A 57,103-nucleotide genomic window follows, 5' to 3' on the forward strand; every position below is an offset into this window, starting at 1 on the left:
TGGCGGAACACGACGCCTCGGGCACGGCGTCCGGATCGGGCACGACACGCTGACCGCACCGCTGTCGAGGTTCGACGAACGGCGGGAAACCGCTGGAAGGATTGCGCAACTGATGGCAACGACGGACACGTCGGACGACAAGGCCGGCAAGGCTCCCGTGGAGGCCGCACCCTCCGAAGCGATCGCGCGTCCCGGGGAGACGTCGAGCAGGCCCGGAGGGGCCCGGCAGTGGATCGGGAAGGGCCTGATCCTCGTGCTCGCGGTCGCCGCCGCGGTTTTCGGAGTCCTGTGGTTGCAGGCCGAGTCCACGAACCGGTTGCGCACCGATGCGCTCGACAGCGCCCGCGAGTACGCGATCACGCTCGGCACCTACGACTTCCAGAGTTTCGACGCGTCGCTCGCCGCGGTCACCGAGATCTCCACGGACGAGTTCGCGGCGAAGTACAACTCGGTTGCGGGCGAGCTGCGGTCGCTGGTCGAGAACGGGCAGGGCAGCTCGGTCGCGCGGGCCGATCACGCCGCGGTCGAGACCGTCGACGGTGACCGCGCGACGGTCCTGGTGTTCCTTGATCAGGATGTGAAGAATGTTGCCGTGCCGGACGGCCGTACCGACGCGACACGGTTCCTGATCACGCTGGTCCGTGACGGCGACCGGTGGCTGCTGGACGGCGCCGACGCGAAGTGAAGCGCACGGCCGTGACAGCGCACACTGAGGGCCGTGGACGGGGAGGGGGATCGACGTGGTGGATCAGACCAGGCCGAACGATCCGAGCAGGCTGCGGCGGCTCACCACCGCGGCGCTGAACGCCGATGCGACGATCGCCCGCATCGACGACGTCTCCGGTGGGATCGCGACGTCACTGGACGAGTTCAATCGCGTACTGGCCTCCTTCGACTCGCATCTCGGGGACTTCGAGACCGTCGTCGGCCGGCTCGGCAGCTCGATCGACCGGGTCGACGCGACGCTGCTCGGCGTCGAAAAGATCGTCGGCACCGTCGAGTGGCTCTTCGCCCCGGTCACGGCCGTGCGTGAACTGGTGCAGCGGCCGGAGGTGGCGGCTCTGACCGATCAGGCGATCTCGGCGGGAAATATACTTGCGCACTCGATTGTGACGCGCGTAACATCGTTGGTGCGAATCGAGCAGACGTCCGAGGACGACAGAGGCTCGTGAAGCAGAGATCCGGCCCGAAGATCGCCTAGAGCGAATATTCGGGCCGAACCCCTGTTCGGGGCCGGATCGCAAGGGGGATGGGTGCCGGAACGCATCGAATCGGTCAGCCGGGCGGGACTGACCTTCGACATCCGCGACGAGGGGCCGCGCGACGGCGAACCGGTCGTGCTGCTGCACGGATTCCCTCAGGATTCCCGGTCGTGGGGTCTGGGGGCGCCACTGCTGCACGCGCGCGGCTATCGCACCTTCGCCCCGGATCAGCGCGGCTACTCGCCGGGACTACCGCACCAGCGAGCTTGTCGCCGGACCCGCTGCGATGACCTGGTCGACGGTGCTCTTCATCGGCGCGATGTCTTTGGGATTCTGGCGCATGGCCTTCCAGCCGAAAATCTCCCGGACAACCGGGATGTCGTTCGCCGTTTGGGAGACGCACGACATCGTTCGGGTCATCAACGCGGCTGTCCCATGCGTCGGCGTATGCGAGCCAGTTGCCTCGTCCCAGGATCAGCGCGAACACCTGCGGGAATGCGGGCGCAAGCTCGTTCCAGCGAAGACGTAGCGGCTTCGCTGGGACACCGGCTGCGTCGGAGTTGGCGGAGAACTGCTTCAACATCTCAGCACTTCCGTCCGAGCACACGATGCTGTGCCCGAGCTGAAGAAGTTCGATAGTGCCGAAGCCTGTTCCAACCGCGCAATCGAGCACTGGTCCGCGAATCTCGAGCTGGTCCGCCAGGCCCACGAACTGATCGACAAACGCGGAGGAACGCGGAGGAATCGGTGCACGGGTGGAGGCAGGCGTCCAGCACCTCTGCGGGATGGAGTTCTGTGTTCATCCGCGCGCCCCCTCGTTCGTCTCATGCTGGGACTCGACGATCCGCAAGACCGAGGGGCGGTCAACCTTGCTGTTGTGGCGAACATCGGCAGGCAGCGAGCCGCTCAGCGTCACGACGGTAGGACGGGGGACGTCAGCGCGGTCGGCTTGCAGGTTCAGCACGAACTCATCAATCTCGGCGACCGAATCACCTGGAAGCACGTAGAACAGCTCGTCGCTCGGCTCCGAGTACACCACGGCGCTGATCGACGCCCCCGTCGCCATGTTCCACATCTGCTCCAAGGCGTCCGGGTAAAGGTCACCACCCCCCGCACGACGGATCACGTCCTTCTTGCGGCAGACAAACCACAGCCGTCCCTTGTCGTCGATGTATCCGAGGTCGGCAGTTCGGTGCCACACTCGTTCGGTCACAACGTCGCGCAGTTTCGCGTGGCACTCTACGTCGGGGCGGCGGAAGTACGTCCGCGTCACCCGACTGCCCGTCACGACGATCTCCCCGACCTCCATCGACGGGAGACTGGACCGCCCGATGGAGAAGTCGCTCTCGTCGGACTCAATCGGGACAACCCCGACCGACATCTCGTCCGCGACCGCGCCGAGGGGTACGCCGGCACCCGCGTACGTCCTCGTTTTTGACAAGTACACGAACTCAGGCGCGTCGATCACCGTGATGGGCATAACCGCCTCGGTGCTGGCGAATGGGATGCGGACGGTGGTCTGAGGAAGCGTCGCTGAGATGCGCTCGATGAGCCGTCCACTGAGTGCGGACCCAGCCGTCGCCGCGATCTTGATCGGCGGAGCCTCTTCGCCCGACTCTTTGAGGAAGCGGACCAGCCTGTCCCACACGAGCGGAGAGGCGAACACATAGTCGCAGCCGTGCTTCATCATCTGCCTGTGCACAGATTCAATGGGGATTCTCAGCGGCTGTAGCGTGGTCACGTCAGGCAGTACCGCAGTACGCCCGATGGCAATGGCGACCAGTGCCAGGTGGGGGAACAAGCAGAACTCGGTCTGAATCTCGGTCGCCGCCGAGTAGTACCGAATCTGGGAGGAAAGCTCGCGAGAGGCCCACGGGACGCCCTTGGGGATACCAGTCGTCCCGCTCGTATAGAGCATGAGAATCGGATCGAGCACGTCGCACGTCGGAGACCACTGCGGTTCCGCTTCATCAGCGGTTGTGGACACCGCGATGCCCGTCGGGTCGAAGTGGGTCAGTCCGAGAGTGTCATCCAGCTTGCTCGTCGTCGCCCACACCGTCGCTTCAAGTTCGTTGATGCACTGCCTCAACGTGGCCTCGGATGAGTTCGGGTCGAGCAGAGCAGGCGTGATGTCCTCGGTGAACGCTCCGAAGCACGCGACAACGAAATCCAGATCGAGCGAGCCTGTCATAACGACGTTGCTCCCAGGGCGAGCCCCAGCGGCGACCATGCTCCGACCTGCGGCAGCGGCCCGTGCGAGAAGCTCCTCGAAAGACAGAGACCTCCCCGTCTTCGCCTCGACCACCGCTGTGACATGTGGGCGTGCCTGCGCCGACGCGATTAGCTCATCCAAGAGAACGTTGCCCGTGAAGTGGTTCATTGTGTCCTTCGGTCGGCTGCGTGCGGGAAGTGTCCACCCCAACGAGTGCTCAGAATAGACCAGGCGGTACGATTCGAAATCGAATGCGGAAGGCACCAGTGCAACCAACTGCGGAGCGTCGACAGCTCGCCACCGCGCCCGTGCCGCTGCGATCAGCTTGTAGGCCATCGTCGTTCCCACTGCCCGACACCCCGGACCTTTGATGGCCTTGGTACGTAAAGGCACTGTGGCAAAAGTGCTTTCGATTGGATTCGTCGTACGCAGAGCTCGACGCTCGGCCGGCTACCGGACGTACTCGAGCAGCACATCGGCGTCATCGACGATTTCCTTCATCGCCGCCAACGCACCAGGATGCGCCGGCTTCGGGAGATCCGTCCAGCAGGTGCGCGACGTCGCGCGCCTGACCGATCGGGCCTTGGCGCGCGGCGGCCTCAACTGGTACCGGGCGATTCCGCTGTCGGATCCCCGCTCGCGGCCCGGCGCGGTTTCGGCGCCGACCCTCATGGTGTGGAGCGACGGGGACGGCGCGATCGATCGGGCCGGACCCGAGGCATCGGGTCGCTACGTCACGGGGCTGTTCCGGTTCGTGGCGCTGACGGGGGTGAGTCATTGGATCCCGGACGAGGCCCCCGAGGCACTCGCCGAACTCGTCGTCGAGCACATCGGCGGCCGGGGCTGACCGGTCCGGTCAGTTCGCCTTCAGGCGCTCCCGGCGCAGGCGGTCGATCTCCGGCAGATCCAGCGGTGCCAGCGCGTCGACGCCGAGTGCCCGCGCCAGCAGCAGATCGGCCAGTTCCGGATTGCGGGCCAGCACCGGACCGTGCAGATAGGTCCCGAACACCGAGCCCTGCACCGCGCCCTCGAGGCCGTCGCCCACACCGTTTCCGACACCGCGCGTCACCCGGCCCAGGCCCCGCGCAGACGACCCGAGAGTCGTTCCGCCGCGGTGGTTCTCGAATCCGGTGAGCGGCTGGGTGAGACCGGCGACGGCGGGGGAGATCACGATCTCTCCGATCGCGCGGGTGCGTTGCGGCGAGGTGGTCACGTCGAGCAGTCCGACACCGTCGACGCGTTCGCCGGCCGACGTCTCGTACCAGTGGCCGAGCACCTGGATGGCCGCGCAGATCGCCAGCACCGGTGCGCCGCGTTCGGCGGCGCGCTGCAGGCCCGGATAACGCAGCAGGTGCCGGGTCGCGAGTCGCTGCGCCGAGTCCTCGGCGCCGCCGAGCGTGTACAGGTCCATCGAATCGGGAACCGGGTCCTCCAGTCCGATGGGGACGATCTCGGCGTCGTACCCGCGCATCCGCAGACGCTGACGCAGCACGAGGGCGTTGCCGCCGTCCCCGTATGTGCCCATGACGTCGGGCAGGACCAGTCCGATGCGCACGGTCGACTCAGGCATGTGCGGACCCCTTCGCGAGCGCAGTGTTCAGATCCCGGAACGCGGTGTAGTTGGCGAGGACCTCGACCCGGCCCGGCGGGCAGGAAGCGATGGCGCGCAACGGATCCGGTACCAGGGTGTGTTCGACACCCGCGTAGGTGAGGCGGACCGCGAGGTCGGTTCCGCGTTCGCCGGACGCGACCACCTGCACACCGTCGAAGTGCTCGAACCGCACATCCCACAGCCACGACAGGTCCTCCCCGTCCGGCACCTGACCGTTGACGGCGATGACCAGACCGTCGACGGTCGGGTCGATCATCGACAGCGCTTCCTGCCAGCCCGCGGGGTTCTTCGCCAGCAGCATGCGGACCGAGTGCGGGCCCACCTGCACCGTCGAATACCGGCCGGCGACCTCACCGACCGTGGATGCCGCGGCGACCGCCGCCGCCGGATCGGCGCCGAGCGCGACCGCGGCGGCGACCGCCTGCGCGGCGTTGCCGCGATTGGCGCGACCGGGCAGGGTCAGTTTCATCGGCAGCACCAGCCCGTCCGGGCCGTACAGGTTCTCGTCGTCGACCCACCAATCAGGTTGGGGCCGAGCGAAATCGGATCCGCTGCTGTACCAGTGGTCGCCGTCGCGGACGATGGGCTCGCCGGTGCGGGGGCAGCTGACGGAATCGCTCGCCCAGCCGGCCCCGGCGGCCACCCACACCACGTTCGGGTTGTCGTAGGCCGCCGAGGTGACGAGGACGTCGTCGCAATTGGCGACGATCACGGCATCGGGGTGACGCTGCAGGCCCGCGCGCAGCTTGCGTTCGATCATGTTGATCTCGCCGACGCGGTCGAGCTGGTCGCGGCTCAGGTTGAGCAGCACGATCGCCTGCGGGTCGAGGGCGTCGGAGACGTGCGGGGTGTGCAGTTCGTCGACCTCGATCGCGGCGAGCGGCGCGGTGAGATTCGAGGCGAGCGTGGCGACGATCCCGGCGTCCATGTTCGCGCCGTCCGGCTGCGTCGCGACGTCGTCGAGGGTCGCGAGCGCTGCCGCCGTCATCCGGGTCGTCGTGGACTTGCCGTTGGTGCCGGTGACGAGCACCGTCCTGCGACCCCGGCCGAGTTGCTTCATCAGCGTCGGATCGATCTTCAGGGCGATGAGCCCGCCGATCATCGAGCCTTTGCCGCGTCCGGCCTTCTGCGACGCCCACGCGGCGGCTTTCGCCGCGCGCAGTGCCAACCGGCCGCGCGTGGTGATTCCAGTGCTAGTACCCACCCGGGCGAGTTTTCCACAGCCGCGTTACGGCCGCGGAGCCGCAGTCGTGTCCGCGCGGTCACAACGCGGCGGGTGCGGGGCGCGGGACCCCGTCAGCATGGGGAGCGACTGCCACCGAGGCGCGTCCACGCGAAACGCCGCTGCGCACCCGCGGAAGTGTCCACGGATGCGCAGCGGCGTCGAGATATAGCCTAGGAGAGGGCCTTTGCCTTCAGTGACTGGAACTCGGCCTCCGAGATTGTCCCGGCGTCGAGGAGTGCCTTGGCGTCGGCGATGTGCTCGGCGGGGGACTTGCCCGCGACCTCGCGGATGTAGTTGTCCTGTGCGGTCTTGAACTCGGCCGCCTCACGCGCGCTCCGCTTGGCCATGCCGTCGCCGTGGACGATCAGGTACACCAGAGCGGTGAGCAGCGGGAAGATGAACAGGAAGATGATCCAGATCGCCTTCACCCAACCGGACTGCTCGCGGTTGCGGAACAGGTCACCGATGATCATCCACAGCATGATCAGGTAGGCGATGAACGCGAAGCTGACGATGATGAACCAGATGATGTCCCAGAAATCCATGAAGCTTCCCTCTCGACCCGTGTGAACTGCCCAGTCCCGATTCGGAGGGAGCTGTCACGCCGGGAGAACAGCAACGCGGCGGCACCCTCGGGAGACTTCCCGAAGAGTACCGCCGCGTCCGTTTTGCTGCAGTCCGAATCGACCGCTTTTCCTAGTGGGCCCGGTTGACCGCGGAGACGACCGCGCGCAGCGATGCCGTGGTGATCGACGGGGCGATACCCGCACCCCACACCAGCTTGGTGGTGCCGTCGGGGCGGGTCACGTCCGCCTCCACGTAGGCCGCGGCGTTGGCGTCGTCACCCGCGGACATCGCGTGCTCGGAGTAGCCGCGCACGGTGATGTGGTAGCCCAGCGTCTCGAGTCCGTCGACGAACGCGGCCAGCGGACCGTTGCCGGTGCCACTGATCTCCTTCTCGACGCCGTCGACCTTCAGAACCGCGGTGACCTGGTCCTCACCGTCGTCGGTCTCGGCGGCAGTGACCTTCTGCCGGATCCGCTCCAGCGGGCGGACCGGAGCCAGGTACTCCTCGTGGAAGATGTCCCACATCTCCTTGGGGCTGACCTCGCCGCCCTCGCCGTCGGTGACCTTCTGGACGGCCGCCGAGAACTCGATCTGCAGCCGGCGCGGCAGGTTCAGGCCGTGGTCGTGCTTCATGATGTACGCGACGCCGCCCTTGCCGGACTGCGAATTCACGCGGATCACGGCCTCGTAGCTGCGGCCCACGTCCTTCGGGTCGATCGGCAGGTAAGGCACCGCCCACAGGATGTCGGCGACGTCGGAACCGGCCGCTTCGGCGTCGGCCTTCATGACGTCCATACCCTTGTTGATCGCGTCCTGGTGGCTGCCGGAGAACGCGGTGTAGACCAGGTCGCCTCCGTACGGGTGGCGCTCGTGCACGGGCAGCTGGTTGCAGTACTCGACGGTGCGGCGGATCTCGTCGATGTTCGAGAAATCGATCTGCGGATCGACGCCGCGGCTGAACATGTTCAGACCCAGGGTCACCAGGCATACGTTGCCGGTGCGCTCACCGTTGCCGAACAGGCAGCCCTCGATGCGGTCGGCGCCGGCCTGGAAGCCCAGCTCGGCGGCGGCGACACCGGTGCCGCGGTCGTTGTGCGGGTGCAGCGACAGGATGATCGAGTCGCGCTGCGCCAGATTGCGGTGCATCCACTCGATCGAGTCGGCGTACACGTTCGGCGTCGCCATCTCCACCGTCGCCGGCAGGTTGATGATCACCGGGTTCTGGGGGGTCGCGCCCAGCGTCGCGACGACTGCGTCGCACACCTCCTTGGCGTACGACAGCTCGGTGCCGGTGTACGACTCGGGGGAGTACTCCCAGCGCCAGTTCGTGTCGGGGTGGTTCTGCGCCTCGGCCAGCACGAGTTCGGCGGCGTCCGTCGCGATCTTCTTGACGGTTTCCTTGTCGGCCTTGAACACGACACGGCGCTGCAGGATCGACGTCGAGTTGTAGAAGTGGACGATCACGCTGCCCGCGCCGGCGCACGCCTCGAAGGTCCGCTTGATCAGTTCGGGCCGCGCCTGGGTCAGCACCTGGATCGTCACATCGTCCGGGATCGCGCCGTCCTCGATGATCTCGCGGACGAAATCGAAGTCGGTTTGGCTCGCGGACGGGAAGCCGACCTCGATCTCCTTGTACCCCATCCGCACCAGCAGATCGAACATGCGGCGCTTGCGGGCAGGGCTCATGGGGTCGATCAGCGCCTGATTGCCGTCGCGCAGGTCGACGGCACACCACTGCGGCGCCCGGTCGATGATCTTGTCGGGCCACGTCCGGTCCGTCAGCGTGATCGGCTCGACCTCCTCCGCAAAGGGCAGGTAGCGGTAGGTCGGCATGGACGAGTTCTTCTGCGTGTTCCACGCCGGCTGGTCGGCGGGGGCGGGTTTGCTCGGCGGCGTGATGGTGCGCGAACCGGAAGTGAATGCGTCGGCGGGTGACATGACGTGCTCCAAGGAAAAAGTGGACCTGTGGGTCCGGATCAGAATATCGACCGGCGCGTCGAAACCCCGCGACGGGAAGCCGGTCTGGTCAGATCCCGCCGCGGCGGCCGAGGAGAAGGGCGCGCTGCATGCCTGGCAGTGTACTCGTCTCGGCCTGGTCGGGCCCAGGGGGGACGATCGATGTCACAGCGCGGGGGTGGTCGTAGCGGCGGGTTGCCGGGAGCCTTGTTCGAGGTGGACGGCCCGACCGGGCCGGTCCGGGGCCTCATCGGTAGACTCGCTTCCTGGACTTGCACCCGATACCCGGAGGTTCGCCAGCGTGGCACTCGTCGTCCAGAAGTACGGAGGATCCTCGGTCGCGACGGCCGAGCGGATCCGGCGCGTCGCTGAACGGATCGTCGAGACCAAGAAGGCGGGCAACGACGTCGTCGTGGTCGTCTCTGCGATGGGCGACACCACCGACGAGCTGCTCGACCTCGCTCAGCAGGTGTGCCCGGTGCCGCCGGCCCGCGAGATGGACATGCTGCTCACCTCCGGTGAGCGCATCTCCAACGCGCTCGTCGCGATGGCCATCCACTCGCTGGGCGCCGAGGCTCGGTCGTTCACCGGCTCGCAGGCCGGCGTGATCACCACCGGCAGCCACGGCAACGCCAAGATCATCGACGTCACCCCGGGTCGTGTCCGGGCCGCGCTCGACGAGGGCAGCATCGTCCTGGTCGCGGGCTTCCAGGGCGTCAGCCAGGACAGCAAGGACATCACCACCCTCGGCCGCGGCGGATCGGACACCACCGCCGTCGCGCTCGCCGCGGCGCTGGACGCCGACGTCTGCGAGATCTACACCGATGTCGACGGTGTGTTCACCGCCGACCCGCGCATCGTCAAGGACGCGCAGCGGCTCGACAAGGTCTCCTTCGAGGAGATGCTCGAGCTCGCCGCGTGCGGTGCGAAGGTGCTGATGCTGCGTTGCGTCGAGTACGCCCGCCGCTACAACGTGCCCGTGCACGTTCGTTCGTCGTACACCACCAAGCCCGGCACGATCGTGTCCGGATCGATGGAGGACATCCCCGTGGAAGAGGCCCTGATCACCGGCGTCGCGCACGATCGCGGCGAAGCCAAGGTCACCGTCGTCGGCCTGCCCGACACCCCCGGTTACGCGGCGAAGGTCTTCCGGGCCGTGGCCGACGCCGAGATCAACATCGACATGGTGTTGCAGAACATCTCCAAGGTCGAGACCGGCAAGACCGACATCACCTTCACGCTGCCGATGTCGGACGGCCCGCGTGCCGTCGAGCTGCTGACCAAGCAGCAGGACGAGATCGGTTTCACCCAGGTGCTGTTCGACGACCACATCGGCAAGGTGTCGCTCGTCGGTGCCGGTATGAAGAGCCACCCGGGCGTGACCGCGAAGTTCTGCGAGGCCCTCGCCGCGGCCGGCATCAACATCGATCTCATCTCCACGTCGGAGATCCGCATCTCGGTGCTGGTCGACGACACCGAACTCGACGACGCGGTCCGTGCCCTGCACGCCGCGTTCGAACTCGGCGGCGAGGAAGAAGCCGTCGTCCACGCCGGAACGGGACGGTAATCATGACCACGAATCAGGCGAGCGCAGCGACGGGGAAGACCATTGCTGTCGTAGGTGCGACCGGTCAGGTCGGCATCGTCATGCGCACCCTCCTCGAGGAGCGCAACTTCCCCGCCGACAAGGTGCGGTTCTTTGCCTCTGCCCGCTCGGCGGGCAGGAAGCTGCCGTTCCGCGGTGAGGAGATCGTGGTCGAGGACGCCGCGGCGACCTCGGACGAGGACCTGAAGGGCATCGACATCGCGCTGTTCTCGGCGGGTGCGACCCTCTCGCGTGCGCAGGCCCCGCGCTTCGCGGCGGCCGGCGCGATCGTCGTCGACAACTCGTCGGCGTGGCGCAAGGACCCCGAGGTTCCGCTCGTCGTCAGTGAGGTCAACCCCGAGCAGGCGAAGAACCCGCCGAAGGGCATCATCGCCAACCCGAACTGCACCACCATGGCAGCGATGCCGGTACTGAAGGCCCTGCACGACGAGGCGGGCCTGCGTCGCCTGATCGTCTCGAGCTACCAGGCCGTGTCGGGCAGCGGCATCGCCGGTGTCGAGGAACTCCTCGGCCAGGCGCGCGCCGTCATCGGCGACGCCGAGAAGCTCGTCCACGACGGCAGCGCCGTCGATTTCCCGGCACCGGACAAGTACGTGGCGCCGATCGCGTTCAACGTGCTGCCGCTCGCCGGGTCGCTCGTCGACGACGGTTCCGGTGAGACCGACGAGGATCAGAAGCTGCGCAACGAGTCGCGCAAGATCCTGGGGCTGCCGGATCTGCTCGTGTCGGGCACGTGCGTGCGTGTCCCGGTGGTGACCGGCCACTCGCTGTCGATCAACGCCGAGTTCGAGCGGCCGCTGTCGGTCGAGCGCGCGCAGGAAATTCTCTCGACCGCACCGGGTGTCCGGCTGGTCGACGTGCCGAACCCGCTGGCCGCGGCGGGCGACGATGTGTCGCTGGTCGGCCGCATCCGCCAGGATCCGGGCGTGCCGGACGGTCGGGGTCTCGCGCTGTTCGTCTCGGGCGACAACCTGCGCAAGGGCGCCGCCCTCAACACGATCCAGATCGCGGAACTGCTGGTGTAGAAGCACTTCTGCTGGTCCGAGCGAATGGATCGTTCAGTCGGGTAGTCCGACTGAACGATCCATTCGCTCGTGAAGGGGGGGTTCGGCTACCGCAATGTACGCCAGTGCTCCGCCGTTCACGGCGGAGGTGAAGGCGCACGCGGGAGGCCCACCAGGGCCGAGCGTGCCCTGCACGGGCAGGTCCTGTTGCTCGATGTACTGCCGCAGGATCGAGATCGGGGCCCCGCCGACCGAACCGGCGAAATAGGAGCCGGACCACAGACGCTGCGCGCGCCAGTAATGCCGGACCAGCTCGGGGAACTCCTGCCGCATCCTGCGGGACGAGACTCCTTTGAGCGAGTTCACCAGTCGAGACACGGCGACCTTCGGCGGGAAGTTCACGAGCAGGTGGACATGGTTCGATTCGCCGTTGAACTCGACCAGTTCGACCTCGAAGTCCTCGCATACCGCCCGCATGATCTCCTCCATCCGCTCCAGATGCGGGGCGGAGAACACTCGATGTCGATACTTGGTCACAAAGACCAAGTAAGCGTGGAGGGCGAAAAAACAGTGCCTGCCAGTGCGAATATCACCGTATTCGGTCATAGACCAATGGCATGGTGTGGGGGTGCACCTCCGGTACCAGTACCGCTTGTACCCGACAGTGGGGCAACAGTGGGCACTGGCGCGCGCGTTCGGGTGTGCACGGGTGGTGTTCAACGATGCCCTCGCCACGCGGGAGCGTGCACGCCGCGACGAACTGCCCTATGTCACGGACGCGGAACTGTCCAAGGCCCTGACCGCGGTGAAGAAAACTCCGGAACGCGCCTGGTTGGGCGAGGTGTCGTCCGTCGTGTTGCAGCAGGCGCTGGCGGATCTGAACACCGCGTACCGCAACTTCTTCGCCTCGGTCACCGGGAAACGGAAGGGTCCGAGACTCGGGCCGCCGAGGTTCCGGTCCCGCCGCGACCACCGGCAGACGATCCGATTCACGAAGAACGCACAGTTCCGGATCACGGCCGCTGGGAAGTTGCGGCTGCCGAAGATCGGGGACGTTCCGGTCCGCTGGTCGCGGGACCTGCCGTCGGATCCGTCGTCGGTGACGATCATCAAGGACACGGCCGGCCGGTACTTCGCGTCGTTCGTGGTCGAGACGACCGACGATCCGCTCCCCGAGTGCGAGTCGGAGATCGGCATCGACCTCGGACTCACCACCTTCGCGGTGCTCTCGAACGGCAAGACCATCACGTCCCCGAGGTTCTTCCGGCAGGCCGAACGTCGGCTCCGGAAAGCGCAGCAGAATCTGTCCCGAAAGGAGAAGGGCTCGAAGAACCGGGCCAAGGCTCGGATGCAGGTCGCCCGGGCGCATGCCCGGGTGCGGGACGCGCGGCTGGATTTCGCGCACAAACAGGCCGCGACACTGATCCGCGAGAACCAAGCGGTCTACGTCGAGGACCTGTGCGTGAGCGGGCTGGCGCGGACCCGGCTGGCGAAGTCGGTCCACGACGCCGGGTGGGGCATTTTCACCCGGATGCTGGAGGACAAGGCCGCCCGGTACGGGCGCACCTTCGTCAAGGTGGACCGCTGGTTCCCGTCGTCCCGGACCTGCTCGACGTGCGGGCGGGTCGACGGGCCGAAGCCGTTGTCGGTGCGGGAGTGGATCTGCCCGTGCGGTGCGGTCCACGACCGGGACCTGAATGCAGCACGCAACATCCTCGCCGCCGGACGGGCGGAGAGGTTAAACGCCTGTGGAGCGCAGGTAAGACCGGAACGTGTTCCGGCGCAGCGCGGCGAAGCAGGTACCCCCGAGAGCGTCACGCGGCGCTGGTAGGAATCTCCGGCTTTTAGGCCGGAGAGGACGTCAATCGTAGAGGCGATAGATCGCCTCGACGACCACTGCGGGGCGAGCACTGTTCTCGAGCTCGATGTTCCCCGCGACGACGATCTGCACGCCTCCCCGGGGAAGTTCCTCGAGGGATTCGAGGGTCGCGTCGAGGCGGACTCTCGCGCCGGCCGGCACGGGCGTGGTGAACCGAACCTTGTTGAGACCGTAGTTGACGGCCAGGGTGACGGAATCGACCTTCAACACCTCGTACCACATCGGAATGATGAGGGACAGCGTGAGATAGCCGTGCGCGATGGGCCCGCCGAACGGACTGTTCTTCGCGGCGCGGTCGGGGTCGACATGGATCCACTGGTGATCATCGGTGGCGTCCGCGAATGTGTCGATGCGATCCTGCGTGGCCGTGATCCACGAGCTGACGCCCAGCGGCCGGCCGACGAATTCGGTGAGTTCGGCGAGGGATGCGACGTGTGTTCCGGTGGCGGCGGAGGTCATGATGCTCCTTCGTGCTCGGGGTCCTGAGCGCGTAAGGGATTCTGCTCCCGAAATTCTCGGTGTGTAGCAGGTTGGGTCTCGATGTCGTCTCGGTGCCCTGAGGCTCAACTTAAAATCAGTCTGGACTGTTTGTGCTTTTGCCGTTACTCTCGGTTTCGTGACGGACACCACAGCCGGCGTACCTCGCACGCAGGCCCAGCGAACCGCCGCGACGAGAGCCAAGCTGCTCGACGCTGCGGTCGACTCGCTGGTCGAACTGGGCTACGCGGGCACCAGTACGCAGGGAATCGCCAAGCGCGCCGGGGTCTCCCGCGGCGCCCAGCTGCACCATTTCCCGACCAAGGAGTCGCTCGTCGTCGCGGCCGTCGCGCACCTCGTCGACAAGCGGCTCGCAGAGATCCTCGAGGCGCGGCCCGAACCGGACCGTGCGCTCGAGACGCTGTTCGACGCGTTCGTCGGTCCGCTGTTCGACGCGGCCCTCGAGCTGTGGGTCGCCGCCCGGACCGACCCCGCCCTGCACGAGGCCATGATCCCGCTCGAGCAGAAGGTCTCCGACGCCCTGCACGTCGGCTGCCTCGAGATCATGGGTGACCAGATCAGTCCGGACGCCATCGACCTGAGTATCGAACTGGCCCGCGGCTTCGCGGTGTCCTCGCTGATGCGTACCCCCGAATCGGACCAAGAGTTCCGGGAGCGCCTGCTCCCGGTCTGGAAAGCGCTGGTGATGAAATGAGTTCGGCAACGCTCCCCACGCATGTGCACACCCTCGTCGTCGGCGCCGGGTTCGGCGGAATCGGAATGGCCGCAACGCTGTTGCGTGAGGACCCGAAGGCCGATGTCGTCGTGATCGAACGCGGCGACGACGTCGGCGGTACGTGGCGGGTGAACAACTACCCCGGTGCCGCGTGCGACGTTCCCAGTGCCCTGTACTCGTTCTCGTTCGCGCCCGAACCGGATTGGTCCAAAGCCCATGGTACCCAGGCCGAGATCTACGCCTACCTGCGTCGCGTGGCGTGCGAGACGGGTGTGACCGACCGGACCGTGTTCGACTGCGAACTGCGCGACGCGCAGTGGGACGACACGCGCGGACGCTGGTTCGTGTCGACCTCCCGCGGCGACCTGACCGCCGAGGTTCTCGTTGCCGCCACGGGCGCCCTGTCCACCCCGACCCTGCCGAAGGTGCCCGGCCTGGAACTGTTCCGTGGCACCATGTTCCACTCGGCGGAGTGGAACCACGACTACGACGTGACCGGCAAGCGAGTCGCCGTGATCGGCACCGGCGCATCGGCGATCCAGTTCGTCCCCGCCATCGTCGACAGCGTCGCGCACCTCACGCTCTTCCAGCGCACCGCCTCGTGGGTCATGCCCAAGCACGATCACACGATCGCGGCCCCGGTCAAAGCGCTCTACCGTCGATTCCCGTTGGCGCAGAAAGCGGTCCGCGCGGCCGTCTACGGTCAGAAGGAAACCTACGTGGTCGGGATGACCAAGCCGTTCGCGCGCAAGTGGCTCGTGCCGCTCTTCGAGCGCCGGGCCCGGTCGATCCTCGCGAAGCAGGTCGCAGATCCGGATCTGCGCGCGAAGCTGACCCCCGACTTCCGGATCATGTGCAAGCGAATCCTGCTGTCCAACGACTGGTTCCCCGCGATCACCCGTCCCGACGTCACCGTGGTCGCCTCCGGCCTGACCGAGGTGACGGAGAATGCGGTCGTCGACGACAAGGGCAACGAGTACGAGGTCGACGCGATCATCTTCGGCACCGGCTTCACGCCCACCGAACCTCCTGTGGCCCAGCATCTTCGAGGATCTAACGGACGCACCCTCGCCGAGACGTGGAACGGCAGCCCGTCCGCGCACCTCGGCACGGCGGTGCACGGTTTCCCCAATCTGTTCCTCATGTACGGCCCGAACACCAACCTCGGCCACAGTTCGATCGTGTACATGCTCGAATCGCAGGCCACCTACATCGCCGACGCGATCCGCACGATGCGCACCCGCGGGCTCGGCTCCGTCGAGGTGACCGACGGCGCGCAGCAGCGATACAACGACGGACTGGATCCGATTCTCGCCGGGACGATCTGGAACGCCGGTGGTTGCCAGAGCTGGTACCTGGACCGCAAGGGCCGCAACTCCGTGATGTGGCCCACCTTCACGTGGAAGTTCCGGCAGGCGACCCGACGCTTCGACTCCGAGAACTACCTCGCGCGACCGGCTGCCGAGCAGGTGAACGCATGACCCACTACGACGTGCTCGTGATCGGCTCCGGCTTCGGGGGCAGCGTCGCCGCGCTGCGCCTGACGGAGAAGGGCTACCGCGTCGGCGTTCTCGAAGCCGGGCGACGGTTCGGCGACGACGAGCTGCCGAAGACCAGCTGGCGGCTGCGCAAGTATCTGTGGGCACCGGCCCTGGGCTGCTACGGCGTCCAGCGCATCCACCTGCTGCCCGACGTGCTGGTGATGGCCGGCGCGGGCGTCGGCGGCGGGTCGCTCAACTACGCCAACACGCTCTACCGGCCGCCGTCGGCGTTCTTCCAGGATCCGCAATGGGGGCACATCACCGACTGGGAGGCCGAACTCGGTCCGTACTACGACCAGGCCGCGAAGATGCTCGGCGTCCGCCCGAACCCGTCGACCACTCCCGCCGACGAGGTGATGCGTGCGGTCGCCGAGGACATGGGGGTCGGCGAGACCTTCACGACCACACCGGTCGGGGTGTTCTTCGGGGTGCCCGGTGAGACCGTGCCGGACCCGTTCTTCGGCGGTGCCGGACCCGACCGCACCGGCTGCACCGAATGCGGCGGGTGCATGACCGGCTGCCGGGTCGGAGCGAAGAACACCCTGGTCAAGAACTACCTGTACCTCGCCGAACAGGCCGGTGCGACCGTTCATCCGCTCACGACCGCCACCGAGGTGCGGCCGCGCGAGGGCGGCGGCTACGAGATCCACACCAAGAGCACGAACCGGATCCGCAAGCGTCGCAAGGTCTTCACCGCCGACCAGGTGGTCGTCGCGGCGGGCACCTACGGCACCGCACGGCTGCTGTTGGCGATGCGGGAGACCGGCGCGCTGCCGAACCTGTCGCCGCGTCTGGGCACGGTCGTGCGCACCAACTCGGAGGCGGTGCTCGCGGCGTCGGCGCAGGACACCACGATCGACTACACGCGCGGCGTGGCGATCACCTCGTCGTTCCACCCGGACGACCACACGCACATCGAGCCGGTCCGATACGGCAAGGGCAGCAACGCCATCGGTCTGCTGCAGGCGCTGCTCACCGACGGCGGCGGTCGCGCACCACGCCTGGTGAAGTTCTTCGGCGTCGCCGCCCGCAACCCGGGGGCGTTCGTGCGCAGCCTGTCGGTGCGGCGCTGGTCCGAACGCACCGTGATCGCGCTCGTGATGCAGACCGACGACAACTCGCTCGAGTTGCGCAGCCGTCGAAGCCCGTTCGGTCGCGGTGTGACGAGCAAGCCCGGGCCGGGGGAACCGCCGCCGGAATGGATCCCGGTGGGGCACGAGGCGATCCGCCGGGTCGCCGACAAGCTCGACGGCGACGCGGGAGGGTCGATCGCCGACCTGGTGAACATTCCGATGACCGCGCACTTCCTCGGCGGCTGCGCCATCGGCGACTCGCAGGACACCGGCGTCGTCGACCCGTACCTGCGCGCGTACGGGCACCCGGGTCTGCACGTCGTCGACGGCTCGGTGGTCAGCGCGAACCTGGGTGTGAACCCGTCGCTCACCATCACCGCCCAGGCCGAACGCGCGATGGCTCTGTGGCCCAACAAGGGTGAAGCCGATGCCCGTCCCGAACTCGGCGACCGTTACGTTCCCGTGGCGCCGGTCGCGCCGACCCGGCCGGCAGTGCCCGCGGATGCACCGGCCGCGTTGCTGCTGCCCATACCCACCGTCCGGCGAGAGGAGCGTGCACATGCTGTGGAGCGTGCCTGAGAGCAGCACCGACCGCGACGACTGGCCGGTCTCCCCTCCGCCGCCGTGGCCGGCGGATGTGCGCGCGACCCTGTGGTGGCATCGCAGTACCCCCGACGCGGCGCAGTTCGGGCCGGGCGGGAAGACCCTGCCGTTCACCCTCGCCATGATGGTCGACTACCTCGAGTCGCCGGTCGGGCCGTACCGCGAGATCCTGGCCAGCCCGGTGCTGCGACCGGGTGTGATTCCGGCGATGGCGGTGCCGTTCATCGCCGTCGACTCGGAACCGTCGGTGCACGGCGGCCGGACCCACTGGCACCTGCCGAAGGTGCTCGCCGAGTTCACCGGTGATGTCACCGGCACGTTCTCGGCGACCGGTGATTCGTGGAAGGTGACGACCGCGGCGTCGCCCAAGGGACCCGAGTTGCCCATCGCCGGCGGGCTGACGTTCGCGCAGCCCCTCGAGGACGGGGGACTGTTGCGGGCGACGGCGAAGCTGCGGGGCCGGTTCCGCTACGCCCGGGTGGACGTGCAGGCCACCGGTCCGACGCTCGGCCGGTGGCTGCGGCCCGGAACCCATCACGGCATCGTCATCACGCGGGGACGGATGAGCACCGGTCCCGGCCGGTAGCGAGGTTTGCCCAGGCAGGAGACAGCCGCGCGCGGCCCGACGCGCGCGGCTGTCCTTCGGGTCGGCTACGTCGCCTCGCGCATGGTCAGGCCGCCGAGTTCGACGATGTACTCTCCGGAACCCTCGTCGAACGAGACCGAGTACGTCGTGGGGTAGTACCCGGACTGTTGGTAGGCCTGCGGCAGATCGAGGTCCTCCTGTACGGGTGTCTTCGTGCGCATCCAGTCGATCGCCATCATCGGCTCGATGAAGGTCCAGCGGCCGTCCCACGTGCCGTTGATGAGGATCTGCGTGAAGTCGTACTCACCGGGAACCAGCGACTGCGTGCTGTCGACCCAGTGCATACCCATCTTCGGGACGATTGCCAGCTCAGGCGGACCGGCGGGGACGTAGCCCTGTGGGATGTACTGCGGCGCAGGATAGTTGGTTCCGAGCGCCAGATAGTCCGGCATGCCCGGATCGATCGCCTTCACCGCCGCGGCGTCGGCCATGTAGAAATGCATGTCGAAGTGCGGTTCGTCGAAGAGCATCGCGGGCTCGTGCCCGTGTGGATTCCAGTCGACGGTGACGTGGTCGATCGCGGTGTCGGGGCCGTCGGCGGGGAGCTCGAGGTCGAAGACCTCCAGGGAGTCGGACAGGCCGTCGAGGGCATCCGCGGTCAGTCTGAGCCCGACCGCGGTCGGGTTGCCGTCGGCGTCCTGCAGCACGTACGCGCGGCCGGAACCATCGCCGATCGGGACTGCGGTGCCGTAGATGTCCGGATCGGTCTCGGTCGCGGTGTCGGCCCCGCAGCCGACTACAACGGTCAGAGCGGTACACGCTGCCGCGGCCGTTCCGGAGAGGCGAAGGAGCGTGGGGAGACGCATGGTGGACCTCTTCTCGGGACTGTGGAAAGCATAGGTCGACGCAGGTCGACGCGGTACGGAAGGGCGAAAGCGGGTCGCGGGTCCGTTTCACGATGCGTGACGCATCGCCAGTCCGCCGAGTTCGATCGTGTACATCTGCGCCGCCTCGTCCCACCACACCGAGTACGTGGTGGGGTGGAGCGCGCTGCGCTGATACGCCTCGGGCTGGGGCAGCGGCTCGTGCAGTTGCGGGCGCGACGCGAGCCATTCGCGGCTCATCATCGGTTCGACGAACGCCTGACGTCCGTCCCACGTGCCGTACAACACCGTCTCCGTGAGGTGGTGTCCCGAGTCGGCGGTGTCGAGCCAGTGCAGTCCCATGCCCGGGACCGTCGCCATCAGTGGATCCCCGCCCGGTGCGTAGCCCGCCGGCACGTATCTCGGGTCGGGAAGGGTGGTGGCTGCCTGGACGTAGCCGGGGACGAGCGGATCGATCGCGTCTACGGTGGCCCTGTCGAGCAGATAGAAATGCACGTCGAAGTGCGGCACGTCGAAACCGTGCTCGGGGTTGTGGCCGTGCGAATTCCAGTCGAGGGTGACGTGGTCGAATGCCGTGGCGTCCGCCTGCTCGGGCAGTTCGAGGACGTAGTCCTCGGTGGACGGCAGCAGACCGCCGGGCAGTTCGTCGAGCGCGGCCGCGTCGAGCCGGACCCCGATCGTCGTCGGCGAGCCGTCGGCGTCGACGGTGACGTACGTGCGGGCGTTGCCCGCGCCGACGGGATGCGCGGGCCCCTCGACCAGGCCGGGGATGCCGCCACCGACCGCTGTCGCGGGGGCGACGAACAAGCCGAGGCAGCCCGCGGTGGCGATCGCGGCGAAGTGACGGGCACCCGATCGAATGTCCATGTGCGGTCCTCGATTTCCGACGACGGATCCATCGTTTCGGATGCTAACTTCGTGTAGTGCGGGTGCGGGCACGATAGACCGATTCGTGATCGGCGGGTGTTCGGACCGTGTTCTGCCGGGCTATTTTCTTGACTTATTCCAGAAAAGGCGCATACTCGTTGGCATGCAACGAACGGACGGGAACTTCGACCCCCGGGAGCGGTTGCGCTCCGTGGGGCTCAGGGTGACCGCTCCGCGCGTAGCGGTGCTCGGAACTGTTGCTGCACAGCCGCATTCCGATGCCGATGAGGTGGCGGCGGCGGTGCGCAGCAAACTCGGCTCCGTGTCCACCCAGGCGATCTACGACGTTCTCAAGGCCTGCGTGAACGCGGGACTGCTCCGCCGGATCGAACCGGCGGGATCCCCGGCGCGGTTCGAGACCCGGACCGGCGACAACCATCACCACCTCGTGTGCCGCAACTGCGGCACGGTCGTCGACGTCGACTGTGTGGTCGGCTCGGCGCCCTGCCTCACCCCTTCGGACGCCCGCGGATTCGTCGTCGACGAGGCCGAGGTCACGTTCTGGGGGCTGTGCCCCGACTGTCTGTAGCCCCGACCCGGTTCTCGACCCGAGACCCGTGACGATCCCGCGTACCCCGCACCAGGAGGTCACCATGACGAACGCACCCTTCACCACCAACAACGTGGGCAATCCGGTCGGCAGCGACGACGAATCGCTGACCGCCGGCACCCAGGGCCCGATCCTGCTGCACGATCACTACCTCATCGAGAAGCTCGCACACTTCAACCGTGAGCGGGTCCCCGAGCGGGTCGTGCACGCCAAGGGCGGCGGTGCGTTCGGTGAGCTCGTCGTCACCGGCGACGTCAGCGCCTACACCAAGGCTAAGCTCTTCCAGCCGGGTGCGAAAACCGAATCCCTGGTGCGTTTCTCGACCGTGGCCGGTGAACAGGGCAGCCCCGACACCTGGCGCGACCCGCGTGGGTTCGCCGTCAAGTTCTACACCGAGGACGGAAACTACGACCTGGTCGGCAACAACACGCCCGTCTTCTTCATCAAGGACCCGATCAAGTTCCCGGACTTCATCCACTCGCAGAAGCGGCTGCCCGCGTCGGGTCTGCGCGACCACACCATGCAGTGGGACTTCTGGACCCTGCGGCCCGAGACCGCGCACCAGGTGACCTGGCTGATGGGCGATCGTGGTATTCCCAGGACGTGGCGTCACATGGACGGGTTCGGCTCGCACACCTACCAGTGGATCAACGCCGAGGGTGAGCGCTTCTGGGTCAAATACCACTTCAAGACGAACCAGGGCATCGAGTTCCTCACCCAGGCCGAGGCCGATGCGCTGGCCGGGTCGGACCCCGACTACCACCGCGCCGACCTGTTCGATGCGATCGAGCGCGGTGAGTTCCCGAGCTGGACGCTGAAGGTTCAGGTCATGCCGGTCGCCGAGGCGGAGAACTACCGCTTCAATCCGTTCGACCTGACGAAGGTGTGGTCGCAGAAGGACTATCCGCTGATCGAGGTCGGGACCTGGACGCTGAACCGTAACCCGCGCAACTTCTTCGCGGAGATCGAGCAGGCCGCGCTCGCACCGTCGAACATCGTGCCGGGCATCGGTTTCTCACCCGACAAGATGCTCCTCGGCCGCGTGTTCTCCTACGCGGACGCGCACCGCTACCGCATCGGCGCCAACCACGCGCAACTGCCGGTGAACGCGGCGCGCAACGAGGTGCGTTCGTACTCGAAGGACGGGAACATGACGTACTCGTTCAACGATCCGGCGACCCCGGTGTACGCGCCGAACAGCTTCGGCGGCCCGCACGCCGACCGGCAGCAGGCCGGGGACGACGGCCGGTGGGAGTTCGGCACCGAGGCGGTCCGCGCCGGATACGTGCGGCACGCGGAGGACGACGACTTTGCGCAGGCGGGGACGCTGGTGCGCGAGGTGCTCGACGACGCCGAGCGTGCGCGGCTCGTCGACAACATCGTCGGGCACGTCCTGGGCGGAACCGCGGAGTCCTTGTACGAGCGGATCTTCGACTATTGGCGGAGCGTCGACGCCGATCTCGGCAAGAAGGTCGAGGAGAGAGTCCGGGCCGGCCGCGGCTGACCGGGCGTCAGAGCAAACCCCACCAGTAGAGCAGAGCGGCGAGAACGAAGACGATCAGGGATTCCATCGTCGGCCTCCTTCGCGGGTGGGGCGCTGCCTCCATCATCCGCCCCGTCGGCACCGATATCCACATCGATCACGTTCGTTCACCGCGAAGCACTCGAAAGGAGTGACAAGATGAAAAGCCCCATCACCAGCACACTCGATCCCGCACGACGCGACGTCGCGGCGGCCGCCCTGCAGGCGGCACTGGTCGACCTCGTCGACCTGAGCCTGATCGGTAAGCAGGCGCACTGGACCGTCGTCGGACCCCAGTTCCGCAGTATCCATCTCGCCCTCGACGAGCTCGTCACGGCAGCACGGGATTTCGCTGACCAGGCGGCCGAGCGCCTCACCGCCGTCGGTGTGGCCCCGGACGGCCGCGCCGCCACGGTGGCACGCGAGTCCGCCGCCAAGGGATTCGGCGACGGATGGACGAAGGGCGAGGAGGTCGTCGCCGCGATCGTCGACAACATCGCTGCCGTCGTCTCGCGGCTGCGCGCGCATATCGATGCCACCGCGGACGCGGATCCGGTGACGCAGGACCTGCTCATCGGGCAGACGGCGCGGCTCGAGCAGCTGCACTGGATGTGGCAGGCGCAGCTCGCCTGACTCACCACCCGTCCGTTCGAACAACTGTGTGACGGATGTGTCGGGAGTGATTGCTAGGTTGGAACCCGGACCGATGCCTCGGCGTCGGCCCGGGTTTCTGCCTGTGCTCTCGAAAGGTGTTCTCTGTCATGGTGATGGGTCCCACCCATGCGGTTTCCGGGGCGCTCGTCGGATTGCTCGTCGCCGACGTGCTGCCGCGGGAGTGGGGTGGGCCGACGTCCACCGCCGAGACGTTCGCATTCGCGGCGGTGTGTGCCGGCGCGGCGCTGCTGCCCGACCTCGACACCGCCCAGTCGACGGTCGCCCGGTCGTTCGGTCCGGTGAGCCAGGCTGTCGCCGGCGGCATCGACCGGGTGTCGGTCGGCTACTACAACCTGACCAAGGGGCGCCGCGACCGGAAGCGACGCGGCGGCCACCGCACCCTGACCCACACCGCGCTGTTCGCCGGGCTGCTCGGCGTCGGGGTGTCCGCGCTCGTCGCGCGATTCGGGCGCGAAGCAATCATCGCGGTCCTGTTCATCACGCTCGGGCTGGCGCTGCGCGGGCTGTTCGGCGGCTGGGCCAAGCGCAACGGCTGGCTCGCGGTCACCGCGACGGCCGCGGTGCTGTCGGTGCTCACGTGGACGTGGTTCCCCGGCGAGGTCGGGTCCGTCGGGCTCGGGGTCGCGGTGACGCTGGGCTGTGTGACGCACTGCCTCGGCGATGCCATCACGAAGGAGGGTATCCCGTTCCTGGCCCCGTTCCTGCCGTGGCGGGGTGAGCGGTGGTGGGAGTTCAGGATGCCGGGGTTCGTTGCGATCCGGGCCGGCGGGCCGTTCGAGGTCGGGATACTCGGTCCGGGTCTGACGCTGGCGGCGGTGGGGTTCGCGATCTGGTCGATCGACGGTGCGCCCGAATACATCCAGGGTGCGCTCGAAGCTTCCGGCCTGGGGTTCTGACGAAGATTTCCGAAGCCACTGGTATCGGAAGTGAACATGTTCTATTTTTGCACCTGACCTCCCCGGCCCCCACCCCCAGATCGGAGCTCGACGACGTGAGCGAGAGTGCACCGGCCCCCAGCCTCAGCCGACGTGGATTCCTCGGCGCCGCCGCGGGAGCGGCGGCACTGACCGGCCTCGGCTGGAGCCCCGCCGGTGCCGTCCCTCTCGGTGACCCGCGGGCGACCATCCCGGCGCCGCCGGAGTTCCCCGCCGACATCCCGCTCGCTCAGCAGCGCTTCGAGAACTGGGCCAAGACGATCCGGTTCGACGCCGTCTGGACCGCGACGGCCCGCGATCCACAGGACGTCGTGCGCATCGCGAACTGGGCGCACGGCCACGGCTACCGCATTCGCCCGCGCGGCACCATGCACAGTTGGAGTCCGCTCACCGTCGTGCCCGGCAGCAATGTCGACAAGATCGTGCTCATCGACACGATGGCGCACCTGAACTCCGTGAGTGTCGACCCCTCCGGTGCACCCGCGACCGTCGCCGCCGGTGCCGGGGCGAGCATCGAGTCGATCCTCGCCGCCCTCGAGCACGAGGGACTCGGATGGGCGAATTCGCCCGCCATCGGCGACATCACGATCGCCGGTGCCCTGTCCATCGGTGCGCACGGCGCGACCTGCCCCGCGGCGGGGGAGAAGGTGACACCGGGCCAGTCGTTCGGCTCGCTGTCGAATCTCGTCGTCGCGCTCGACGCCGTCGTGTGGAATGCGGCATCCGGCGCCTACGAACTGCGCACCTTCCGGCGGTCCGACTCCGACATCACCGCACTGCTCGCCCACGTCGGCCGCGGCTTCGTGACGTCGGTGACCCTGCAGGCCGGCGCGAACTACCGGCTGCGCTGCCAGAGCTTCACCGACGTGCCGTGGCAGGAACTGTTCGCCCCCGCCGGATCGCCCGGCCGCACGTTCGAGCGCTTCGTCGAGGAAAGCGGACGCGTCGAGGCGATCTGGTTCCCCTTCACCGAAACTCCGTGGCTGAAGATCTGGTCGGTCAGCCCCGAGAAGCCCGCCGCGTCCCGCGAGGTATCGGGCCCCTACAACTACTACTTCTCCGACTCCATCCCGGAGTCCGTGACGACCCCGCTCGGGCAGGTCGCGAGTGGTCTGCAGGCCGCCACACCGGCGTTCGGGGCGGGTCAGTTCGGCGCGGTCGCCGCCGGGCTCGCCGCGACCGGTACCACCGATCTGTGGGGCTGGTCGAAGGACCTGTTGTTCTACCTGCGGCACACGACGCTGCGTGTCGTCGCCGGTGGTGGTGTCGTGGTGACGCGCCGCGAGAACATCGCGCGCGTCATCAACGAGTTCACCACGTGGCTGAACGAACGCATGAACCATTACGCCGCACTCGGGCAGTACCCGGTCAACGGGCCGTTCGAGGTGCGGCTGTGCACCGTCGACGACCAGTCCGAGGTCCTCGTCGACTCGGCGGGCGCCCCGAATCTGTCACCGGTGCGACCCCGTCCCGACCGGCCGGATTGGGACACCGCGATCTGGATGAACGTGGTCTCGCTTCCCGGCACCGCCGGACTGTCCGCGTTCTTCCGGGAGATGGAACAGTGGATGGCCGACCATTATTCGGGCGACTACGCGACCTTCCGCTCCGAATGGTCCAAGGGCTGGGCGTTCGACGACGAGGGCGGCTACCGCAATCCGCAGTTCCTCGGCGAGACCATTCCGGCCATGTACCGCACCGGCCTTTCGTCGAAGGCGGGCTGGGACGGTGCTCTCGAGGTGTTCGACCGGCACGACCCGCACCGCGTGTTCGGCAACGAATTCCTCGACGAGCTGTTTCCCTGAGGCATGATCGGGCCATGACTCGTCCCGATTACCCGGCGTTGCTGCGCGCCGACACCGACCGGCTGCTCGACGTCATCGACGGGCGCTTCGACCGACCCGTTCCGACCTGTCCTGGCTGGAGCGTCGAGCGGCTCGTGGGGCACGTCGGACGGGTGCATCGGCGGGCGGCGACGTGGCTGGCCACCGGCGGAGGCTCATCCGAGATCGAAACACCGCCTGCGCCGGAGCATCTCGCGGATTGGGTGCGGCGCGGGCTCGACGATCTGCTCGCGGCCCAGCGCGCCGTCGACCCGGAACGGACGGTCGAGACCTGGGACGGACCGCGGCATTCCGCGTTCTGGATGCGGCGCATGGCGATCGAAACCGCACTGCACCGCGTCGACGCGGAACTGGCGGTCGGCCACGCCACGCCGATCGACACCGCCCTGGCGCTCGACGGTGTCGACGAGTTGTTCGAGGTGATCGTCCCGCACCGCGGCACCGGTGACCTGCACCGTGGTGGGCAGACGATCCATCTGCACGCGACCGACCCGGGCGTCGGGGCCGGTGCCGGCGAGTGGTTGCTGGCGTTGGGTGCCGATGCCGTGACCGTCGAACACGCCCACGCGAAAGGCGATGTCGCGGTGCGGGGTTCTGCGTCGGATCTGCTGCTGTTGCTGTGGAACCGGGTGGATTCCGCCGGGTTCGAGGTTTTCGGGGATCGCGCGATCCTCGAGCGCTGGCGCAGCGCCGTGACCGTCTGAACGCCCGTGCGGGCCCCGCCGCCCGTGTGCCTTGTCGGGCCCTCGTGACCGCCACGAAAGGCACACGGGACGGGTTGTCTACGAGTTGGCGAGCTCGTAGCGGCGGCGGTATTCGTGCTTGGACGTCTCGCTGGTGTCGACGTCGGTCGCCTTGGCGCGCAGCGCGCCCACGGTGGCCTGCTCCCGCGGGATGTGCTTGAACGGATCCCAGTCGAAGAACCGGGCGACGTTCTCGTGCGTGATCTTGTCGATCTCCGCGTCGGTGCAGTTCGACGCCGTCAGCTCCGTCATCAGCATCTCCGGAGAGTTCGGCCAGGTCGAATCCGAGTGCGGGTAGTCGCATTCCCACGCGATCGTGTCGATGCCGAGGCGGTCGCGGTTGCTCAGCGCGCTCGGCTCGGTGATGTAGCAGGCCAGGAAGTTCTTGCGCCATGCGTCGGTCGGGGTCATGCCCTTGGGCAGGAAGGTCCGTCCGGTCCACTCCTGATTGGTGACGTGGCGTTCGAGCCGATCGAGCCACGGCGGAACCCAGCCGACCCCGCCTTCGCTCATCGCGAACTTCAGGTCGGGGAACTTCTTGATCGCGCCGCTGAGCATCACGTCGGTCGCTGCGATCGTCGAGATCAGCGGGGTCAGGATCATCATGTCGTCGAGGTCGAAGCCCTCGGCGCGCTTGACGAGGCTGATGCCGCCCCCGATGTGCAGGCTCAGCACGATGTTGCGGTCGGCGCACGCCTTGAAGATCGGATCCCAGTAGCCCGACTTGAAGGGCGGGTAGCCCTCGCCGACGCCGTACGGGGTCTCCGGGATGCTGATGGAACGGACCCCCATCGCGTCGAGGCGCTCGATCTCCTTGACCGACTCGTCCACGTCGAAGAACGGGACGATGCCCAGCGGGATGAACCGGCCGGGGTAGGTGCTCGGGACCTCACCGACCACCCAGTCGTTGAACGCCTTGCAGGCGGCGAGCGAGAGCTTCTTGTCCGGCAGGCTCGCCAGGTGTGTGCCGGCGAACCCGGGGAACGTGGCGAAGAGGGTCGCTGCGAGGGTGCCGTTGGCGTCCATGTCGCGCACGCGCAGGTCCATGTCGTAGATGCCGGGCCGCATCTCGGCGTAACCGGTGGGGTCCATGCCCCATTCCTCCTTCGGCCACGACGCGACCGCGTTCAGGCCCGAGCTCCCGACCACGACGCCCTGGAACATCCACGCCTGCACGTCGGGATTTCGCGGATTTGCGGTCAGCTTCGGCGCCTGGTCCCTGAGGCTCTTCGGGAAGTACTTCTCGAACAGGTCGGGTGGCTCGACCACGTGGTCGTCGATGCTGATCATCACCATGTCGTCAATGTTCATCGGAATCCTCTCGTGCGGAACAGAGCTGTCCCGGCGGCACTCGCTTCATGTGAGAATATTACTTTCAGATCTGAGAATCCAGATTTCGAAGTACGTCGACAAGGCTCCTACGCGGCGGGTGGTACCTCTGACATGATGCCGTTATGAAAGAGAACGCCATTTCCGTCGACTTCTCGGAGGATCTGTCCGAGCTCGTCCTGTCGGGGGCGCGCACGTTCACCGCGGACTTCGGGCTCAACACCCTCCTGCTCGACGAGCGACGATCGGTGATCCGCGCGAACCTCACCGACAAGCTGCGCTCACCGGCCGGCGGAGCGGCGCTGGGATTCCTGGTGACCGCCGTCGACATCGTGACCTCGGACCCCGCACTCGTCGCCGGGGGCGGCGACTGGACGGCGACGCAGGACCTGTCCCTGCACGCGGTGACCGCGCCGAAGGACGGCCCGCTCTTCGTCGACGCCAACCTCGTCCGGGTCGGCAAGAAGACGGTCGTCGTGTCGGCGGACGTCTACGACGGTCACGGTCGCGAGGACCTCGCCGGCTTCGCACGCGAGATCGACGGCGGCGCGGCCGGGAAGCCCTGCGGACCGACACTCGCCGCGCGCGGGCTCGTCACCTTCGCGCGGCTGCCCCGGCATGCGGCGTCCCACGCGGACCTCTACACACCCGGACAATGGGTGGGCAAGGTTCGGGGCCACCCGGAGCGGGAAATCGACGGCGACATCTACGAGCGTCTCGACCTGCGTGTCGTCGACGCGGCAGCCGGTGTCCTCGAACTCGACCGCAGCCTGTTCGTCCTCAACCAGATCGGCACCATCCAGGGCGGCGCGCAGGCCCTGCTCGCCGAGGCCGCCGCACATGCCATGCGGCCGGGTCTCGTCGCCACCGACATGCTCGTCCGCTACCTGTCCCAGGTGCGGTCCGGCCCGGCGCGCTCGTACGGCACGGTCGTGCGGGACGCCCCCGACCACAGCGTGATCGACATCCGGCTGGTCGACGCCGGGGACGACGAGCGGGTACTCGCGCTGATGACGGTGACACTGCAGCGACCGTAGATGCGGTTCGAGGGTGCACAAATGGTCGTTTCAGGCGGGCGGATTCAGGAACCCGAGCGGCGTGTCGCAACCGTTTGTGCACACTCGACGGCTACTCGTCGACGGATTCCGCGGCGATCGGTGCGACCTGCTCCGGCTGTTGTGGTGCCGCCCGCACCCATCCACGAAGCGGTTGCACCACGGACCCGTAGAACGAGTCGGACGACGCCGTCACGCTCGTGATGAATCCCGCTGCAGTTCCCGATCGGCGGTTGCCCATCGGGAACGTCTGTACCAGGGAGAACGACACGATTTCGCCGCTGCGTCCCTCCGTCAGCGCCTTCGGATTTGCCCGGACGGTGTCGAGATGTTCACAGGCTTCGTTTCCGCGCTCCGAGAAGACCGCTTCGACCTGAAGGTTACCGGGTGCATTTTCGAGTTGCTTGAGGAGCCACGTCAAACGCCGTCCCGACGTTCCTTCGTCGGGGGCATCGAGCGTTGTCCGGCAGCGAACACGATTGGTACGTACGTCGGCGGTCACGACAAGATCGCCGACCGTGTCCGGGATGCGGAGGACAGCCTCGAAGGTGCCTTCTGCAGCCAGCTTCTCCGCGATGTGAGCATTTCGTGCATCCGGGTCGTTGTTGAACCGGCGCGGCAGAACGTGCTTGACGGTCACGCCGAGTTCAGCGGTGAGGCGGAGTGCGAGATGACGGGCCAATGCCACCCAGGTTCCGGCGACGATCTGGGCCTTCGGATCACTCGGCCGCAGGGTTCCGGCAGTCACGGCTTCGCGTACCGGAACCCAATGACGGCCCATGTCGACGAACTCGGAAGCCCCGGAACGGGGATGGTCGAGGTACCGGAGAAACTCACGCAGGATCCAGTTCTGAAGGTTCTCCTCGATATGACCGTGGGACAACAACATCCGTGCCTCATGAGCGACTTCGGCCCACGACAGATGGCGCAGTGCGACCTTCGCGAGTTTTCGGCGATCCACTTCGACCGGTAGCTCACCCGCACTCGCGGGGATGTCGTTCGACAGGCTGATCACTGCGTCGTACTTTTTCCGACGAGCCACATCGAGGTAGTTCTCGAGTTGCTCGCGCTTGAGCTTGCCGTTACCGGTCTTGACTTCGAGCAGACCGGTCCACAGTCGACTGCCGCGTGAAACCTTGAGGACGGCATCGGGAATGACACGAGATTCGCCTCGTTCGTAGGGAACTTCGAGATAGCCTTCGAAACCCCCGGCGGGGGCTCCGACACGCGAGCAGACGGCGCGTGCGAATGCCGGCACCGCCTGCATTGTTGCGACGAGTGCCGAAGTTGCCCTGCGCTCCTGTTCTTCACCGGCCCCGATGCCCGCCACGGAGAACAACCGCGCCGGCTGCCAGGTGTCCTGCTCGGCGAGCTTGAACTCGATAGGTGTGGTCGTCCGGGCAGCTCGCTTGGCTGTGCGGACTCCGGTTCGGACGCGCTTCACTACTGGAGGATTGTCGGCCGCGGGCGCCGAGTCCGTCGCGGTGGTTTCCGCTGGCGCGACGCCGACCGGTGCGGGCTCCTCTACCGGGTCAACCGGTTCCGCGTGTTCGGTCTCGTTGTCGATCTCGACTCCATAGTCCTGTGCGAGACCTCCGAGGCCCGAGTCCCAGCCCTGCCCGATTGCTCTGACCTTCCACTCTCCGTTTCGCCGGTAGACCTCGCCGAAAACGAACGCGGATTCGGTTGTCGCATCGGCGGTTGCGTATTCCGCCAGCGAATGTCCGGCACCGTCGACGACGCGAAGCGTGAGTTTGCCGAGTTCGCCGAAGGTGCCCGAGTGCACGCTTCCCGACAGGGCGACCGAGTGGACGTCCTCGGGAACTGCCGACAGGTCGATCGTGAGTCTGGCTTGAGCACCTTCCTCTGTCGATCCGGTGCCGAGAAAACGGACGGAGCCGTCCTCGGATTCGGGCTGGTTGTAGAAGACGAAATCCGCGTCGGACCGCACCTTTCCCTCCGCGTTCAGCAAAAGTGCCGACGCGTCGATCTCTACCTCCGATTCTGTCCAACCCAGCACGACGTCGATCTGGTGCAAGTCGTTGGGGAGCGGGATATTCTGCCCTTTGCTCAAAATCGGAGAGATCACTGGTCGCGCCTTTCCTCTCGCGGAGTATCGAACGACACGATGCTGCCGCTCGCGAGTGGATCATCGAGCGCGACGACGCGAATGTTTCAAAGCAGACGAGCGGCACGGATGGTTCGCCGGAACGTCAGAAGGACCGGCCTCCCCCAAGCCGTTCGATCGCGCATCCAAGAATTCGACCCGGTCCGGTCCAAGCGTCGGGGAGCAGCGTGTACGAGGTGACCTCGATCTCGACAAGCTCGGACGGACCGATGATCCCTCCGGCTACCCCGAAAAGTTCCGCGACGCGACGAGCGACACTGGCGGTGGTGTGCGTGACCACCGCGATGCTCATGCTCGACATCGCGGTCGTCAACACCGCACTGCCGTCGATCGCCGTCGAGTTGGAGACCGGCGTGAGTTCCCTCCAGTGGGTGATCGACGCGTACACGCTGGCGCTGGCCACCGTGGTTCTCAGCGCCGGTGCCTGGGCGGACCGCCGGGGCCGGCGCCACGTGTTCCTCATCGGCATCGTGTGGTTCACCGTGGCGTCGCTGCTGTGCGCGCTGGCGCCGACCATCTGGGTCCTCGACATCGCCCGCGCCGCACAGGGAATCGGCGGTGCCATCCTGTTCGCCTGCTCATTGGCGCTGTTGGCGGACGTGTTCGAGAAGGGTCCGCAGCGCGCGGCGGCGCTGGCTGCCTACGGTGCCACCATCGGCGGGGCCTTCGCCGTCGGACCCCTCGTCGGGGGTGTGCTCACCGAACTGCTGAACTGGCGTGCGATCTTCCTCGTCAACATCCCGATCGGCCTCGCCACCCTGCTCCTGACGCTGCGCTGGGTGCCGGAGTCGCGCGACCCGCATCCCCGCGGCGCCGACATACCCGGTCAACTCCTCGTCTCCACCGGCTTGGGGGCCCTGGTCTTCGGGCTGCTGCGCGGTAACGAAGACGGATGGCTCGACCCGCTGACCGTCGCCGCCGCGATCGTCGCCGCGGTCGCACTGGTCGGGTTCGTTCTGCACGAACTGCGCACGCGTGAGCCGATGCTGCCCCCGCACCTGCTCGCGAACCGAGCCTTCGCCGGCGCTCAGATCGCGGCATTCGCGATCTCCGCGTCGCTGTTCGCGGTCTTCGTCTACACCACGATCTACCTGCAGAACGTCCTGCACCTGTCGCCCATCGACACCGGCCTGCTCTACATTCCCGCGACCGCGGCGATGTTCGTCGTGGCAGGCGCCACCGCGAAACTCGACCGGCGGGTCCCGGTGTTCGTCTCGCTGAGCGTCTCCCTGCTCCTGGTGGCTGTCGGCCTGATCATGATGACCGCCGTCGACGTCGACAGTTCCAGGTATGCGATCCTGCCGGGCCTGATCGTGGCCCTCGTCGGGGCCGGCGTGTTCAATCCCGTGATGAGCGGCCTCGTCCTCGCTGAAAGTACCTCGGACCATTCCGGACTGGCGGCGGGGATCAACGATGCGTTCCGTCAGACCGGGATCGCCGTCGGGGTCGCGGGGCTCGGCACCCTGCTGCCCGCACAGTCGCTGCTGCCCGGTGGATCGCCGCACGAATTCGTCACCGGTCTGCATCAGGCGCTGCTGCTGTCCGCCGTGATCGCGGCGCTCGGTGCGCTGGTGTGTGTGGCTACACTGCGCACGACCCGCGCATCCGCCGACGACCCGCGCGAGACCGCACGCGTGATCGCCTGACGGTCCCCGCGCGGCGCCCGGATCAGGTCCCTACACTTCAACGCGTTCCATGCCTGCGGTGCGAGGAGCCACGCATGATCTATCGACTGCTCGGCCCACTCGAGGTCGCGCGGACGCCGGGCCGTTCGCTGGACCCGAGTGCTGGGGAGGGCCTGGTCGATCTGGGTCCGCGCAAGCAACGTGCGGTGCTCGCGGTCCTGCTGCTCAGCCGTGGAAAGGTCGTGTCCACCGATCGGCTGATCGACGCGTTGTGGTCGGGTGACGCGCCTGCGAGCGCCGTCTCGAGCATCCAGGCGTACATTTCCAACCTGCGTCGGGCGCTGCGCGGCGAATCGGGCGCGGCATCGCCGATCGTGCGCCAGCCACCCGGATACGTCCTCGACATCACCCGCGACGATGTGGACCTGTCCATGTTCCTCGACGACGCGGAGGCGGCGCAGCGGCACGCGGACAACGGCGAGTGGGAACTCGCGCTGGAGGTCGCCGGCCGTGCTCTCGCGTCCGTCCGGGGCCCTCTCCTCGAGGACCTGCGCGACGAACGGTGGGTGGAGGTGGCTGCCGCCGGATTCGAGGAGGTCCGGACCGGGTGCCGTGAAACGCTGGTCACGGCGTTGCTCGCGATGGGACGGCTGGCACCGGCTCTCGCCGAGGCTACCCGGCTGTACGACGAGTTCCCGTTCCGGGACCGGACGTGCTGGCTGCGAATGCTCGCCCTGCATCGGGCCGGTCGCTCTCCGGAAGCGTTGGAACAGTTCGGCGTTCATGTCGCGCGGCTGGATGCCGAGCTCGGTCTGCTGCCGGGTGCCGAACTGACCGCACTGCAGGGCGCGATCCTGCGGCACGAGCCCGGACTCGCGGCATGGCCGAGAACACCGGGATGGTCGGGGGCCGAGGAGGTTCCGGCGCCGGCGCCGCCGTCCGTCGCGGTGCCGGTCGGGCAGGTCGAATCCGGGCGTGTGTTCGTGGGACGCACAATGGAGAGCGGCGTCATCGACGGCATGTTCGACGAGGTGCGTACCGGTGCGCCTCGCTGGCTGGTGCTGACCGGTCCGGCGGGCATCGGTAAAACCCGGCTGGCCGAGGAGTGCGATGCCCGTACGGTCGCGGCGGGCGGCACCGCGGTGTGGGCCCGATGCCTCGAGGACGAGGGCGCCCCGGCATGGTGGCCGATCCGCCGAATGCTGCGGGAACTCGGTGTCGATGCAGATGCCGCGCTGGTCCCGCCGACCGGGGTGGAACCGGACGAAGCTCGCTTCGCCGTGTACGAACGGGTACTGCATGCGATCGAGACGGTGGCGGCGCAGAACGCGGCGCTGACCGTCGTCGTCGACGACATTCAATGGGCCGACCCGACCTCCCTGCGATGTCTGAAATACCTGGTCGGCGCGCTGCACCGGGACCGGGCCTGGTTCGTCCTCACTCTGCGGGATTCCGAAATGCGTTCCGGTGTACGTGAATTCATCGATGTAATTCTGCACCGGGACGGAAACCGGCACATCGTGGTGCCGGCGCTCGCCGAGACCGAGGTGGCGGTACTGGCCCGCCAGGTGTGCGGTGAGGAACTCGGCCCGACCGAGGCGCGGATGCTCGCCGAACGTACCGGCGGCAATCCACTGTTCGTCTCCGAATACGCCCGGCTGCCGCGCGACGAACGTCTGGGCGGGGGAATCCCGATGGCCGTCCGCTCGGTCCTCGGCCGACGCCTGGCCGCGGTGGAACCGGCCGTGCTGCAGGTACTACGGGTCGCGGCGGTCATCGGCGACACCATCGAGACCGATATCCTCGCCGCCGCGACCCGGCTCGATCTCGACACCCTTGCCGACTATCTCGACGACGCGGCCGACGAGCGCATCATCGTCGCCGACCCGGGCGTCCGCGGTTACGTGTTCGCCCACGGCCTGCTCCGTGACGAAGTGCTCGCGGAGATCCCCGAACTGCGCCGTCAGCGCATCCACGCCCAGGTCGCCGAGGCCCTGGCGGACTCCTCCGACGCCGATCGGTCGAGCAGGCGCGCGCAGCATCTGATGGCCGCGCTTCCCGTGGCCGATCCGCGCACGGTGTTCGACGCCTGCTCGGACGCCGCGCGGGAAGCGACCGAGCGATGGAACTCGGAGACCGCTGCGCAGTGGTGGGAAGCGGCGGTTCAGGCATTCGATCTGCTGCCGGCCTCCGAGCAATCGGCCGGCGCCCGTGACGATCTGCTCGTGGCCCGGGTGGAGGCACTCGCCCGGGCCGGTCGCGGCCAGACGGTGCTCGACGTTGTCGACGCCGGTCTGCTCGCCGCGGTCCGCGAAGGCCGCACGTCGGCCGCCGGACGTCTGGCCGCGGCGCTGTTGCGCTCCGCCGGTGCGTGGCCGTGGGTGTCCTACGGCAAAGATCCCGGACCGTTGCTCGAAAGGCTCTCGGGCCTGGAACCGTTCGTCGCCGACGACCCGCCGGCCCACGCCCGGGTGCTGGCGGCACTGGCGGTCGGGAGCTGTTACCACCCGGACTCGTCCGTTCCCGACAACATCAGCAGCAGGGCGCTCGGGATCGCCCGCGAGACAGGTGATCCGGATGTCGTCGCCGACGCGCTGCTGGGGCGGATCCTGCTCTACTCCGGGGTGGCGACGCACAGTCACGAATCCGTCGGGTTGATAGACGAGTTGTTCGCCCTGCAGCACCGGCAATCCCGATTCGACGACGTCATCGCCCACGCGGCCGCGAGCATGGCCCATACGAACCTGACCGATGTCGACGCTGCCGCCGCACATGTGCGGCAGGGGATCGTCGGGTGCGACCTGCTGCGCCTACCTGTTATTCGCGTCCAGTTACGTTGGATGGAAGCGACATTGGCGGCATGGCGCGGAGACTTCGACGAGACCCGCAGGCAGTCCGAGGCTGCGCGACAGTTCCATCTGCAAACCGAGCTGTACGTAGCGGGCAGCGCCGACCTCGCCGCGAACACCCTCGAGTGGGAGCACGGAATGCTCGCCGATGCGCAGCCGGGTTTCGTGGAACCGGATTCGTGGCGTATTGCGATCGCCGCGGCGCGCGGCGACAGGGAGACCGTCACCCGTGAGGTTGCCCGATGGTCCGCCGAGCAGGGGCCGTTCACCTGGACCACGCTCGGGCATCGCACGTTGATCGCCCGCGTTATCGCCGATCTCGAACTCACCGAGCACGCGGAGACGTTCGTCGACCTGCTGGCTCCGTTCGTCGACCGCATCGCGACGGTGGGGCAGGTGGGAGTCATCGGTGCCGTCGCGGAGGCATCGGCGCGCCTGCACGCGCTGCTCGGCCGCGTCGAGGACGCCGTGGTACTGCTCGATCGCGCCGAGGAGATCGCGACACGGACGTCGAGCCCCCCGACCCTGTTGCGCTGCCGGCTGCTGCGCACCCAGCTCCGTGCGGTGTCGCCGGCTCGGGATCGGGCGATCGAGCAGGTGGCCGCCGACGCGACCCGTCTGGGGATGTTCGGCCTGGCCGCCTACGCGCGCTCGATTCCGGACTGATCCGTCCGCCGCGCTTGGCCGACGCTTGGACCCGCCGCACCGGTCGAGCCAAGAACCGGCCAAGGCAGCTCGGACATCCTTCCTTCACACCCGCAAGACGGACGGAAGGAAGATCCGATGATCCCCACGACACCCGCGATCGCCGCCTCGATCGAATCGCTCCGGGCGGCGGTCTCCGGCGCGGTGGCGTTGCCCGGCGAGCCCGGATACGAGCTGGCGACACCGTGGAACGTCGCGGTCCCGGTCCGGCCGTACGCGGTCGTCGCCGTCGACAACGCCGCCGACATCGCCGCGACCGTGCGGTTCGCGGTGAAGCACGGACTGAAGGTCGCCGTTCAGCGCACCGGCCACGGCGCGGTCCCGCTGGGGGACGACGTTCTCCTCGTCCATACCGGTCGGCTGACCGAGTGCGTGATCGATCCGGAGGCCCGCACCGCGCGGATCGGTGCCGGGCTCGTGTGGCAGGACGTCATCGACGCCGCGACACCGCACGGATTGGCGCCGCTGGCCGGATCCTCCACGACCGTCGGTGTCGCCGGGTTCCTCACCGGCGGAGGCATCGGACCGATGGTGCGCACCTACGGATTGTCCTCCGATTTCGTGCGCGCCTTCGACATCGTGACGGGAAACGGCTGTCTGCTGCACGTGACCCCCGACGAACACGCCGAGCTGTTCTGGGGCCTGCGCGGCGGCAAGGCGACGCTGGGGATCGTCACGGCCGTCGAGATCGACCTGCTTCCGGTGACTCATTTCTACGGCGGCGCAGTCTATTTCGACGGAGCGGATGCCGACGTTGTGGCTCGCGCGTGGCTGGACTGGTGCGCCGATCTCCCCGAGCACAGCTCGACCTCGCTCGCGTTCCTGCAGCTCCCCCCGCTACCGCAGGTGCCCGCGCCGCTCGCGGGACGCTCGACCGTAGCCGTCCGCTTCGCCAGTCTCGCGGATCAAGCGGAGGCCGAAGCCCTCATCGGTCGCCTCCGTTCGGTGGCGACGCCGATCCTCGACGGCGTCGCGGTGTTGCCGTGGGCGGCGGTGGGGGCGGTGCATGCCGATCCGGTCGACCCCATGCCCACCCATGAATACACCGCGCTGACCGGGGAACTGACCCGCGAGGCGATCGACGTCCTCCTGTCCGTCGCCGGCCCGGGTTCGCGCTCGCCGCAGACCGTCGTCGAAGTTCGTCTCCTCGGGGGTGCACTGGCCCGGGAACCGAGGCATCGCAGCGCCTTCTGTCATCGCGACGCGGATTTCGCGCTGATGGTCGCGGGTGTGCTGGCGCCGGCCACGGCGGACGATGTGATCGGGCACGCCCGCACCCTCGATCGGGCGATGTCGCCCTGGACCACCGGACGCCGGCTGCCGAACTTCGCGGCCGATTCCGATCCGGACACCATCGCCCGCGCATACGACGACGACACCTGGCATTGGCTCGGCGCGCTCGCCGACGAACACGACAGCGAGGGCGTCCTGCGCGTCGGCCACGTAGTGCGTCGCGACCGCTGAACCCTCGACACCGTCACCTCGAAAGGCACACCCATGCATTCGGTTCGGACCGCTTCCGGACTCGCTCTCTCGGCTCTCACCGTCCTCGCCGTCGCCGGCTGCGGCGACCCGGCGACCCCGGTCGCCCGAGGGGCCGACGTACCCGCGCACGGCACCGAGACCCACTACAGCGCGGAGCAACCACTGGGGGAAGGGAACTCCCGAACGTATGTCACCGTCGACGATGCCGGGAATCCCCAGGAGATCGGCATCCGGATGTCCGCGTCCGCACTCGACGGGCTGCCGGAGGGTCCGGATGCCACGACGACGATGGTGATGCTGGATCTGCCGGCGGGTGCCCCCGAGACCGGCTTCGAGCACGTCATGCTCGACTGGAACCCGCACGGCCACGACCCGGAAGTGCTGTTCGGTGAACCGCACTTCGACATGCACTTCTACATGACGGACACCGAGAGCGACATCGACCCGGCCGCACCCGACTTCGCGGTACGAGCCGCCAACCTTCCGGAACCGCAGTATGTTCCGGAAGGTTACGGCCCGCCGCCGGGACCCGCGGCCGAGAACACGGTGCCGTTCATGGGGATGCACTGGACCGATGCCGCCGACGGGGCGATACCCGGGTCGTTCGACTTCACCGAAGTACTGCTCTACGGATCGTGGGATGGCGAATTCACGTTCATCGAACCGATGATGACCCGCGAGTGGCTTGCGACGAAACCGCAGATCCGGGAAGACGTCCGGCAACCCGCCGCCTACCAGCGGACCGGGTACTACCCGACCGTCTACACCGTCGACTTCGACGAGCAGGCCGGCGAGTACGTCATCGCACTGTCCGGTCTGACGCTGCGCGAGGCGTCCTAGAGATGTGCCGTGTCACCCGGGCGAGAGGGGTCGCCCGGGTGACACGGTGCTGCGCTGGTTTCCCGCGATCGCCCCGACCTGTCGCGACCGTCCACGCGCACTCGGGCCGCGCGCACTCGGGCCGCGCGCACTCGGGCCGCGCGCACTCGGGACACGGGTCCACAGTGCGGCGGCCACGAGCGCCGCGGTGCCGAGAGCGATCACCGCAAACGGCCACCATCGCGGATCGGCCGTCGTCGTGGTCGTGGCCGGAGGTTCCGCCTGGGCACCGCTGACGCGCGGCAGGGCCTCCGTCGCCGATCTCACGTTGTCCGCGATCCCCGCGACGACACCCGCTACCGGTCCGACACCGTCGACGAGTTGTCCCGTCCCCTCGGTCAGCGCCAGTCCACCGTCGTCGAGCATCACGAGGCCGTCGCGAAGCTGGGGGGAACCCGCAGCGGCCTGGGTCATCCCCGTCACGAACTGGGCGTTCGGATCGGTGAGTTCGCCGGAGAGCTGCCGTGCACCGTCGCGTAGCTGGGAGAGCCGGTCGAGCGTGTCCGGGCCGAGTCCCTGGGTATCGAGCGTGTCGACGAGCATGCGCAGCTGTCCGGCCGCATTCTGTGCCACCGGATCCGGGGAGATTCCGAGTGTGTCGGCGACGGACGTGAGCTGCTCGGTCACCGTTCCCTGCATCGCGCCGAGCCCGGCGAGTCGGCCGACGACCTCGTCGACTCCTCCGCTGATCTGCGTCGCACCAGCGCCGAGCTGGGCCACCCCGCCGTCGAGCTGAGCAAGTCCGGCCGCGAGCTCTTCCCCGCCCTCTCGCGCCTGCCGGAGACCGTCCGAGAGCTGCCGCGCGCCGTCGTCGAGCTGACGGCTGCCGCCGGCGAGTTGCCCGACGCCGCCGTCGAGCATCGACAGCGGAAGCCCGGCGCGCTGCAGCCGGTCGTGGGCCTCGTCGACGCCACCGGAATCGGCTGCCGTGCCCGATGGCTCGGTTACGGTCACCGTCGTGTCCGGTGCATCGAGATAGGCGAATACGGAGCCTGTCGCGAGGAGGATCAAGCCGAGCGTGATGAGTATGGAGACCGCACGTGGATGCACGGTCGGCGACGGTACAGATCGGCTATGAGAATTCTCTGGCAACCCGATGCGTCCGTCTTGCACACCGCGCAGACGGCCGCGCGCCGCCCGCCCCGCGCGTGGGTCCGATGGCCGGGTGGCTGTCGCACCGTGGGCGGAAATGCCGAAGGGCCCCTCCGCGTTGCGGAAGGGCCCTTCGATGGTGCTTCACGAGTCGGGGTGGCGGGATTCGAACCCACGACCTCTTCGTCCCGAACGAAGCGCGCTACCAAGCTGCGCCACACCCCGTGATGAACCTCGGTTAGCTTACAGCACCATTCGCCGGAAGATTAAATCGCCTGGTCAGCGGGGAGAAATCGCACTTTCGGCCGCGCGGTCGGCGGCGGCGAGAGCCTCGTTGCGCGGGGCCGGAACCAGGGTCAGCAGCGTCGCCTCGGGGCGGCAGCAGAACCGGGCCGGAGCGAACGGCGACGTGCCGACGCCCGCCGACACGTGCAGGCGCATGTGGGCACCCCAACGCGAGGGTCCCTTCACCCGCGACCGATCGATCCGGCAGTTGGTCACGAGAGCGCCGACGAACGGCAGGCACAGCTGGCCGCCGTGGGTGTGCCCGGCGAGCACCAGGTCGTAGCCGTCGTCGGCGAAACGGTCGAGGACCCGCGGCTCCGGCGAATGCGTCAGGCCCAGCTTCAGGTCCGCGAGCGGATTGGGCTGACCGGCGATCGTGTCGTACCGGTCCCGCTCGAGGTGCGGATCGTCGACGCCGGCCGCTGCGATGCGCACACCCGCGACCTCGAATTCGCGCCGCACGTGTGTCATGTCGTGCCATCCGCGTTCACTGAACGCCGCGCGCAGGTCGCCCCACGGCAGTGGTGCGCCGTAGACACGCTCGTGGTCCCTGTCGAAGTACCGGAGCGGGTTCTTCAACACGGGCGCGAAGTAGTCGTTGCTGCCGAACACGAACAGGCCGGGGCGCGCGAGCAGCCCACCCATCGCCTGCACGACGGCCGGCACGGCCTTCGGATGCGACAGGTTGTCACCGGTGTTGACCACGAGATCCGGCTCCAGCCGGTCGAGTTCGCGCAGCCAGTTCTGCTTGAGCCGCTGGTTCGGCATCATGTGCAGATCGCTGAGATGCAGTACGCGCAGCGTCGACGCGCCCGGATCGAGGACCGGCATGGTCACCTCGCGCAGTGCGAACGCGTTGCGTTCGATCAGCGTGGCGTAGCCGAGTCCGAGGGCAGCCGCGCCGGCGGCACCGGCGGCTGCGCGGAAGAGAGCGGAGTGGTCAGGCACGGGTCCAGCGTACCGCCGGGGCTGCACTGCGCACGGCCTTCGTCGGGGCCGCGTAGCGTTCGGTTCATGTCCGAGACCCCGCAGTCCCTCAAGTCCACACTCCGAACCGACCTCACCGCGGCCATGAAGGACAAGGATGCGCTGCGCACCGCGACCTTGCGGATGCTGCTCGCCGCCGTCCAGACGGAGGAGGTCGCCGGGAAGGAAGCCCGCGAGCTCACCGACGAGGAGGTCGTGAAGGTTCTTGCCCGCGAGTCCAAGAAGCGCGGCGAGGCCGCCGAGGTCTACACCGAGAACGGTCGGGGGGAACTCGCGGCGAAGGAGCACGCGGAGGCCCGGATCATCGACGACTATCTGCCGACGCCGCTCACCGACGCCGAACTCGTCGACGTCGTCGACACCGCGATCGGCCGCGTCGCCGACGAACTGGGCGAGCGGCCGGGTCCGAAGAACATGGGTCAGGTCATGAAGGTCGCGACCGCGATCGCCGCCGGGAAAGCCGACGGCAAGCGGCTTTCCGCGGCGGTCCGATCGCGGCTGTAGATCCTCAGTTGGCGCCGGGGCCGTCGCCCTCGGAGGCCGGCGGCGCCTCGGATTCCGGTTCGGACGTCGGCGACTGGGGAGGCCGGTTCGGGATCGGGGCCGGCGCGTTCGGCGAGGTCGTGTCCGGCACCTGGCTTCCGCTGGGCCGGGCGGGCGTCGCCGTGGTCGTCGGTGCCGCCCGGACGGTCCCGTCGCTGATGTAGATCGTGATCGTCGAACCGGGCACCGCGGAACCGGAGGGTGCGCTGTTCTTGACGGTGCCGGCGCGTTCCTCGCCCTTGACGGTGAGTTCGGTGACGGTGAATCCGGCGTCCTGCAGCCGCGAGATGGCCTGCCGGCTGTTCAGACCGGTCACGTCGGGGACCTGGGCGTTGCCCGCGCCGCGCACGTACTTCTGGTCGACCGGCGGCAGTTCGATCGGCCCGAACTTGGCGGCGACGGGCAGCATCGCGCTGAACCAGGTGCGGGCCGGCTCGGTGCCGCCGAACAGGTTGCCGTTGTAGCAGGGACGCACGGGGCCACTGCAGATCTCACCGGGGGTGGGGGAGTCGCCGTAGGTGTACACGGCGCCCGCGTACTGGTTGGTGAATCCGAGGAACGCCGAGGACATGTGCGATTCGGTGGTTCCGGTCTTCGCGGACACCGGCAGGCTCCAGCCGACCGAGCCGGCCGCGCCGGACGCGGTGCCGCCACCGGCGGTGTCCTTGCTCATCGCATTGGCGAGGGTATCGGCGAGACCGGGTTCGACGACCTGCTCGCAGGCCTGCTGAGTGATCGGCACCGGCTTGCCCTCGCGGTCGAACACCCCGTCGATCGGCGACGGCGGGCACCACGTGCCGTGCGAGGCCAGTGTTGCGGCCACGTTCGACAGTTCGAGCGGGTTGATCCAGGTCGGGCCCAGCGTGTAGGAGCCGAGGTGCTGGTCCTTCTGCATGTCGGCCATGCTCTGCTCACCGAAACCCGAGGTGTTCGCCTGTGAGTACGACCGCAAGCCCAGCCGCACCGACATGTCGACGACCGGGTCGACACCCGTCGCCTCGATCAGCTTGACGAAGGCGGTGTTCGGCGATTGCGCGAGCGCGTCGGTCACCGACAGCTGCGGCGGGTAAGGTCCGGCGTTCTCGACGCAGTACGTCAGGGGAGGACAGCCCTTGGCGCCACCGTCGCCGAGGCCTCGGGCGTTGTAGCGGGCGGGCACGTCGAGGACGGCGCTGGTGCCGAGGCCCTTCTCCATCGCCGCAGCGACCGTGAAGATCTTGAAGATCGATCCGGCACCGTGGCCGGCGAGGGAGTAGGGCTGCGGCTGCACGGTTTCGTTCGCGTCCCCGTTGAGGCCGTAGACGCGGCTCGATCCCATCGCGAGAACGCGATGCGAATCCTGGCCGGGTCGGACCACGTTCATCACTGTGGCGACGTCGTCGACCGTGGGGCTGGTGAAGGCGTCGAGAGAGGTCTTGACCGACGCCTGCACCTCGGGGTCGAGCGTGGTGCGGATCAGGTAGCCGCCCTTGTCGATCTGCTCGCGGGACAACCCGGAGCTCTCGAGATAGCGCAGCGCGTAGTCGCAGAAGAAGCCGCGGTCGCCGGCGGCGATGCAGCCGCGCGGGAGGGTGTTCGGCTCGGGCAGGACACCGAGCGGCTCGCTCTTCGCGGCGCGGATCTCGTCGGCCCGCTCGGGAATGTTCTGGATCATCGTGTCGAGCACGACGTTGCGGCGTTCGAGCACGCCGTCCTCGTTCGTGTACGGGTTCAGTGCGGAGCTGGACTGCACCATGCCCGCGAGCATCGCGGACTGGGGGATGTTCAGGTCCTTCGCGTCGATCCCGAAGTAGGTCTGGGCCGCGTCCTGGATCCCGAACGATCCGTTGCCGAAGGGCACCAGGTTCAGATAGCGGGTGAGGATCTCGTCCTTCGTCAGTTCCTCGTCGAGGGTGAGAGCCATCCGGATCTCGCGGATCTTGCGGGCCGGGGTCGTCTCGATCGCCGCGCGGCGCTCGGCGTCGGTCTTGGCGACGACGTGGAGCAGATAGTTCTTCACGTACTGCTGGTCGATGGTGGATGCGCCCTGTTCGACCTGCCCGCTGGTGGTGTTGGTGAGGAACGCGCGGATCGTGCCCTGCCAGTCGACACCCTTGTGCTCGGGGAACCGCTTGTCCTCGATCGAGACGATCGCGAGTTTCATCTCGTTGGAGATGCGGTCACTGGGCACTTCGAAGCGACGCTGGTCGTACAGCCAGGCGATGGGGTTACCGGCGGCGTCGACCATCGTGGTCACCGCAGGTACGACACCTTCGACGAGTTCGGCGGAGCTGTTGTCCACGGTGTCCGCGGCCCGGTTCGAGACGTAGCCGAAACCGCCTGCGGCCGGAAACAGCATTCCCGCCAGTAGGACGCCGCCGAGGGCCGTGCAACCGGCGAGCTTCGCCACCGTATTTCGGATCGACACGGCTACACCCTACGTGCCACCGCGCCGATTCGACGCTTCGGTAGCGCCGAAAAGCCTCCGACGTGCAGGTATGGACGGGCGTACCAGAAAAGTGTTTGTTCGCCTTGCGCGCTGGGGACTCTTTACCTAGATTGAGACATCAGTGTGATGCAGGTAACACCTCAATAGGAACGCGGCGCCGACTACTGCTGCTACGCAGGCGGTCTGCGCGGACTTCCGGAACTCCGCAACACGGTGTTCGGAGAGTGAAGGGGCAACTGAATGCACATGGCGACTCCGATGGCCCGGCTCGACGTAGACCAAGCAGAGGCCCGTATCGCCTGGGTGACCCAGGCGCGGTGCCGAGAAGTGGATCCCGACCAATTGTTCGTGCGAGGCGCAGCACAGCGCAAGGCCGCGGTCATCTGCAGGCACTGCCCGGTGATGCTGCAGTGCGGTGCGGATGCACTGGACAATCGCGTGGAGTTCGGTGTGTGGGGAGGCATGACCGAGCGCCAGCGTCGCGCACTGCTCAAGCAGCATCCCGAGGTCGAGTCCTGGGCCGACTTCTTCGAAGCGCAGCGTCAGCACCAAAACGCCGTCTAGGTACAGGTCCCACGCCTCCCGGCACCGTCGACCGTTCGACGACCGGCAGACCCGCGGGTCATCCCTCGCGGGTCAGCTGGTCTCCGACGGCTCGCAGCGCCTCGAGATCGGACACCTCGAACGGCAACGACGGCACCCCGACCAGCGGTACCCGGGGGTGCGCAGCGGTGAACCTGCCCAGTAGGTGCAGTTCCCGTTTCGCGGTCACCGCTCGATGCGCGTGAATCCGCAACACCGCCTCGGCAGGCTGGTTGTCGTCGCGTTTCTGCTCCGCGAGCGCATCGGCTGCGGTCGAGGCGTGATCGGCCGACAACGTCGCCAACGTCGGATGGGTCCGATTGAGAACGAGGCCGGCCAGGGGCATGCCGTCCGTGCTCAGTCGCTCGACGAAGAACGACGCCTCGCGCAGCGCGTCCGGTTCGGGCGCCGCGACGACGACGAAGTGCGTCCCCGGCTGTTGCAGCAGGCGATACGTGCGGTTCGCGCGTTCGCGGAATCCGCCGAACATCGAATCGAGGGACTGCACGAACGCGGACGCGTCGGACAGCATCTGACTGCCCACGATCGTCGACACCGCCTTCAGAGCGAGTCCCATGGCACCGGTCACCAGGCGGCCGAGCCCACGGCCCGGTGCGGTGAACATGCGGATCATGCGGCCGTCGAGGAACGAACCCAGCCGCTGGGGCGCGTCCAGGAAATCCAGCGCGTTCCGGGACGGCGGAGTGTCCACCACGATCAGATCCCACGAGTCGCTCGCCGCGAGCTGCCCCAGCTTCTCCATCGCCATGTACTCCTGCGTGCCGGAGAACGACGACGCCACCGTCTGATAGAACGGGTTGTCGAGAATCTGCTGGGCCTTGTCCGGCGCCGAATGCTCGATCACCATGTCGTCGAAGGTGCGACGCATGTTCAGCATCATCGCGTGCAGTTCACCCGGCGTGTCCGGCGCGAGCTTCACCGGCTGCGGACTGTTGTCCAGGGCCGCCACCCCGAGCGCCTGTGCGAGACGCCGGGCCGGGTCGATCGTCAGCACCACGACCTTGCGGCCGCGCTCCGCCGCGCGCAGCGCGAGTGCCGCCGCGGTCGTCGTCTTGCCGACACCCCCGGATCCGCAGCACACGATGACCCGGGACGCCGGGTCGGTGAGGATCTGCCCGAAGTCCAGGACCGCACCGCCACCGCGCGCGTGCGGGCCGGTCATCGGACACCCTGTTCGCCGAGGATCTCCGCGAGCTCGTAGAGCCCCCCGAGATCGATGCCGTCGGCCAGCGCCGGGAGCGTCATCCGTGCCACCTTCACGTCGTCGAGTTGGGCGGCGCTGTCCTGCTGCGCCTTCAGTGTCGAGGCATGCTCGATGGTCTCGGTGAGCAGTCCCGCGAAGTCGGAATCGGACACCTTCAGGCCGGCACGATCGAACGCGGTCCGCACCGATCCGCTGTCGATGCGCCCGGCTGCGACGTCGTCGACGAGTTCACCGGGCAGGTACTCGGGCACGGTGCGGTTGACGATCACCGTGCCGAGCCGCAGATCCGCGGCCTGCAGTTCCTCGACGGCATCGGTGGTTTCCTGCACCGGCAGCGCCTCGAGCAGCGTCACCAGATGCACGACCGTGTCGTCCGAATGCAGCAGCCGCACCACGCCTTCGCTCTGCGAGCGGATCGGACCGGACTTCGCCAGATCCGCCATCGCCTGCGTCACGTCGAGGAAGCTGGCGATGCGGCCGGTCGGTGGCGAATCCACCACCACCGCGTCGTACATCCGGCCCCCGCGCGCGTCGGAGCGCACCACGCACTCCTTGATCTTGCCGGTGAGGATGACATCCCGCAGACCCGGCGCGAGGGTCGTCGCGAATTCGACGGCACCGATGCGGCGCATCGCCCGGCCTGCGAAACCGAGGTTGTAGAACATGTCGAGGTATTCGAGGAACGCCGCTTCGATGTCGACGGCCAGGGCCATCACGACCCCGCCGCCGTCCGCGGTGGCGACCTTCGTCTCCACCGGCGGCAGCGGCGGCACGTCGAACAGCTGCGCGATGCCCTGCCTGCCCTCCACCTCCACCAGCAGAACCTTGCGGCCCTCGGCCGCCAGAGCGAGCGCCAGGGCGGCCGCGACCGTCGACTTTCCGGTGCCGCCCTTGCCGGACACGAAGTGCAGCCGCGCCTCCGCGGCCTTCGCCGGCCAGATGCCGGGCTGTGCTGTCGGTGTTGCCACGAGGGTGAGCCTATAAGTGACCGACCGCGGAATGCGCCCGATAGTGTCAGACAGCATCTCGACAGAGGAGAAACACATGAGCGAATTGACCACCTGGGAGTACGCGACCGTACCGCTGCTCACCCACGCGACGAAGCAGATCCTCGACACCTGGGGTTCCGACGGCTGGGAACTGGTGACGGTGCTGCAGGGCCCGACCGGTGAGCAGCACGTCGCGTACCTGAAGCGACCGAAGGGCTGATCAGGTGACGGAACAGAACTGGACGTCCCGGCTCGCCGAACTCGGCATCGAACTGCCCCCGGTCGCCGCGCCGGTGGCCGCCTACGTGCCGGCGGTGCGCACCGGCGACCACGTCTACACCTCGGGGCAGCTCCCGTTCGTCGACGGCAAGCTGCAGCTGACCGGCAAGGTCGGTGACGCCGTCACCGCCGAGGACGCGAAGGCCGCCGCGCGCATCGCCGCGCTCAACGCACTGGCCGCCATCGACGGTCTCGTCGGGCTCGACAACGTGGTGCGCATCGTGAAGGTCGTCGGATTCGTCGCTTCCGCAGACGGGTTCACCGGGCAGCCCGGTGTCGTCAACGGTGCGTCGGAGTTCCTCGGGGAGGTCTTCGGGGACGCGGGCGTGCACGCCCGTTCGGCGGTCGGTGTCGCCGAGCTTCCGCTGGCCGCGCCCGTCGAGGTCGAACTCATCGCCGAGGTGCGCTGACCTCGAACGCTGTCCGTAGAGTGGGGTGAATCGCACCGTCGTCACGAAAGAGGTCGAGCATGGCGCTGGTTCACCCCGCCTACGCGCAGTTGCGCCAGGTCACCGCGAATGCGGCGGTGGTACTGGCCGAGAACCCGTCGGTGATGTCCCTCGAGGGCACCAACACCTGGATCCTGCGGGCACCGGGCAGCGACGAATGCGTCGTGGTGGACCCGGGTCCGCTCGACGAAGCGCATCTCGCCCGCATCGCCCAGGTCCCGGTCGCGTTGACCCTGATCAGTCACCGGCACTACGACCACACCGAAGGTGCCGGCCGGTTCGCGGAACTGACCGGCAATCCGGTCTGCGCCGTCGACTCGGCGCACCGGCACGGCGGCGGTCGCGGACTCGAGGACGGCGAGGTCATCGAGGCCGCCGGGTTGCGGATCCGGGTTCTCGCGACCCCCGGTCACACCGCGGACTCGTTGTCCTTCGTGCTCGAGGACGACCGCAGCGTCCTCACCGCCGACACCATCCTCGGTCGCGGCACCACGGTCCTCGACGACGCCGACGGCGACCTCGGCGACTACCTCGGTTCGCTGCGGCGCCTGCTCGATCTGGGATCCGGCTACACGATGCTGCCCGGTCACGGCCCCGACCATCCGGACCTCGAGCCGATCGCCCGCGCCTATCTCGCACATCGTGAGGAACGACTCCAACAGGTCCGCACCGCGCTGCGCGTACTGGGCGACGGCGCGACCCCGCGCAGCGTCGTCGAACACGTCTACGCCGACGTCGACCGGTCGCTGTGGGATGCCGCCGAGAAATCGGTCAACGTGCAACTGGAATACCTGCGTAGTTTCGCCTGAGCAGGCCGGGGTCCGGTGGAGTTCCGGGCCCGGAGAACGACGAAGGCCGGGCCGTCGGCGACGACCCGGCCTTTGCGGTAGGTTCTAGCGAGCGCGGCGAGCGAGACGCTCGGAGTCCGAGATCAGCACGGACTTGCCCTCGAGACGCAGCCATCCGCGGTGCGCGAAGTCGGCGAGCGCCTTGTTCACGGTCTCGCGAGATGCACCGACGAGCTGTGCGATCTCTTCCTGCGTGAGGTCGTGGGTGACGCGCAGGGCACCGGCCTCCTGGGTGCCGAACCGCTGCGCGAGCTGCAGCAGCGCCTTGGCTACACGACCCGGAACGTCCGTGAAGATCAGGTCGGCGAGGTTGTTGTTGGTGCGGCGCAGCCGGCGGGCGAGCACGCGCAGCAGCTGCTCGGCGATCTCGGGACGCTGATCGATCCACGCCTTGAGTGCGTCGCGGTCCATGCTCACCGCGCGCACCTCGGTGACGGTGGTCGCGGTGGAGGTGCGGGGACCCGGGTCGAAGATCGACAGCTCACCGAACATGTCCGACGGGCCCATGATCGTGAGGAGGTTCTCGCGGCCGTCCGGCGAGCGCCGGCCGATCTTCACCTTGCCGGAGACGATGATGTACAGGCGGTCGCCGGGTTCACCTTCGTTGAAGATGACATGTCCGCGGGGAAAGTCGACAGGCTGAAGTTCCTTGATCAGCGCCGCTACCGCGGATGGCTCGACTCCTTGGAAGATGCCTGCCCTGGTCAGGACGTCGTCCACGTGCACTCCTTTTGGGAAATCTCATCGTCGTGTGCAGGTTCTGCACGTCTACGGGCATCCCGGACAGGTCACCTGCGAGGCGTACGGTTCCAAAGTCTACTGTGCTCGCGGTGCGCGCGAGTGACTGACACCACGAACTGGTCGTCGGGTGTCTGGCGTGCGGTACTGGATGCTACCGGCCGGTCACGTCGTCAGCTCGCCTGCCGGGCGTCCTCGTCCAGCGGAGAATCCTCCACCACGTGCGCGGCTTCGCTGTTCCGACGCCGGCGGTGCAGCCGGGCGAGAGCGTGAGGGAAACCCTCCCTGGCCAGGGTCGCGACGTCGTCGTGGCCGGCCCGGTTGAGGAAGTCCTCGACCTCCTGCTCACGGACCGACAGACGACTCAAGCGCGACTCGACCCGCTCCATGGCCAGTGCAAACAGCATCAAGAGCACCGGGAAGAGCACGACGGCAAGAGCTTGCATACCGGGAAGTAAACACGGGAAAGGTCTCAGAAGCGACACGGTCCGGGAGTGGTGTCCGTCCGTTTACGTACAGTGGTCCAGGTGCAAGCGACCCCGTCCGAGAGCCCCGAGGCGAGGCGTTCTCGCGCGTCCGGAAGTGCCCGCAAGCCGGAATCGCGCCTCGCGCTGGTGCGGCGGGCCCGCCGCATGAATCGGCAGCTCGCGGAGGCGTTCCCGCACGTGTACTGCGAACTGGACTTCACCACCCCCCTCGAACTGGCGGTCGCGACGATCCTGTCGGCGCAGTGCACCGATGTGCGGGTCAACCAGGTCACCCCGGCGCTGTTCGCCCGGTATCCGGACGCCCGCGCCTACGCCGAAGCCGAACGCACCGAACTCGAGGAGTACATCCGGTCGACCGGGTTCTACCGCAACAAGGCGAACTCCCTGATCGGGCTCGGCCAGGCCCTGCTCGAGCGGTTCGACGGCGAGATACCCGGCCGCATGCAAGACCTGGTGACCCTGCCGGGTATCGGCCGCAAGACCGCCAACGTGATCCTCGGCAACGCCTTCGCGGTGCCGGGCATCACCGTCGACACCCACTTCGCTCGCCTGGTGAACCGCTGGAAGTGGACCGACGAAACCGACCCGGTGAAGGTCGAGCACGCCGTCGGTGCCCTCATCGAACGCAAGGAGTGGACCCTGCTGTCGCACCGGGTGATCTTCCACGGCCGACGGGTCTGCCACGCGCGCAAGCCCGCCTGCGGCGTATGCGTGCTCGCGAAGGACTGCCCGTCCTACGGGATCGGCCCCACCGACCCGGCGACCGCCGCCGCGCTCGTGAAGGGCCCCGAGACGGAACATCTGCTCGAACTGGCCGGGCGGTGACCCTGGAATGAGATCGTCCAGTGCGGGGCGGTGGAGCCTCGCTGTCCTCGTCGTCGTCGTCGCCCTCATCGTGGCGATCTGGCCCCGCGACGCCGAAGCCCCGGATTCGGGCGGTTCCGGACGACCCACCGGCACCGCCGCACCCGTCGACCGGCGGGCACAGGACGATGCGCAGGCGCTGGCACCGTTGCGCGCCGAGGCGAACCTGCAGCCGTGCCCGGCGCCGACCGGCACCGAACCGGCGGGACCGCTCACGGGAATGACGTTCGAATGCGTGGGTGACGGCAGTTCGGTGGATTTGGCGGCCGCCCTGGCCGGCCGTCCCGCAATCCTCAATCTCTGGGCGTGGTGGTGCGGGCCGTGCGCCGAAGAACTGCCCGTGCTGCAGGAGTACGCGCGCCGCGCCGGCGACCGCGTCGCACTCGTCACCGTCCACACCGACCCGAACGAATCCAACGCGCTGTCCCGCCTCGTCGAATACGGGGTGCAGATCCCCGGGGTGCAGGACGGCTCGGCCCGCGTGCAGGCCGCGGTGGAGGCGCCGCCGGTGCTGCCGGTGACGGTGCTGGTCCGGCCGGACGGGTCGATCGCGAAGGTGCTTCCGCAGCCGTTCCGCAGCGTCGAGGAGATCGCTGCCGCCGTCGAGACCCACCTGGGGGTGAGCATATGACCCCGTACTGGCTCCGGCGTGTGGCCAGCCTCGTCCCGGGCGACCCGCACGGTGTCAATCCGATCCTGGACCGGCGGCCCCCGCGGGGCAGCAGCGTGCGCCCCGCCTCGGTCCTCGTGCTGTTCGGTGGCTCCGCCGTCCCGGACCCGCTCGCGCGCGGCGGACTGCCCGCCGACGCCGACGTGTTGCTCACCCAGCGCGCACCGACGCTGCGGCAGCACAGCGGTCAGGTCGCGTTCCCGGGCGGCGCCGCCGATCCCGAGGACGACGGGCCGGTCCGCACCGCCCTGCGCGAGGCACAGGAGGAAACAGGGCTCGAACCGGCCGGCGTGCAACCGCTGACCGTGCTGCCGGAGATCTTCATCCCCCCGTCCGGGTTCGATGTCACCCCGGTGGTCGCGTACTGGGAACGACCCAGCCCGATCGGCGTCGTCGATCCGGGTGAGGCGGCGCGCGTCGTGCGGGTCCCGCTGCGCGACCTGCTGAACCCGGACAATCGCTTCCAGGTCCGTCACTCGCGCGGCTACCAGGGCCCGGCCTTCCAGGTCGACGGCATGCTGGTGTGGGGTTTCACCGCCGGTGTGCTCGCCGGTCTGTTCGCGGTGTCGGGCTGGGAAATCGAGTGGGATCACCGGGACGTGCGCGACTTCGACGTCGCGCTCGCCGAGCTGGAGACAGGAGTCGTCGAACCGTGACCGGATCCGGGTGGATCGACCTGATCATCGTGCTGGTGGTCGTCGTCGCGGTGTCGTCGGGATTGCGCCAGGGCGCGGTCGCGTCGGCACTGGCGTTCTTCGGGGTGGTGCTCGGCGCGGTCGCCGGCATCCTCATCGCCCCGCACGTGCTGGTGCACGTCGACGAGGGCAACACGCGGCTGCTCGCCGGGGTCGCGCTCATCGTGGTGCTGGTCATCGTCGGTGAGGTCGCCGGGATGGTGCTCGGCCGGGCCGCCCGCAGCAGCATGCACAGTCCCGTTGCCCGCAGCGTGGACAGTGTGGTCGGGGCGGTCCTGCAGGCCGGTGCGGTGCTCGTCGCCGCGTGGCTGCTGGCGATTCCGCTGACCGCGTCCACCCAGACCCAGTTGTCCGCCGCGGTCCGCGGTTCCCACGTTCTCGGCGCGGTCGACGAGATCGCACCGGACTGGATGCGCACCATCCCACGCGAGTTCTCGGCGTTGCTGGACACCTCGGGTCTGCCCGAGGTGATCGGGCCGTTCGGCCGCACCCCCATCACCGAGGTCGAGCCGCCCGACGGGACGCTGCTCGCCAGCCCGGTTCCGGTCGCCCTGCAGTCGAGTGTACTGCGGATCAACGGCATCGCCCCGAGCTGCCAGAAGGCGCTCGAGGGTTCCGGATTCGTGGTCGCTCCCGAACGTGTCATGACCAACGCACACGTCGTCGCGGGAACGACGGCGGTGACGGTGGAGACCGCGGAGGGACCGCTCGACGCGGAGGTCGTGCTGTTCGATCCCGCGGTCGACGTCGCGATCCTCGCGGTCCCCGGCCTGTCCTCCGAGCCGCTGCTCTTCGCGGACGGCACCGCCGAGTCCGGCACCAGCGCGATCGTCCTCGGGTATCCCGGGGGCGGGCCGTACACGGCGAGCGCGGCGCGGGTGCGCGAGTCGCTGCAATTGCAGGGACCCGACATCTACCGCGCCGGCACCGTCGAGCGTGAGGTGTACACGGTCCGCGGTTCGATCCGGCAGGGAAACTCCGGTGGACCGCTCGTGGACGAGGAGGGTCGGGTCCTCGGCGTCGTGTTCGGTGCCGCCGTCGACGACACGGACACCGGATTCGCGCTCACGGCCGACGAGGTGAGCCGTCAGCTCGCGATGGCCGGATCGTCGGTCATCGCGGTCGAGACCGGCGCCTGCATCGTCTGATTCTCGGAGCGCGGCCGGCTCAGAGCGCGGCGGCGAAGTCGAGCAGCATGCCGGTGACGGCCTCGGGCCGCTCCTGGTGCGGGTAGTGGCCGGCGCCGTCGACGAACTTCAGGACGCGGTCGGGCGCGTAGCGAGAGCATCGGCGCACCGTGGAGGCCATCACGTACGGGTCCAGCATGCCGTGCAGCTGCAGAACCGGCAGGGTCAGCGGAACATCCATCGCCTTGATGAACCGGCGGCCGTCCGGGCGCCACTGGCTGCGGAACGCCCAGCGCTGGTATTCGAGGGTCGAGTGGGCGACGCCGGGGATGCGGATCGCCGAGCGGAGTTTCTGCGCGACCTCCGCGAACTCGGGGGAGTTCGGCCAGTCGGGTCCCGAACGGGCCCGAAGGAGGTGTTCGATCTCGGCTCCGCCGTCGCGGACGAGCAGCTTCTCGGGCCGCCACGGAATCTGGTAGTCCAGGAACGTCGGCAGTAGCGCCTTCCGCTGGGCCCGATCGTGCAGGGTGGCGTCGCGCAGGGAGATCGGATGCGGCGAATCGACGACGGCGATCGCCCGGACCGAGCCCGGATGCAGGATCGCGGTGGCCCAGCACACCAGGCCGCCGTCGGCATGACCGACGAGCACCGCGTCGGTGTAACCGAGTGCGCGGACGAGACCTGCGATGTCCGCGGACAGGGTCCAGCCGTCGTAGCCCCGGGGCGGTTTGTCGGTGTCGCCGTAGCCGCGCAGGTCCACCGCGACGGCCCGGAAACCGACCTCGGCGAACGCGGTCAGCTGGTGCCGCCACGTCCACCACAGGTCGGCGAAGCCGTGCAGGAACACGACCAGCGGGGCGTCGGGATCGGTGGGACCGATTTCGGCGGCATGCAGACGGATACCGTTCGCATGGATGTCACGATGCGTCCACGGTCCGGGATACCGGACCGTGGACGGATCGGGGAGAGACACGGTGTCGAGCACGGTCGCGGGTCAGCGCGCGTGCCGGGGGCTGACGCCGGGGACGGGCTCCTCGTGCAGCGGCAGGACGGACTTCGCCTGCTTGAGCGAGTCGATCGTCTTGTTCGGCGCGCGCAGCTTGCGTACCCGCAGATAACCGATCAGGGCGAAGATCGCCGTGACCACCACCATGATCAGGAAGACGATGAGGAACGCCAGCCACCGGGCGACCCACACGTCGAGCAGTTCGGCCAGGAAGAAAAAGAAGAAGAACGAGCTGAAGATCAGCACCGCGAGCGCGAGGATGAAGAACAGGCTGCCCTGCAGGCCCTTCTTGACCTCGCCGGTGACCTCGGCCTTGGCGAGCTCGACCTCGGCGCGGAACAGCGTCGACACCTGCGCGGTCGCGTCACGGACCAGGTCGCCGATGCTCGCGTCCTTGGGGGTCGGGGCGTGCACTTCGGTCAGCGGGATGGACGAGATACTGGTCGGTGCGCCGTCGCCTGGCTTCCGATTCCCGTTCGTGACGCTCACTTGTCGACCCCTCCAATTGTCTCGTCCGGTTGACGGTGGGCTCGCCCACGCCGTAACAGTAGCGTCGAACCCAGCAGCGACGCGATCAATGAGGTGACGAGAACCGCGGCCTTCGCGATGTCCGCCTGATCCCCGTCCCCGAGCGCAAGGTCCGCGACGAGCAGGCTCACGGTGAATCCGATCGCGCCGAGCACCGCGAGGGCGAGCAGATCCCCCCATTGCAGTCCGGTCGGTCGCGTCGCGATCCCGAGTCGGATCGCGACCCACGACGTGCCGAAGATGCCGACGATCTTGCCGACGATCAGACCCAGCACGATCGACAGGCCCACCGGCGTCGTGAACACCGCCCCGAGTGCCTCCGTGCCCAGCGGCACCCCGGACGCGAACAGCGCGAACAGCGGCACACACAGGCCGGCCGACCACGGCTGGATGCGATGTGACAGCCGCTCGGCGGGTGCCGCCGACTCACCCGGATCGGTGTGTACCCGAGTGAGCACCCCGAGGAGCACCCCGGCGATCGTCGCGTGGATCCCGGACTGGTGCACGGCGAACCAGGTCAGCGCGGCCAGCGGCACATACAGGAGCGGGGTGGTCACGCGCCGGTGCTGGGCGAACCAGTACAGGACGGCACAGGCTGTGGTCGCGGCGAGCCACAGCAGCGAGATCGTCGATGTGAACAGGATCGCGATCAGTCCGATTCCGATGAGGTCGTCGACGACGGCGAGGCTGAGCAGGAACACCCGGGCGGTGGTGGGGATGCGGGATCCGGTCAGCGCGAGCACCCCCAGCGCGAACGCGATGTCGGTGGCCACAGGGATCGCCCAGGCCCGTTCGAGGCCGGGGGTTCCCCACCCGATCGTCGCGGCGATGGCGGCCGGGAACAGGACGCCGCCGACCGCGGCGAGGACCGGCAGCAGCGCCTTCTTCCGGTCGGCCAGTTCTCCGACGACGAGTTCGCGTTTGAGTTCGAGGCCGGCGATGAAGAAGAACACCGCGAGCAGGCCGTCCTGGGCCCAGGTGCCGACGGTGAGGTTCAGGTGAAGGGAGGCGGGGCCGACGGTGAAGTCCCGCAACGCCTCGTAGGCCGGTGAGAAGGGCGAGTTCGCCCAGACGACCGCGATCGCGGCGGCAACCAGGAGGATCGAACCACCGACGGTTTCGGTGCGGAGGTATCTGGTGAGCTCGGTGCTCCACGGCGCGGAGCCGGGCGTCTGGGACACGGGTGACCTTTCGTTCGGAAATCGGTACGGCTGCAGAATCGCCGACCAGACTTCCCGGCACACCTGCCGCCGATCCTAGCGGTGCCGGGTGGCTCGGGCATTGCGGCTCGATCGCCATTCATGCACTCGGCCCCCGATCCGACAGGACCGGGGGCCGAGTGCGTGGACGGGAGTTACCCGATCCGTTGCCCGCAGTTGGAGCAGAAGTTCTCGCTGTCGCGGCGTTCGGTTCCACAGGAGGGGCAGAACCGGCCGCCCTGCGTCGCCGGCGCGGGAGTCGCGGGCGGGACGTCGTATCCCGGGGCGCCTTGCTGAGGCTGAGGTGCGTAGCCGCCGGGCCCGGCAGGCGGAGCGAATCCCGCGGGCGGCGCCCCGAAACCTCCGGGCCCGCCCTGCTGCGGTCCCATCCCGGCCGGGCCGGGCGGAACCGGACCGCCGGGGACGCCATGGAACCCGGCCGCGACCGGGACCGGAGTACGGCGGCGACTGCGCAGGATCAGGAACCCACCGAGGGCGGCGATCACCAGGACCGCGACCGCGACGCCGCCGAGGATCAACGGCAGCGACGACGACGAGGCCGGGGATGCCGACACGTCGCCGTGCTGGTCGCGCAGGCGGACGGCGTCGGACTTGAGCCCGGAGATGCCGGGGTACTCCGGGGACATGGCCAGCACCGACTCGAAGCCCTCGATGGCCTCGGAGTAGCGCCCGTCGTAGTAGGCGGCGAGGGCGTCGCGATAGCGCTCGTCGGCGGCGCCCAGCTGAGCGGTGATGCCGCGGGCGGCGAGCAGTTCCTCGAGTCCGCTCGACGGTGCGATGAAGTTGAACGCCTGGCTTTCACCGGACGGGCCGAAGCTGTTCACGCCGATGACACGACCTTCGAGGTCGACGGTGGGTCCGCCGCTCATGCCGCCGGACAGGGCGGCGTCGGTTTCGTAGAACGGGACCGTGCCGGAGGTCTTCTTCGCGCTGACCTTGCCGCTCTTGTTCGTCGGTTCGAGACTCGGGTCGGTGACCTGTTCGGTGCTGCCCGGGAAGCCGACGGACAGGACGGGTGTTCCGATCGCGACATCGTCGTCGGTGGCGAGCAGCGCGGAGGGCAGGTCGTCGCGCTGCACCTTGAGTAGCGCCACGTCGCCCTGCTCGAGCGGGCGATATTCGATGACGCTGGCGGGCAAGCGTGTTCCCGAGGTGCCTTCGCCGAACAGTACCGCCATTTCGAGTGCCGGGTCGGATCCGCCCTTCTCGCCCTCGACGGTGAAGCTGCCGTCGACGAACGCGGCGAGCTCCTCGGGAGTCCAGTCCGTGTTCGCGGCGTAGATATCGCCGAAGGCGGCGTCGAGGATCATGGTGCGGAGGTCGTCCACGCAGTGCCCGGCCGTCGCGACCCACCCGTCGGGGTTCACGACGAAGCCCGTGCAGGTCCAGCTGGCCTCGTAGGGCGCGGTGTCGAACAGTTCGCCGTCGGGCATGCGCACCCATCCGGTCGCCGTGCCCTCGAGGTACACGGTGGCGGGCCGGATCAGGGCCGCTGCGCGTTGCTCCGGGTTGGCCGCGGGGCGAGTGTCCGGGGTGTCCTGTGCGAGTGCGGCGCCCGGGAATGCACTGAACAGGCCGAGCGCGAGTACTGAGCACGCGGCGAGCCGGCGTGAGAAGCGGTGTCCTGATCCGGACATGGGTCCTCC

52 protein-coding genes, 1 tRNA gene and 3 pseudogenes are annotated in these 57,103 nt (G+C 68.1%); 31 read left to right on the forward strand and 25 right to left on the reverse strand.

Annotation, left to right across the window (positions count from 1 at the left end):
- The 3 genes and pseudogenes from RZ1_RS16465 to RZ1_RS31395 form a co-directional block, all read left to right on the forward strand.
- The coding region (locus RZ1_RS16465) for an Rv1363c family protein (protein ID WP_244899343.1) at positions 1-685 on the forward strand (685 nt) is incomplete at its 5' end.
- Positions 686-743: 58 nt separating this feature from the next.
- Positions 744-1,172, forward strand: a complete 429-nt coding sequence (locus RZ1_RS16470) for a hypothetical protein (protein WP_072813546.1) — start codon at positions 744-746, stop codon at positions 1,170-1,172.
- A gap of 81 nt (positions 1,173-1,253) precedes the next feature.
- Positions 1,254-1,451 (forward strand): annotated as a pseudogene (locus RZ1_RS31395) (alpha/beta fold hydrolase); the annotation flags it as partial.
- Here RZ1_RS31395 and RZ1_RS30090 read toward each other — a convergent pair.
- The 3 genes and pseudogenes from RZ1_RS30090 to RZ1_RS30100 all read right to left on the reverse strand — a co-directional run.
- Positions 1,452-1,622 carry a cytochrome P450 gene (locus RZ1_RS30090; RefSeq protein WP_244899347.1) on the reverse strand — a complete coding sequence of 57 codons (171 nt, stop codon included), beginning with the start codon at positions 1,620-1,622 and terminating at the stop codon, positions 1,452-1,454.
- 379 nt (positions 1,623-2,001) lie between these two features.
- Complete coding sequence (locus RZ1_RS30565; protein ID WP_072813547.1) at positions 2,002-3,582, reverse strand: AMP-binding protein; 1,581 nt, start codon at positions 3,580-3,582, stop codon at positions 2,002-2,004.
- Positions 3,583-3,639: 57 nt separating this feature from the next.
- Positions 3,640-3,951 (reverse strand): annotated as a pseudogene (locus tag RZ1_RS30100) (IS256 family transposase); the annotation flags it as partial.
- A 133-nt stretch (positions 3,952-4,084) separates the two neighbouring features.
- Between RZ1_RS30100 and RZ1_RS30570 the strand changes: the two are divergent.
- Positions 4,085-4,261, forward strand: coding sequence for an alpha/beta fold hydrolase family protein (locus RZ1_RS30570; RefSeq protein WP_169917983.1), 177 nt, complete (start codon positions 4,085-4,087; stop codon positions 4,259-4,261).
- A gap of 9 nt (positions 4,262-4,270) precedes the next feature.
- On the opposite strand, the gene RZ1_RS16495 is transcribed toward RZ1_RS30570, so the two are convergent.
- The 4 genes from RZ1_RS16495 to leuA form a co-directional block, all read right to left on the reverse strand.
- A complete protein-coding gene (locus RZ1_RS16495) occupies positions 4,271-4,984 on the reverse strand; it encodes a type 1 glutamine amidotransferase (RefSeq protein ID WP_072813550.1) in 714 nt (237 codons plus the stop codon).
- Complete coding sequence (locus tag RZ1_RS16500; protein WP_072813552.1) at positions 4,977-6,230, reverse strand: Mur ligase family protein; 1,254 nt, start codon at positions 6,228-6,230, stop codon at positions 4,977-4,979. The genes RZ1_RS16495 and RZ1_RS16500 overlap by 8 nt, the downstream gene beginning before the upstream one ends.
- 191 nt (positions 6,231-6,421) lie before the next feature.
- Entirely contained in the window at positions 6,422-6,796 is a 375-nt protein-coding gene (locus RZ1_RS16505) for an SHOCT domain-containing protein (protein ID WP_072813553.1), read from the reverse strand.
- A 151-nt stretch (positions 6,797-6,947) separates the two neighbouring features.
- Positions 6,948-8,756, reverse strand: a complete 1,809-nt coding sequence (gene leuA / locus RZ1_RS16510) for a 2-isopropylmalate synthase (RefSeq protein WP_072813645.1) — start codon at positions 8,754-8,756, stop codon at positions 6,948-6,950.
- A gap of 319 nt (positions 8,757-9,075) precedes the next feature.
- Between leuA and RZ1_RS16515 the strand changes: the two genes are divergently transcribed.
- Both RZ1_RS16515 and RZ1_RS16520 read left to right on the forward strand, forming a co-directional pair.
- Complete coding sequence (locus RZ1_RS16515; RefSeq protein ID WP_072813555.1) at positions 9,076-10,341, forward strand: aspartate kinase; 1,266 nt, start codon at positions 9,076-9,078, stop codon at positions 10,339-10,341.
- A 2-nt stretch (positions 10,342-10,343) separates the two neighbouring features.
- Positions 10,344-11,405, forward strand: coding sequence for an aspartate-semialdehyde dehydrogenase (locus RZ1_RS16520; protein WP_072813556.1), 1,062 nt, complete (start codon positions 10,344-10,346; stop codon positions 11,403-11,405).
- A gap of 174 nt (positions 11,406-11,579) precedes the next feature.
- On the opposite strand, the pseudogene tnpA reads toward RZ1_RS16520, so the two are convergent.
- Positions 11,580-11,990 (reverse strand): annotated as a pseudogene (tnpA, locus tag RZ1_RS16525) (IS200/IS605 family transposase); the annotation flags it as partial.
- A gap of 46 nt (positions 11,991-12,036) precedes the next feature.
- Between tnpA and RZ1_RS16530 the strand changes: the two are divergent.
- Positions 12,037-13,215 (forward strand): RNA-guided endonuclease InsQ/TnpB family protein, encoded by a 1,179-nt coding sequence (locus RZ1_RS16530; RefSeq protein WP_238071841.1) that lies wholly within the window; start codon positions 12,037-12,039, stop codon positions 13,213-13,215.
- Positions 13,216-13,245: 30 nt separating this feature from the next.
- On the opposite strand, the gene RZ1_RS16535 is transcribed toward RZ1_RS16530, so the two are convergent.
- A complete protein-coding gene (locus RZ1_RS16535; RefSeq protein ID WP_072813559.1) occupies positions 13,246-13,722 on the reverse strand; it encodes a MaoC family dehydratase in 477 nt (158 codons plus the stop codon).
- Between the two features lie 157 nt (positions 13,723-13,879).
- On the opposite strand from RZ1_RS16535, the gene RZ1_RS16540 reads away from it, so the two are divergent.
- Genes RZ1_RS16540 through RZ1_RS16555 form a run of 4 tightly spaced genes read left to right on the forward strand, consistent with a single transcriptional unit; the run spans position 13,880 to position 18,279 of the window.
- Complete coding sequence (locus RZ1_RS16540; protein WP_072813561.1) at positions 13,880-14,455, forward strand: TetR/AcrR family transcriptional regulator; 576 nt, start codon at positions 13,880-13,882, stop codon at positions 14,453-14,455.
- Positions 14,452-15,957: a flavin-containing monooxygenase gene (locus tag RZ1_RS16545; protein WP_072813562.1), complete on the forward strand. Its 1,506-nt coding sequence runs from the start codon at positions 14,452-14,454 to the stop codon at positions 15,955-15,957. The genes RZ1_RS16540 and RZ1_RS16545 overlap by 4 nt, the downstream gene beginning before the upstream one ends.
- On the forward strand, positions 15,954-17,669 hold the full coding sequence (locus tag RZ1_RS16550) for an FAD-dependent oxidoreductase (protein WP_072813565.1): 1,716 nt from the start codon (positions 15,954-15,956) through the stop codon (positions 17,667-17,669). Before RZ1_RS16545 ends, RZ1_RS16550 begins: the two co-directional genes overlap by 4 nt.
- The gene (locus RZ1_RS16555; RefSeq protein WP_072813646.1) at positions 17,662-18,279 is read left to right on the forward strand and encodes an acetoacetate decarboxylase family protein; all 618 of its coding nucleotides are present in this window, start codon (positions 17,662-17,664) and stop codon (positions 18,277-18,279) included. Before RZ1_RS16550 ends, RZ1_RS16555 begins: the two co-directional genes overlap by 8 nt.
- A 65-nt stretch (positions 18,280-18,344) precedes the next feature.
- On the opposite strand, the gene RZ1_RS16560 is transcribed toward RZ1_RS16555, so the two are convergent.
- Positions 18,345-19,145: a DUF5602 domain-containing protein gene (locus RZ1_RS16560; RefSeq protein WP_072813567.1), complete on the reverse strand. Its 801-nt coding sequence runs from the start codon at positions 19,143-19,145 to the stop codon at positions 18,345-18,347.
- Positions 19,146-19,232: 87 nt separating this feature from the next.
- Positions 19,233-20,030: a DUF5602 domain-containing protein gene (locus tag RZ1_RS16565; RefSeq protein ID WP_072813568.1), complete on the reverse strand. Its 798-nt coding sequence runs from the start codon at positions 20,028-20,030 to the stop codon at positions 19,233-19,235.
- A gap of 163 nt (positions 20,031-20,193) precedes the next feature.
- Between RZ1_RS16565 and RZ1_RS16570 the strand changes: the two genes are divergently transcribed.
- From RZ1_RS16570 to RZ1_RS16595, 6 genes are all read left to right on the forward strand, one after another.
- Positions 20,194-20,619, forward strand: a complete 426-nt coding sequence (locus RZ1_RS16570) for a Fur family transcriptional regulator (protein WP_072813570.1) — start codon at positions 20,194-20,196, stop codon at positions 20,617-20,619.
- A 64-nt stretch (positions 20,620-20,683) separates the two neighbouring features.
- Entirely contained in the window at positions 20,684-22,144 is a 1,461-nt protein-coding gene (locus RZ1_RS16575; RefSeq protein WP_072813649.1) for a catalase, read from the forward strand.
- 177 nt (positions 22,145-22,321) lie between these two features.
- Positions 22,322-22,795, forward strand: coding sequence for a Dps family protein (locus RZ1_RS16580; protein ID WP_072813572.1), 474 nt, complete (start codon positions 22,322-22,324; stop codon positions 22,793-22,795).
- 128 nt (positions 22,796-22,923) lie between these two features.
- A complete protein-coding gene (locus RZ1_RS16585) occupies positions 22,924-23,733 on the forward strand; it encodes a metal-dependent hydrolase (RefSeq protein ID WP_072813574.1) in 810 nt (269 codons plus the stop codon).
- Between the two features lie 95 nt (positions 23,734-23,828).
- Entirely contained in the window at positions 23,829-25,577 is a 1,749-nt protein-coding gene (locus RZ1_RS16590; RefSeq protein WP_072813575.1) for a cholesterol oxidase substrate-binding domain-containing protein, read from the forward strand.
- Positions 25,578-25,591: 14 nt separating this feature from the next.
- Complete coding sequence (locus RZ1_RS16595; protein WP_072813576.1) at positions 25,592-26,320, forward strand: maleylpyruvate isomerase family mycothiol-dependent enzyme; 729 nt, start codon at positions 25,592-25,594, stop codon at positions 26,318-26,320.
- Positions 26,321-26,398: 78 nt separating this feature from the next.
- Here the strand turns inward: RZ1_RS16595 and RZ1_RS16600 are convergent, their stop codons facing one another.
- Complete coding sequence (locus RZ1_RS16600) at positions 26,399-27,670, reverse strand: amidohydrolase family protein (RefSeq protein WP_072813578.1); 1,272 nt, start codon at positions 27,668-27,670, stop codon at positions 26,399-26,401.
- Between the two features lie 143 nt (positions 27,671-27,813).
- On the opposite strand from RZ1_RS16600, the gene RZ1_RS16605 reads away from it, so the two are divergent.
- The gene (locus RZ1_RS16605) at positions 27,814-28,725 is read left to right on the forward strand and encodes a hotdog family protein (protein ID WP_238071843.1); all 912 of its coding nucleotides are present in this window, start codon (positions 27,814-27,816) and stop codon (positions 28,723-28,725) included.
- 91 nt (positions 28,726-28,816) lie between these two features.
- Here the strand turns inward: RZ1_RS16605 and RZ1_RS16610 are convergent, their stop codons facing one another.
- Positions 28,817-30,832 (reverse strand): TerD family protein, encoded by a 2,016-nt coding sequence (locus tag RZ1_RS16610; protein WP_072813580.1) that lies wholly within the window; start codon positions 30,830-30,832, stop codon positions 28,817-28,819.
- 248 nt (positions 30,833-31,080) lie between these two features.
- On the opposite strand from RZ1_RS16610, the gene RZ1_RS16615 reads away from it, so the two are divergent.
- From RZ1_RS16615 to RZ1_RS16630, 4 genes are all read left to right on the forward strand, one after another.
- On the forward strand, positions 31,081-32,517 hold the full coding sequence (locus tag RZ1_RS16615; RefSeq protein ID WP_072813653.1) for an MFS transporter: 1,437 nt from the start codon (positions 31,081-31,083) through the stop codon (positions 32,515-32,517).
- Between the two features lie 74 nt (positions 32,518-32,591).
- Positions 32,592-36,011, forward strand: a complete 3,420-nt coding sequence (locus RZ1_RS16620; protein WP_083583737.1) for an ATP-binding protein — start codon at positions 32,592-32,594, stop codon at positions 36,009-36,011.
- Positions 36,012-36,128: 117 nt separating this feature from the next.
- The gene (locus RZ1_RS16625; protein ID WP_072813582.1) at positions 36,129-37,514 is read left to right on the forward strand and encodes an FAD-binding oxidoreductase; all 1,386 of its coding nucleotides are present in this window, start codon (positions 36,129-36,131) and stop codon (positions 37,512-37,514) included.
- A gap of 33 nt (positions 37,515-37,547) precedes the next feature.
- A complete protein-coding gene (locus RZ1_RS16630; RefSeq protein WP_072813584.1) occupies positions 37,548-38,375 on the forward strand; it encodes a DUF5602 domain-containing protein in 828 nt (275 codons plus the stop codon).
- A gap of 12 nt (positions 38,376-38,387) precedes the next feature.
- Here the strand turns inward: RZ1_RS16630 and RZ1_RS16635 are convergent, their stop codons facing one another.
- The 3 genes from RZ1_RS16635 to RZ1_RS16645 all read right to left on the reverse strand — a co-directional run bounded on the left by RZ1_RS16635 (position 38,388) and on the right by RZ1_RS16645 (position 40,739).
- Positions 38,388-39,464, reverse strand: a complete 1,077-nt coding sequence (locus RZ1_RS16635; protein ID WP_083583738.1) for a hypothetical protein — start codon at positions 39,462-39,464, stop codon at positions 38,388-38,390.
- 193 nt (positions 39,465-39,657) lie between these two features.
- Positions 39,658-39,731: transfer RNA gene (locus tag RZ1_RS16640), tRNA-Pro, on the reverse strand.
- A 54-nt stretch (positions 39,732-39,785) separates the two neighbouring features.
- Complete coding sequence (locus tag RZ1_RS16645) at positions 39,786-40,739, reverse strand: metallophosphoesterase (RefSeq protein WP_072813585.1); 954 nt, start codon at positions 40,737-40,739, stop codon at positions 39,786-39,788.
- Between the two features lie 66 nt (positions 40,740-40,805).
- On the opposite strand from RZ1_RS16645, the gene RZ1_RS16650 reads away from it, so the two are divergent.
- Positions 40,806-41,282 carry a GatB/YqeY domain-containing protein gene (locus tag RZ1_RS16650; protein WP_072813587.1) on the forward strand — a complete coding sequence of 159 codons (477 nt, stop codon included), beginning with the start codon at positions 40,806-40,808 and terminating at the stop codon, positions 41,280-41,282.
- A 4-nt stretch (positions 41,283-41,286) separates the two neighbouring features.
- Here RZ1_RS16650 and RZ1_RS16655 read toward each other — a convergent pair whose 3' ends face one another.
- Complete coding sequence (locus RZ1_RS16655; protein ID WP_072813589.1) at positions 41,287-43,710, reverse strand: transglycosylase domain-containing protein; 2,424 nt, start codon at positions 43,708-43,710, stop codon at positions 41,287-41,289.
- Positions 43,711-43,989: 279 nt separating this feature from the next.
- On the opposite strand from RZ1_RS16655, the gene RZ1_RS16660 reads away from it, so the two are divergent.
- Positions 43,990-44,313 (forward strand): WhiB family transcriptional regulator, encoded by a 324-nt coding sequence (locus tag RZ1_RS16660; RefSeq protein WP_068166357.1) that lies wholly within the window; start codon positions 43,990-43,992, stop codon positions 44,311-44,313.
- A gap of 58 nt (positions 44,314-44,371) precedes the next feature.
- Here the strand turns inward: RZ1_RS16660 and bagB are convergent, their stop codons facing one another.
- The gene (bagB, locus tag RZ1_RS16665) at positions 44,372-45,514 is read right to left on the reverse strand and encodes an ATPase BagB (RefSeq protein WP_072813591.1); all 1,143 of its coding nucleotides are present in this window, start codon (positions 45,512-45,514) and stop codon (positions 44,372-44,374) included.
- The gene (gene bagA, locus RZ1_RS16670; protein ID WP_083583739.1) at positions 45,511-46,581 is read right to left on the reverse strand and encodes an ATPase BagA; all 1,071 of its coding nucleotides are present in this window, start codon (positions 46,579-46,581) and stop codon (positions 45,511-45,513) included. The genes bagB and bagA overlap by 4 nt, the downstream gene beginning before the upstream one ends.
- 19 nt (positions 46,582-46,600) lie before the next feature.
- Here bagA and sp36 point away from each other — a divergent pair, with 19 nt between their 5' ends.
- From sp36 to RZ1_RS16680, 3 genes are read left to right on the forward strand one after another with little or no spacing between them, the layout of a single operon-like run.
- On the forward strand, positions 46,601-46,765 hold the full coding sequence (sp36, locus tag RZ1_RS30105) for a Sp36 family protein (protein ID WP_138998607.1): 165 nt from the start codon (positions 46,601-46,603) through the stop codon (positions 46,763-46,765).
- A gap of 4 nt (positions 46,766-46,769) precedes the next feature.
- Positions 46,770-47,234 (forward strand): RidA family protein, encoded by a 465-nt coding sequence (locus RZ1_RS16675; RefSeq protein WP_072813595.1) that lies wholly within the window; start codon positions 46,770-46,772, stop codon positions 47,232-47,234.
- A 59-nt stretch (positions 47,235-47,293) separates the two neighbouring features.
- Positions 47,294-48,082, forward strand: coding sequence for an MBL fold metallo-hydrolase (locus RZ1_RS16680; protein ID WP_072813596.1), 789 nt, complete (start codon positions 47,294-47,296; stop codon positions 48,080-48,082).
- 84 nt (positions 48,083-48,166) lie between these two features.
- On the opposite strand, the gene RZ1_RS16685 is transcribed toward RZ1_RS16680, so the two are convergent.
- Both RZ1_RS16685 and RZ1_RS16690 read right to left on the reverse strand, forming a co-directional pair.
- Positions 48,167-48,841 carry a Crp/Fnr family transcriptional regulator gene (locus RZ1_RS16685; RefSeq protein ID WP_072813598.1) on the reverse strand — a complete coding sequence of 225 codons (675 nt, stop codon included), beginning with the start codon at positions 48,839-48,841 and terminating at the stop codon, positions 48,167-48,169.
- 191 nt (positions 48,842-49,032) lie between these two features.
- A complete protein-coding gene (locus tag RZ1_RS16690) occupies positions 49,033-49,305 on the reverse strand; it encodes a hypothetical protein (RefSeq protein ID WP_072813599.1) in 273 nt (90 codons plus the stop codon).
- Positions 49,306-49,386: 81 nt separating this feature from the next.
- Between RZ1_RS16690 and nth the strand changes: the two genes are divergently transcribed.
- The 4 genes from nth to RZ1_RS16710 are packed head-to-tail and all read left to right on the forward strand — an operon-like array spanning position 49,387 to position 52,724.
- A complete protein-coding gene (nth, locus tag RZ1_RS16695) occupies positions 49,387-50,172 on the forward strand; it encodes an endonuclease III (RefSeq protein ID WP_372481618.1) in 786 nt (261 codons plus the stop codon).
- A 7-nt stretch (positions 50,173-50,179) separates the two neighbouring features.
- Positions 50,180-50,842, forward strand: a complete 663-nt coding sequence (locus tag RZ1_RS16700) for a TlpA family protein disulfide reductase (RefSeq protein ID WP_072813603.1) — start codon at positions 50,180-50,182, stop codon at positions 50,840-50,842.
- Positions 50,839-51,537 (forward strand): NUDIX hydrolase, encoded by a 699-nt coding sequence (locus RZ1_RS16705; protein ID WP_072813605.1) that lies wholly within the window; start codon positions 50,839-50,841, stop codon positions 51,535-51,537. The genes RZ1_RS16700 and RZ1_RS16705 overlap by 4 nt, the downstream gene beginning before the upstream one ends.
- A complete protein-coding gene (locus tag RZ1_RS16710; protein ID WP_072813606.1) occupies positions 51,534-52,724 on the forward strand; it encodes a MarP family serine protease in 1,191 nt (396 codons plus the stop codon). Before RZ1_RS16705 ends, RZ1_RS16710 begins: the two co-directional genes overlap by 4 nt.
- A gap of 19 nt (positions 52,725-52,743) precedes the next feature.
- Here the strand turns inward: RZ1_RS16710 and RZ1_RS16715 are convergent, their stop codons facing one another.
- The 4 genes from RZ1_RS16715 to RZ1_RS16730 form a co-directional block, all read right to left on the reverse strand.
- A complete protein-coding gene (locus tag RZ1_RS16715; protein ID WP_072813657.1) occupies positions 52,744-53,676 on the reverse strand; it encodes an alpha/beta fold hydrolase in 933 nt (310 codons plus the stop codon).
- 21 nt (positions 53,677-53,697) lie between these two features.
- On the reverse strand, positions 53,698-54,198 hold the full coding sequence (locus tag RZ1_RS16720) for a phage holin family protein (RefSeq protein ID WP_072813608.1): 501 nt from the start codon (positions 54,196-54,198) through the stop codon (positions 53,698-53,700).
- On the reverse strand, positions 54,195-55,418 hold the full coding sequence (gene nhaA, locus RZ1_RS16725; protein ID WP_072813610.1) for a Na+/H+ antiporter NhaA: 1,224 nt from the start codon (positions 55,416-55,418) through the stop codon (positions 54,195-54,197). The genes RZ1_RS16720 and nhaA overlap by 4 nt, the downstream gene beginning before the upstream one ends.
- 173 nt (positions 55,419-55,591) lie before the next feature.
- Positions 55,592-57,094, reverse strand: coding sequence for a trypsin-like peptidase domain-containing protein (locus RZ1_RS16730; protein ID WP_169917985.1), 1,503 nt, complete (start codon positions 57,092-57,094; stop codon positions 55,592-55,594).
- Positions 57,095-57,103: the final 9 nt, after the last annotated feature.

It is taken from the genome of Rhodococcus zopfii NBRC 100606 = JCM 9919 (genome assembly GCF_001895025.1).
In the GTDB taxonomy this organism is placed as follows: Bacteria; Actinomycetota; Actinomycetes; order Mycobacteriales; family Mycobacteriaceae; genus Rhodococcus; species Rhodococcus zopfii.

What these genes read in the sequence shown, in the direction of transcription:
- RZ1_RS30090 (WP_244899347.1), bottom strand. Translation starts at nt 1,622, where the DNA reads ATGACCCGAACGATGTCGTGCGTCTCCCAAACGGCGAACGACATCCCG.
- RZ1_RS30565 (WP_072813547.1), bottom strand. Translation starts at nt 3,582, where the DNA reads ATGAACCACTTCACGGGCAACGTTCTCTTGGATGAGCTAATCGCGTCG.
- RZ1_RS30570 (WP_169917983.1), top strand. Translation starts at nt 4,085, where the DNA reads ATGGTGTGGAGCGACGGGGACGGCGCGATCGATCGGGCCGGACCCGAG.
- RZ1_RS16495 (WP_072813550.1), bottom strand. Translation starts at nt 4,984, where the DNA reads ATGCCTGAGTCGACCGTGCGCATCGGACTGGTCCTGCCCGACGTCATG.
- RZ1_RS16505 (WP_072813553.1), bottom strand. Translation starts at nt 6,796, where the DNA reads ATGGATTTCTGGGACATCATCTGGTTCATCATCGTCAGCTTCGCGTTC.
- leuA (WP_072813645.1), bottom strand. Translation starts at nt 8,756, where the DNA reads ATGTCACCCGCCGACGCATTCACTTCCGGTTCGCGCACCATCACGCCG.
- RZ1_RS16520 (WP_072813556.1), top strand. Translation starts at nt 10,344, where the DNA reads ATGACCACGAATCAGGCGAGCGCAGCGACGGGGAAGACCATTGCTGTC.
- RZ1_RS16535 (WP_072813559.1), bottom strand. Translation starts at nt 13,722, where the DNA reads ATGACCTCCGCCGCCACCGGAACACACGTCGCATCCCTCGCCGAACTC.
- RZ1_RS16545 (WP_072813562.1), top strand. Translation starts at nt 14,452, where the DNA reads ATGAGTTCGGCAACGCTCCCCACGCATGTGCACACCCTCGTCGTCGGC.
- RZ1_RS16550 (WP_072813565.1), top strand. Translation starts at nt 15,954, where the DNA reads ATGACCCACTACGACGTGCTCGTGATCGGCTCCGGCTTCGGGGGCAGC.
- RZ1_RS16560 (WP_072813567.1), bottom strand. Translation starts at nt 19,145, where the DNA reads ATGCGTCTCCCCACGCTCCTTCGCCTCTCCGGAACGGCCGCGGCAGCG.
- RZ1_RS16565 (WP_072813568.1), bottom strand. Translation starts at nt 20,030, where the DNA reads ATGGACATTCGATCGGGTGCCCGTCACTTCGCCGCGATCGCCACCGCG.
- RZ1_RS16570 (WP_072813570.1), top strand. Translation starts at nt 20,194, where the DNA reads ATGCAACGAACGGACGGGAACTTCGACCCCCGGGAGCGGTTGCGCTCC.
- RZ1_RS16575 (WP_072813649.1), top strand. Translation starts at nt 20,684, where the DNA reads ATGACGAACGCACCCTTCACCACCAACAACGTGGGCAATCCGGTCGGC.
- RZ1_RS16580 (WP_072813572.1), top strand. Translation starts at nt 22,322, where the DNA reads ATGAAAAGCCCCATCACCAGCACACTCGATCCCGCACGACGCGACGTC.
- RZ1_RS16585 (WP_072813574.1), top strand. Translation starts at nt 22,924, where the DNA reads ATGGTGATGGGTCCCACCCATGCGGTTTCCGGGGCGCTCGTCGGATTG.
- RZ1_RS16595 (WP_072813576.1), top strand. Translation starts at nt 25,592, where the DNA reads ATGACTCGTCCCGATTACCCGGCGTTGCTGCGCGCCGACACCGACCGG.
- RZ1_RS16600 (WP_072813578.1), bottom strand. Translation starts at nt 27,670, where the DNA reads ATGAACATTGACGACATGGTGATGATCAGCATCGACGACCACGTGGTC.
- RZ1_RS16605 (WP_238071843.1), top strand. Translation starts at nt 27,814, where the DNA reads ATGAAAGAGAACGCCATTTCCGTCGACTTCTCGGAGGATCTGTCCGAG.
- RZ1_RS16615 (WP_072813653.1), top strand. Translation starts at nt 31,081, where the DNA reads ATGATCCCTCCGGCTACCCCGAAAAGTTCCGCGACGCGACGAGCGACA.
- RZ1_RS16620 (WP_083583737.1), top strand. Translation starts at nt 32,592, where the DNA reads ATGATCTATCGACTGCTCGGCCCACTCGAGGTCGCGCGGACGCCGGGC.
- RZ1_RS16625 (WP_072813582.1), top strand. Translation starts at nt 36,129, where the DNA reads ATGATCCCCACGACACCCGCGATCGCCGCCTCGATCGAATCGCTCCGG.
- RZ1_RS16630 (WP_072813584.1), top strand. Translation starts at nt 37,548, where the DNA reads ATGCATTCGGTTCGGACCGCTTCCGGACTCGCTCTCTCGGCTCTCACC.
- RZ1_RS16650 (WP_072813587.1), top strand. Translation starts at nt 40,806, where the DNA reads ATGTCCGAGACCCCGCAGTCCCTCAAGTCCACACTCCGAACCGACCTC.
- RZ1_RS16660 (WP_068166357.1), top strand. Translation starts at nt 43,990, where the DNA reads ATGCACATGGCGACTCCGATGGCCCGGCTCGACGTAGACCAAGCAGAG.
- bagB (WP_072813591.1), bottom strand. Translation starts at nt 45,514, where the DNA reads ATGACCGGCCCGCACGCGCGCGGTGGCGGTGCGGTCCTGGACTTCGGG.
- bagA (WP_083583739.1), bottom strand. Translation starts at nt 46,581, where the DNA reads ATGCTGTCTGACACTATCGGGCGCATTCCGCGGTCGGTCACTTATAGG.
- sp36 (WP_138998607.1), top strand. Translation starts at nt 46,601, where the DNA reads ATGAGCGAATTGACCACCTGGGAGTACGCGACCGTACCGCTGCTCACC.
- RZ1_RS16680 (WP_072813596.1), top strand. Translation starts at nt 47,294, where the DNA reads ATGGCGCTGGTTCACCCCGCCTACGCGCAGTTGCGCCAGGTCACCGCG.
- RZ1_RS16690 (WP_072813599.1), bottom strand. Translation starts at nt 49,305, where the DNA reads ATGCAAGCTCTTGCCGTCGTGCTCTTCCCGGTGCTCTTGATGCTGTTT.
- RZ1_RS16700 (WP_072813603.1), top strand. Translation starts at nt 50,180, where the DNA reads ATGAGATCGTCCAGTGCGGGGCGGTGGAGCCTCGCTGTCCTCGTCGTC.
- RZ1_RS16705 (WP_072813605.1), top strand. Translation starts at nt 50,839, where the DNA reads ATGACCCCGTACTGGCTCCGGCGTGTGGCCAGCCTCGTCCCGGGCGAC.
- RZ1_RS16730 (WP_169917985.1), bottom strand. Translation starts at nt 57,094, where the DNA reads ATGTCCGGATCAGGACACCGCTTCTCACGCCGGCTCGCCGCGTGCTCA.